The 56,110-nt window shown below is 73.1% G+C and carries 49 protein-coding genes and 1 pseudogene (1 of these 50 cut by a window edge); 23 read left to right on the top strand and 27 right to left on the bottom strand.

The window, feature by feature from the left end; all coding sequences use genetic code 11:
* Positions 1–5: 5 nt before the first annotated feature.
* Positions 6–1,289 (bottom strand): methyl-accepting chemotaxis protein, encoded by a 1,284-nt coding sequence (locus Aau02nite_RS04955; protein ID WP_212987121.1) that lies wholly within the window; start codon positions 1,287–1,289, stop codon positions 6–8.
* A gap of 165 nt (positions 1,290–1,454) precedes the next feature.
* Between Aau02nite_RS04955 and Aau02nite_RS04960 the strand changes: the two genes are divergently transcribed.
* The 3 genes and pseudogenes from Aau02nite_RS04960 to Aau02nite_RS46210 all read left to right on the top strand — a co-directional run.
* A complete protein-coding gene (locus tag Aau02nite_RS04960; RefSeq protein ID WP_212987122.1) occupies positions 1,455–2,012 on the top strand; it encodes an RNA polymerase sigma factor in 558 nt (185 codons plus the stop codon).
* Positions 2,009–3,070: a hypothetical protein gene (locus Aau02nite_RS04965; RefSeq protein WP_212987123.1), complete on the top strand. Its 1,062-nt coding sequence runs from the start codon at positions 2,009–2,011 to the stop codon at positions 3,068–3,070. Before Aau02nite_RS04960 ends, Aau02nite_RS04965 begins: the two co-directional genes overlap by 4 nt.
* 212 nt (positions 3,071–3,282) lie before the next feature.
* Positions 3,283–3,819 (top strand): annotated as a pseudogene (locus Aau02nite_RS46210) (glycosyltransferase family 87 protein); the annotation flags it as partial.
* 404 nt (positions 3,820–4,223) lie between these two features.
* Here Aau02nite_RS46210 and Aau02nite_RS04970 read toward each other — a convergent pair.
* The 4 genes from Aau02nite_RS04970 to Aau02nite_RS04985 all read right to left on the bottom strand — a co-directional run bounded on the left by Aau02nite_RS04970 (position 4,224) and on the right by Aau02nite_RS04985 (position 7,278).
* Positions 4,224–5,087, bottom strand: coding sequence for a P1 family peptidase (locus Aau02nite_RS04970; RefSeq protein WP_212987124.1), 864 nt, complete (start codon positions 5,085–5,087; stop codon positions 4,224–4,226).
* On the bottom strand, positions 5,087–6,310 hold the full coding sequence (locus Aau02nite_RS04975) for an MFS transporter (protein WP_212987125.1): 1,224 nt from the start codon (positions 6,308–6,310) through the stop codon (positions 5,087–5,089). Before Aau02nite_RS04975 ends, Aau02nite_RS04970 begins: the two co-directional genes overlap by 1 nt.
* A 165-nt stretch (positions 6,311–6,475) precedes the next feature.
* On the bottom strand, positions 6,476–6,649 hold the full coding sequence (locus Aau02nite_RS04980) for a hypothetical protein (protein ID WP_212987126.1): 174 nt from the start codon (positions 6,647–6,649) through the stop codon (positions 6,476–6,478).
* A 200-nt stretch (positions 6,650–6,849) separates the two neighbouring features.
* Entirely contained in the window at positions 6,850–7,278 is a 429-nt protein-coding gene (locus Aau02nite_RS04985; RefSeq protein WP_212987127.1) for a VOC family protein, read from the bottom strand.
* A gap of 92 nt (positions 7,279–7,370) precedes the next feature.
* Between Aau02nite_RS04985 and Aau02nite_RS04990 the strand changes: the two genes are divergently transcribed.
* The 3 genes from Aau02nite_RS04990 (at position 7,371) to Aau02nite_RS05000 (ending at position 10,814) form a co-directional block, all read left to right on the top strand.
* A complete protein-coding gene (locus Aau02nite_RS04990) occupies positions 7,371–8,318 on the top strand; it encodes a helix-turn-helix transcriptional regulator (RefSeq protein WP_212987128.1) in 948 nt (315 codons plus the stop codon).
* Between the two features lie 9 nt (positions 8,319–8,327).
* Positions 8,328–9,350: a 5'-3' exonuclease gene (locus tag Aau02nite_RS04995; protein WP_246594908.1), complete on the top strand. Its 1,023-nt coding sequence runs from the start codon at positions 8,328–8,330 to the stop codon at positions 9,348–9,350.
* A 99-nt stretch (positions 9,351–9,449) separates the two neighbouring features.
* Positions 9,450–10,814, top strand: coding sequence for a transaminase (locus Aau02nite_RS05000; RefSeq protein ID WP_212987129.1), 1,365 nt, complete (start codon positions 9,450–9,452; stop codon positions 10,812–10,814).
* A 12-nt stretch (positions 10,815–10,826) separates the two neighbouring features.
* Here Aau02nite_RS05000 and Aau02nite_RS05005 read toward each other — a convergent pair whose 3' ends face one another.
* On the bottom strand, positions 10,827–11,360 hold the full coding sequence (locus tag Aau02nite_RS05005; RefSeq protein WP_212987130.1) for a TetR/AcrR family transcriptional regulator: 534 nt from the start codon (positions 11,358–11,360) through the stop codon (positions 10,827–10,829).
* An 85-nt stretch (positions 11,361–11,445) separates the two neighbouring features.
* On the opposite strand from Aau02nite_RS05005, the gene Aau02nite_RS05010 reads away from it, so the two are divergent.
* Positions 11,446–12,234: an SDR family NAD(P)-dependent oxidoreductase gene (locus Aau02nite_RS05010; protein ID WP_212987131.1), complete on the top strand. Its 789-nt coding sequence runs from the start codon at positions 11,446–11,448 to the stop codon at positions 12,232–12,234.
* 13 nt (positions 12,235–12,247) lie between these two features.
* On the opposite strand, the gene Aau02nite_RS05015 is transcribed toward Aau02nite_RS05010, so the two are convergent.
* Positions 12,248–13,207, bottom strand: coding sequence for an AraC family transcriptional regulator (locus Aau02nite_RS05015; RefSeq protein ID WP_246594909.1), 960 nt, complete (start codon positions 13,205–13,207; stop codon positions 12,248–12,250).
* 143 nt (positions 13,208–13,350) lie between these two features.
* On the opposite strand from Aau02nite_RS05015, the gene Aau02nite_RS05020 reads away from it, so the two are divergent.
* Positions 13,351–14,790, top strand: coding sequence for a serine/threonine-protein kinase (locus Aau02nite_RS05020; protein ID WP_212987132.1), 1,440 nt, complete (start codon positions 13,351–13,353; stop codon positions 14,788–14,790).
* A gap of 212 nt (positions 14,791–15,002) precedes the next feature.
* Here Aau02nite_RS05020 and Aau02nite_RS05025 read toward each other — a convergent pair whose 3' ends face one another.
* Both Aau02nite_RS05025 and Aau02nite_RS05030 read right to left on the bottom strand, forming a co-directional pair.
* Positions 15,003–16,013: a LacI family DNA-binding transcriptional regulator gene (locus Aau02nite_RS05025; protein WP_212987133.1), complete on the bottom strand. Its 1,011-nt coding sequence runs from the start codon at positions 16,011–16,013 to the stop codon at positions 15,003–15,005.
* A 56-nt stretch (positions 16,014–16,069) separates the two neighbouring features.
* On the bottom strand, positions 16,070–18,136 hold the full coding sequence (locus Aau02nite_RS05030; RefSeq protein WP_246594910.1) for a peptidoglycan D,D-transpeptidase FtsI family protein: 2,067 nt from the start codon (positions 18,134–18,136) through the stop codon (positions 16,070–16,072).
* Between the two features lie 213 nt (positions 18,137–18,349).
* On the opposite strand from Aau02nite_RS05030, the gene Aau02nite_RS05035 reads away from it, so the two are divergent.
* From Aau02nite_RS05035 to Aau02nite_RS46220, 4 genes are read left to right on the top strand one after another with little or no spacing between them, the layout of a single operon-like run.
* Complete coding sequence (locus Aau02nite_RS05035; protein ID WP_212987134.1) at positions 18,350–20,599, top strand: putative bifunctional diguanylate cyclase/phosphodiesterase; 2,250 nt, start codon at positions 18,350–18,352, stop codon at positions 20,597–20,599.
* Complete coding sequence (locus tag Aau02nite_RS05040) at positions 20,563–20,769, top strand: hypothetical protein (protein WP_212987135.1); 207 nt, start codon at positions 20,563–20,565, stop codon at positions 20,767–20,769. Before Aau02nite_RS05035 ends, Aau02nite_RS05040 begins: the two co-directional genes overlap by 37 nt.
* Positions 20,766–21,077, top strand: a complete 312-nt coding sequence (locus Aau02nite_RS46215) for an endo-1,4-beta-xylanase (protein ID WP_246594911.1) — start codon at positions 20,766–20,768, stop codon at positions 21,075–21,077. Before Aau02nite_RS05040 ends, Aau02nite_RS46215 begins: the two co-directional genes overlap by 4 nt.
* Positions 21,074–21,331: a cellulose binding domain-containing protein gene (locus Aau02nite_RS46220; protein ID WP_246594912.1), complete on the top strand. Its 258-nt coding sequence runs from the start codon at positions 21,074–21,076 to the stop codon at positions 21,329–21,331. The genes Aau02nite_RS46215 and Aau02nite_RS46220 overlap by 4 nt, the downstream gene beginning before the upstream one ends.
* On the opposite strand, the gene Aau02nite_RS05050 is transcribed toward Aau02nite_RS46220, so the two are convergent.
* Positions 21,325–22,902 (bottom strand): ABC transporter permease, encoded by a 1,578-nt coding sequence (locus tag Aau02nite_RS05050; protein ID WP_212987136.1) that lies wholly within the window; start codon positions 22,900–22,902, stop codon positions 21,325–21,327. The two genes, Aau02nite_RS46220 and Aau02nite_RS05050, sit on opposite strands and share 7 nt — an antisense overlap.
* Positions 22,899–23,819 carry an ABC transporter ATP-binding protein gene (locus tag Aau02nite_RS05055; protein WP_212987137.1) on the bottom strand — a complete coding sequence of 307 codons (921 nt, stop codon included), beginning with the start codon at positions 23,817–23,819 and terminating at the stop codon, positions 22,899–22,901. Before Aau02nite_RS05055 ends, Aau02nite_RS05050 begins: the two co-directional genes overlap by 4 nt.
* 92 nt (positions 23,820–23,911) lie before the next feature.
* Between Aau02nite_RS05055 and Aau02nite_RS05060 the strand changes: the two genes are divergently transcribed.
* The 3 genes from Aau02nite_RS05060 (at position 23,912) to Aau02nite_RS05070 (ending at position 26,198) form a co-directional block, all read left to right on the top strand.
* Positions 23,912–24,661 carry a class I SAM-dependent methyltransferase gene (locus tag Aau02nite_RS05060; RefSeq protein ID WP_212987138.1) on the top strand — a complete coding sequence of 250 codons (750 nt, stop codon included), beginning with the start codon at positions 23,912–23,914 and terminating at the stop codon, positions 24,659–24,661.
* Positions 24,662–24,714: 53 nt separating this feature from the next.
* A complete protein-coding gene (locus tag Aau02nite_RS05065) occupies positions 24,715–25,554 on the top strand; it encodes a helix-turn-helix domain-containing protein (RefSeq protein WP_246594913.1) in 840 nt (279 codons plus the stop codon).
* Positions 25,555–25,619: 65 nt separating this feature from the next.
* Complete coding sequence (locus tag Aau02nite_RS05070) at positions 25,620–26,198, top strand: dihydrofolate reductase family protein (RefSeq protein ID WP_212987139.1); 579 nt, start codon at positions 25,620–25,622, stop codon at positions 26,196–26,198.
* Here Aau02nite_RS05070 and Aau02nite_RS05075 read toward each other — a convergent pair.
* From Aau02nite_RS05075 to Aau02nite_RS05085, 3 genes are all read right to left on the bottom strand, one after another.
* Entirely contained in the window at positions 26,183–26,446 is a 264-nt protein-coding gene (locus Aau02nite_RS05075) for a hypothetical protein (RefSeq protein WP_212987140.1), read from the bottom strand. The genes Aau02nite_RS05070 and Aau02nite_RS05075 overlap by 16 nt on opposite strands.
* Complete coding sequence (locus tag Aau02nite_RS05080; RefSeq protein WP_212987141.1) at positions 26,431–26,751, bottom strand: hypothetical protein; 321 nt, start codon at positions 26,749–26,751, stop codon at positions 26,431–26,433. The genes Aau02nite_RS05075 and Aau02nite_RS05080 overlap by 16 nt, the downstream gene beginning before the upstream one ends.
* 75 nt (positions 26,752–26,826) lie before the next feature.
* Positions 26,827–27,438 (bottom strand): hypothetical protein, encoded by a 612-nt coding sequence (locus Aau02nite_RS05085; RefSeq protein WP_212987142.1) that lies wholly within the window; start codon positions 27,436–27,438, stop codon positions 26,827–26,829.
* Positions 27,439–27,566: 128 nt separating this feature from the next.
* Between Aau02nite_RS05085 and Aau02nite_RS05090 the strand changes: the two genes are divergently transcribed.
* On the top strand, positions 27,567–27,962 hold the full coding sequence (locus Aau02nite_RS05090; RefSeq protein WP_212987143.1) for a hypothetical protein: 396 nt from the start codon (positions 27,567–27,569) through the stop codon (positions 27,960–27,962).
* Positions 27,959–28,159, top strand: a complete 201-nt coding sequence (locus Aau02nite_RS05095) for a DUF6186 family protein (protein WP_212987144.1) — start codon at positions 27,959–27,961, stop codon at positions 28,157–28,159. The genes Aau02nite_RS05090 and Aau02nite_RS05095 overlap by 4 nt, the downstream gene beginning before the upstream one ends.
* Positions 28,160–28,179: 20 nt before the next feature.
* On the opposite strand, the gene Aau02nite_RS05100 is transcribed toward Aau02nite_RS05095, so the two are convergent.
* Positions 28,180–29,298, bottom strand: a complete 1,119-nt coding sequence (locus Aau02nite_RS05100; RefSeq protein ID WP_212987145.1) for a glycoside hydrolase family 53 protein — start codon at positions 29,296–29,298, stop codon at positions 28,180–28,182.
* A gap of 119 nt (positions 29,299–29,417) precedes the next feature.
* Positions 29,418–31,430, bottom strand: a complete 2,013-nt coding sequence (locus tag Aau02nite_RS05105) for a beta-galactosidase (protein WP_212987146.1) — start codon at positions 31,428–31,430, stop codon at positions 29,418–29,420.
* Positions 31,431–31,478: 48 nt separating this feature from the next.
* Here Aau02nite_RS05105 and Aau02nite_RS05110 point away from each other — a divergent pair, with 48 nt between their 5' ends.
* On the top strand, positions 31,479–33,656 hold the full coding sequence (locus Aau02nite_RS05110) for a glycosyl hydrolase family 95 catalytic domain-containing protein (RefSeq protein ID WP_212987147.1): 2,178 nt from the start codon (positions 31,479–31,481) through the stop codon (positions 33,654–33,656).
* Here the strand turns inward: Aau02nite_RS05110 and Aau02nite_RS05115 are convergent.
* The 3 genes from Aau02nite_RS05115 to Aau02nite_RS05125 are packed head-to-tail and all read right to left on the bottom strand — an operon-like array spanning position 33,646 to position 37,264.
* Complete coding sequence (locus Aau02nite_RS05115) at positions 33,646–34,569, bottom strand: carbohydrate ABC transporter permease (protein ID WP_212987148.1); 924 nt, start codon at positions 34,567–34,569, stop codon at positions 33,646–33,648. The genes Aau02nite_RS05110 and Aau02nite_RS05115 overlap by 11 nt on opposite strands.
* Positions 34,566–35,594, bottom strand: coding sequence for an ABC transporter permease (locus tag Aau02nite_RS05120; protein ID WP_212987149.1), 1,029 nt, complete (start codon positions 35,592–35,594; stop codon positions 34,566–34,568). Before Aau02nite_RS05120 ends, Aau02nite_RS05115 begins: the two co-directional genes overlap by 4 nt.
* On the bottom strand, positions 35,591–37,264 hold the full coding sequence (locus Aau02nite_RS05125) for an extracellular solute-binding protein (RefSeq protein WP_212987150.1): 1,674 nt from the start codon (positions 37,262–37,264) through the stop codon (positions 35,591–35,593). Before Aau02nite_RS05125 ends, Aau02nite_RS05120 begins: the two co-directional genes overlap by 4 nt.
* Positions 37,265–37,494: 230 nt before the next feature.
* Between Aau02nite_RS05125 and Aau02nite_RS05130 the strand changes: the two genes are divergently transcribed.
* Together Aau02nite_RS05130 and Aau02nite_RS05135 are read left to right on the top strand one after the other, a co-directional pair.
* Positions 37,495–38,670, top strand: a complete 1,176-nt coding sequence (locus Aau02nite_RS05130) for an ROK family transcriptional regulator (protein ID WP_246594914.1) — start codon at positions 37,495–37,497, stop codon at positions 38,668–38,670.
* Between the two features lie 210 nt (positions 38,671–38,880).
* Entirely contained in the window at positions 38,881–41,736 is a 2,856-nt protein-coding gene (locus Aau02nite_RS05135) for a glycoside hydrolase family 3 protein (protein WP_212987151.1), read from the top strand.
* A 101-nt stretch (positions 41,737–41,837) separates the two neighbouring features.
* Here Aau02nite_RS05135 and Aau02nite_RS05140 read toward each other — a convergent pair whose 3' ends face one another.
* The 3 genes from Aau02nite_RS05140 to Aau02nite_RS05150 form a co-directional block, all read right to left on the bottom strand.
* Positions 41,838–42,896 carry a pectinesterase family protein gene (locus Aau02nite_RS05140; RefSeq protein WP_212987152.1) on the bottom strand — a complete coding sequence of 353 codons (1,059 nt, stop codon included), beginning with the start codon at positions 42,894–42,896 and terminating at the stop codon, positions 41,838–41,840.
* Positions 42,897–43,049: 153 nt separating this feature from the next.
* Positions 43,050–44,123, bottom strand: a complete 1,074-nt coding sequence (locus Aau02nite_RS05145) for an FG-GAP repeat domain-containing protein (protein ID WP_246594915.1) — start codon at positions 44,121–44,123, stop codon at positions 43,050–43,052.
* A 153-nt stretch (positions 44,124–44,276) separates the two neighbouring features.
* The gene (locus tag Aau02nite_RS05150) at positions 44,277–45,236 is read right to left on the bottom strand and encodes an alpha/beta fold hydrolase (protein WP_246594916.1); all 960 of its coding nucleotides are present in this window, start codon (positions 45,234–45,236) and stop codon (positions 44,277–44,279) included.
* 63 nt (positions 45,237–45,299) lie between these two features.
* On the opposite strand from Aau02nite_RS05150, the gene Aau02nite_RS05155 reads away from it, so the two are divergent.
* The gene (locus Aau02nite_RS05155; protein WP_246594917.1) at positions 45,300–46,247 is read left to right on the top strand and encodes a helix-turn-helix transcriptional regulator; all 948 of its coding nucleotides are present in this window, start codon (positions 45,300–45,302) and stop codon (positions 46,245–46,247) included.
* A 52-nt stretch (positions 46,248–46,299) separates the two neighbouring features.
* On the opposite strand, the gene Aau02nite_RS05160 is transcribed toward Aau02nite_RS05155, so the two are convergent.
* Positions 46,300–46,848, bottom strand: a complete 549-nt coding sequence (locus tag Aau02nite_RS05160) for an RICIN domain-containing protein (RefSeq protein ID WP_212987155.1) — start codon at positions 46,846–46,848, stop codon at positions 46,300–46,302.
* 469 nt (positions 46,849–47,317) lie between these two features.
* A complete protein-coding gene (locus Aau02nite_RS05165; protein WP_212987156.1) occupies positions 47,318–48,514 on the bottom strand; it encodes a PucR family transcriptional regulator in 1,197 nt (398 codons plus the stop codon).
* Between the two features lie 152 nt (positions 48,515–48,666).
* Between Aau02nite_RS05165 and Aau02nite_RS05170 the strand changes: the two genes are divergently transcribed.
* The gene (locus tag Aau02nite_RS05170) at positions 48,667–49,890 is read left to right on the top strand and encodes a YncE family protein (protein WP_212987194.1); all 1,224 of its coding nucleotides are present in this window, start codon (positions 48,667–48,669) and stop codon (positions 49,888–49,890) included.
* A 7-nt stretch (positions 49,891–49,897) separates the two neighbouring features.
* On the opposite strand, the gene Aau02nite_RS05175 is transcribed toward Aau02nite_RS05170, so the two are convergent.
* Positions 49,898–52,696, bottom strand: a complete 2,799-nt coding sequence (locus tag Aau02nite_RS05175; RefSeq protein ID WP_212987157.1) for an AfsR/SARP family transcriptional regulator — start codon at positions 52,694–52,696, stop codon at positions 49,898–49,900.
* A 171-nt stretch (positions 52,697–52,867) separates the two neighbouring features.
* On the opposite strand from Aau02nite_RS05175, the gene Aau02nite_RS05180 reads away from it, so the two are divergent.
* On the top strand, positions 52,868–53,257 hold the full coding sequence (locus tag Aau02nite_RS05180; RefSeq protein ID WP_212987158.1) for a hypothetical protein: 390 nt from the start codon (positions 52,868–52,870) through the stop codon (positions 53,255–53,257).
* Positions 53,258–53,334: 77 nt separating this feature from the next.
* On the opposite strand, the gene Aau02nite_RS05185 is transcribed toward Aau02nite_RS05180, so the two are convergent.
* Together Aau02nite_RS05185 and Aau02nite_RS05190 are read right to left on the bottom strand one after the other, a co-directional pair.
* Positions 53,335–54,183: an alpha/beta fold hydrolase gene (locus Aau02nite_RS05185; RefSeq protein WP_212987159.1), complete on the bottom strand. Its 849-nt coding sequence runs from the start codon at positions 54,181–54,183 to the stop codon at positions 53,335–53,337.
* A 45-nt stretch (positions 54,184–54,228) separates the two neighbouring features.
* Positions 54,229–56,110, bottom strand: partial view of an SGNH/GDSL hydrolase family protein gene (locus Aau02nite_RS05190; RefSeq protein WP_212987160.1) — the 3' portion only. 77 nt of this gene lie beyond the right edge of the window; 1,882 of the gene's 1,959 nt are visible here — the last part of the coding sequence; the start codon falls outside the window, past its right edge — the gene reads right to left on this strand; its stop codon occupies positions 54,229–54,231.

Genomic DNA, 56,110 nt, shown 5'->3' on the forward strand with positions numbered 1-56,110 from the left:
ACGGCTCAGGCCGGGACGGCTAGTTGCTCCAGGCCGGCGAGGACCTGCTCGGCCGCCGACGTGGCCGTGGTCAGCTGGCGGGTGACCTCGGCCAGCACGGCGGCCTGGTCCTGCATCGCCCCCGCGATGTCCGTCTGCACCTCGTACAGGCCGGCCACCGCCGAGGTGGTGGAGCCGAAGGTGCTGGCCACGTCGCCGGTCTGCGCCACGATCGCCTGGATCACGCCGTTGACCCGCTCCACCGACTCCGCCGTCTGCTGGGCGAGTTGCTTGACCTCGTTGGCCACCACGCCGAAGCCCCGCCCGGCCTCGCCGGCGCGGGCCGCCTCGATGGTCGCGTTCAGCGAGAGCAGATTGGTCTGCCCGGCCAGCTGCGCGATGAGAGCGTTGACCGTCGCGATCTCGCCGACCGACGACTCCAGGGCCCGCACCTTGTCGGCGGCGGCCGCGGCCGTGTCCTTGCCGGCGGCGGCATTCCCGGCCGCGTCGCGCGACCGTCCGGCGATGTCGTGGACCGAACCGGCGAGCGCGGCGAGGGCGGCGTCGACCGCCGTGACGGCGCCGAGCGCGGCGCGGGCCTGGTGGCCGATGGCCAGGGCGTCGGTCGAGAGCCGCTCGGCGCGGACCGCCGTCTCGGCGGAACGGACCCGCTCCGCCTCGGCCGCCCGAGCCGTGGCCTGCTGCTCGGCGTACGTGGTGGCGGAGCGTTGCGCCTCGGCGGCCTCGGCCAGTGCCTCGTTCTCGCGTTCGGCCTGCTCGGCGAAATGCCAGAGGATGATGATGCCGGTCACCTCGAGGGCGGCCAGGCCCGCGTGCAGAGCGACCTGGCCCAGGCCGTCGAGCACCGACATGTGGTGCATCCCGAACACCCGCTGCGGGTTCAGCAGGCCCAGGGTGCCGTGATGCAGCACCACGATGACCACGGCCCAGAGCAACGGCGTCCACTGCTGGTAGAGCGCGACGAAGACCAGTACGGCGTACAGGTGGATGTGCATGGCCATCTCGCCGCCGGACAGCTCGATGGCCGCGAACGTGCAGGCGATCAGGCCGATGCTGGTGACCGACGCCTTGGCCCGGGGCTCGCGCAGCAGGGCGGCGGTGAGGGCGAGAGCGCCGATGCCCGCCGGCAGGGCCAGCGCTTCCCACCCGGGCATCGGCCCGAGCAGGCCCAGCAGGACCAGTGCGGGCAGGTGCAGCCACAGCAGGGTGGTGACGATGTGGTGCCGCGCGGCCCAGGACTCCGGGGACAGCCGGGCGCCGCGTGGGAGCCGGGACGCGAGCGTGGTCATGGCACCATCATCCGGCCTGGGGTGCCGCGACGAGGCGGATCGTCGAAGTTGGCCGGACCGGCGTCGAAGTTGGCTCGGAAAAAGAAGCCGGCCGATCGGTAACCGGGCGGGCGGTGCCGGACCTGAAGGTTCGACGAGGCCGCGCGACGAGGGGAGAAGGCCGGCGTGAGCGACGAGGAGGAGTTCACGGCGTTGTTCCGCCGGCACTATCCCCGTGTGCTGGCGTTCGTGTCCCGCCGTACCGATCAGGCGCGGGCCCACGACGTCGTCGCCGAGACCTTCGCCACCGCCTGGCGGCACTTCGCCCGGCTGCCGGCGGAGCCGCTGCCGTGGCTCTACCGCGTCGCCCGCAACAGCCTGGCCAACGAGGAGCGGGCCGCCCGCCGCCGGGCCCGGCTGTTCGAGCGGATGGCCGGCGGGGGCGTGCCGTCCACACCGGACCATGCCGTCTCGGTCGTCGCCGATGCCGGCCTGCGCGAGGCGCTGAGCCGGTTGTCGCGCCTCGACCGGGAGGCGTTGCTGCTGATCGGCTGGGAGGGCCTGGACCACGACGCCGCCGCGCACGTGCTGGGCTGCACCGCCGTGGCGTTCAAGGTACGGGTGCACCGGGCGAGGCGCCGGCTCGCCCGGTTGCTGGAGGCAGCCGATCAGGACCAGCCACCGCCGGTGCCCCGACCGTACGAGTTGCACAGTGCCGCGAGCCAGAGGGGAAAGTCCGCATGACCGAGCAGGACGCCATGACCCGGCTGGCCGCCGCCAATCCCGTACCGGAGGCCGAGGTCCGCGACTCCGCGACCTCGCCGCGCGCGCTGTTCCTGCAGCGGGCGGTGCTGGCCCAACCGCGCAGCCGGCACCGGGGATTCGCCGGTCTTGAGTGGCGCTACGCCCTGGTGCCCGCCGCGCTGGCCGCCGTAGCGGTGGCTGCGTTCGCCGTCGTGCACCGCACCAGCCCACCGCCGGCGCCGCCGGTGCAGGCCGGGGCGAGCACGGCCACGCCGCAGAGCATCCTGACCGCGGCTGCCACCCAGGCCGAGCGGGAGAGCCCGCGCGGGCAGTTCGTGCACGCCACGGGCACCATCGCGCGGATCGTGCATCTGGGCCCCGGCGCCGGATACGACGTCATTCGCGTCGACTCCGTCCAGAGTGTGCAACCGGCGGCCGGCCGGCCGGGTGAGGGGTGGCTGACGATCGGCGAGCGGGGGTCGAGCGTGCGGCCGCTGACCGCCGGCGACGCGGCCGCGTACGCCGCGGACGGCTCGCCGGGCCCGGCGGAGCTGCCCCGCGAGGAGGAGCAGACGCTGCATCCCGACCTGGCCGGCGACGAGCCGTACGCGGGTGAGCTCGGCGATCTGCCGGAGGACCCGGCCCGGACCGGGCCCGCGATGCTCGCCTGGCTGACCGAGGCCGGGCGGGGCACACCCGCGGACCCGCAGGGCTGGCTGTTCCGGACCGGCACGAAGCTGCTCGACACGTTCACCGACGTGGCGGGCAGCACGGACCGGGCGAAGATCTACCGGATGCTGGCCGGCCTGACCGGGGTCCGGACCCTGGAATCGGCCGCGGATCCGCTGGGCCGGCCGGCGCGGGCGCTGGCGTACACGGCGCCGACGCCACGCTACGGGGTCGTCGAGTGGCAGGTGTACCTCGGGCCCGACTCCGACCGGATCACCTACACCCAGGCGGTGGTCCGGCAACCGGGCGCGGCCAACGCCGGTCTGCCCGCCGGAGCCGTGCAGTACAGCACCGCCGTCACGACCGTCACCTGGAGCGACAAGCCTTGAGCCGCGGGTTCCGTACCGTCGCGGTCGGCGGCCTGGCCGCGCTGCTGGTCCTGGTCGTACGGGTCTTCGACGCGCACTACCGCTTCTTCGACATGGTCATCTACCACGACGCGATCCGGTGGTGGAGCAACGGCGGCGAGCTGTACGACTACGTCGCCCCCGTCCGCGGCGACCTGGGCTTCACCTACCCGCCGTTCGCCGCGTTCGTGCTCATGCCGGTGGCCCGCGTCCCGGCGGCGACGGCGGGCTGGCTGAACGCCGCCGGCAGCGTGCTGGCCCTGACCGTCGTCCTGGCCGTGCTGGCCGCCCCGATCGCCGCCCGGCACGGACGGCCGCTGCGGCTCGTGCTGGCGGCGGCGGTACCGCTGGCGCTGTGCACCGAACCGGTCCGGCAGACCCTCGGGTTCGGCCAGGTGAACCTGTGGCTGTTCGCGCTGGTACTGCTCGACCTGATCGTGCTGGGCGGCAGGGGCTCGCGGTGGGCCGGCGCGGGCGTCGGCATCGCCACCGCGATCAAGCTCACGCCCGGCCTGTTCATCGTGTATCTGCTGGTCACCGGCCAGTGGCGGGCAGCGCGCACCGCGATCGTGACGACGGCGGCGCTGACCGGGGGCGCGTTCCTGATCGCGCCGGCCGAGTCGTTGCGCTACTTCGGCGACCTGCTGTGGCAGACCGACCGGGTGGGCACCGCGGCGGCGCTGACCAACCAGTCGCTGACCGGGCTGCTGGCCCGCCTGGCCGGGACGACGGCCGCACCGGCCGGGTGGTGGGTCCCGCTCTGCGTGCTGGTCCTGGTGGTGGGGGCTGCGCCGGGCCCGGCAGGCGTACGCGGCCGGCGACACCGTGACGGCGCTGACCCTGACCGGCCTGACCGCGAACCTGGTCAGCCCCATGTCCTGGACCCACCACCTGGTGTTCCTGCCGGTCGCGGTGCTGGTACTGGCCGACCTCGCGGCCCGACGCCGCGATGTCGTGCCGGCGCTGGCCGCGGTCACCGTTTACGCCCTCACCGTGGTGTCCCCGATCTGGCTCGTCCCGGACGATTCCGGTGGGGTCCGGGCGCTCATCCTGCGCAACGCCTTCACGCTGATGCTGGTGGCGCTGGTGACGCTGCTGCCCTGGCGGACGGCCGAGGTTTCCGCTCCGCGAACGCTCACGCCGGTGGGGTGACGGCGGCTCGGACGGCGGCAGCGACCGTTTCGACGGTGACCGCGCGGAGCAGGTCGAGGTCGGCGTCCAGCTTGGACTCGCCGGTCGCCAGGGCCACCACCGCGTCGCCGTCGTAGCGGGAGTGGGCCGGGTGGATCGAGCGGGCGAAACCGTTGTGGCCGCTCTGAGCGAGCAGGAAACAGTCGTTCTTGGACAGCCGGGCGTCGGTCAGCACGACGGCCACGGTGGTGTTCTGCATGCCGTACAGGGCTTGCGGCCGGACCGCACCGGGTGCGTCACCGAAGAGCGGCTCGCCGCCGGGGGCCAGCACGTCGCCCCAGGCGTTGACCGCGACGACGGCTGCCACCCGGGCGGTGCCCGCCTGCCGTTCGGCCAGGCCCAGGCCACCCGGGTCGAGCCGGCCGCGCCACTTGCCCGTCGAGGCGCCCGTACCCGCGCCGACCCGGCCGCCGGTCAGTTCCGTGCCGGCGTACGCGGCCAGCGCGGCGGCCCGGCCGCTCGCCGCATCCGGCGGTCCGGTCCGGACCGAATCGTCGAAGAGCGCCATGCCGACCACGATCGGCACCGGCCCGGCGGGCGTCGGGAAGCCACTCCCCCGCTCGCGCAGCAACGCCATCACCCCCTCGGCGGCGGCCAGCCCGAACGCGGAACCGCCGGAGAGCACCACCGCGTCCACCCGGTCCACCAGCCGGGTCGGCTCCAGCAACGCGAACTCGCGGGTGGCCGGCGCCCCGCCGCGGACTTCACCGGACCCGACGGTGCCGGCCGGCGGCAGGATGACGGTCACGCCGGTGCCGGCCCCGGTCCAGTGCCCGGCCCGGGCGGACAGCAACTGCGGTGCGCTCATCACCCCATCCTTCCTCCCGCACCGACGGGCACGCGGGCGGTCCGGCGGACGCCCACCGCCAGGGCGACGATCAGGTACGGCACCGACAGCACCGCGAAGGCGACTCCGTTGCCCGCGCCGGCGGCGACCACCGCGTAGGCACCGTAGACGCCGATGGTGGCCACGTCGGTCGCCGTGCCGGCCAGGGAGGTGACGGTGGCCCGGCTGGTGCCGGTGATCCGGTCCTGAAGCCGGGCGTCGGCGAGCACGGTGGCCAGCTGGAAGCCGCAGAACGCCACCCCGACCAGCACGAACCCGGCCGGGTGCCCGATCAGCGCCCCGGCGGCCAGGACCGCCCCGGAGAACGCGAGCAGCACGGCGTACCCCCGGCTGCCCAGCCGCTCACCCAGCGGGGCGAGCAACCCGCCCGCGGTGACCCCGAGCCAGACCAGCAGAAGCAGCATCGGCACGGTCTCCCGGGCGACGCCGGTGCCGGCGGCCAGCAGCGGGGTGTACTCGTCCAGCGCACCCCAGACCGCGGTGACCACGGCGAGCAGCAGCACCGCCGCGCGGACCGCAGGATCGGTGCGAACCTCGGCCAGCCCGGCGCGCAGGCTCGCCCACCAGCCAAGATCGTCGTCGCCGTCCTCGCCCGGTGCCACTGTGGCGGCCGTGCGGTGCTCGGGGAAGCGGGTGGCGACCAGCGCGGCGAGGATCCCGGCGAGCACGCTGGCCGCGCCGACCGCCGGATAACCGCCCGCGGCGAGCACCGGCCCCGCGAGCGCGGTGGCCAGCACCAAGCCGACCGTCTCCGCGGTGCGGGCCCGGCCCATCGTGCGGGCGTAGCGGTGCGCCGCACCGAGGCGGGCCAGCTCGCTGTAGACGAGCGCCTCCAGCGATCCGGACGCGAGTGCCCCACCAGCGCCCCACAGCAGGAACCCCAGAGCGAACGCCGGATACGAGGGCGCCAGCACCCAGAGCGCGAACGCGGCGGCGCCCGCCAACGGAGCCAGGCACAGCAGCAATCGCCGGGAGACCGCGTCGGCCCAGGCGCCGGAGGGCACCTCCAGCAGCGTGCTGCCGGCTGACCAGATCACGAACAGCGAAGAGATCTGCCAGACGGACAGGCCGGTGTCGCTGAACAGCAGGGCGTACACCGGGTAGAGCAGGACGAGGTCGGCGAGGAACGCGTACGCATAGAGCGTGCCGGCGAGCCGGCGTACGCGTGCGGAGTCGAGGGTCATGAGGCCTTCCCGTGAAGTCGGAGCGGACGCCGGTCACACGGCGGCCGCGGCGGCCCACGGGAGTGGCCTCTACGGTTGGATCAATGTCGCCAGGTCATGAGGCGATGGTAGGCGGCCGGTACCCTCCCGGGCCAGGCCATTTGTCATCACCTTGCCGGCGCTTCGTCAGCGTCGCTGGGCGAGAGCGCGCTGCTGCTCCGGTGTCGGGGAGTCCTCCTCCTGCCCCTGGTCGCCGGGCCCGAGCAGGCCCCAGAAGATCATGACGACCAGGGCGGTCCAGCCCCACCACGGCACGCCCAGGCCGGCGACGGCGGTCAGGACGTCGGCGGCGGCGGTCATCGCCCGCCTCCGGCGCGGACACGAATGCGGGACATGGCGTCTCCTCTGCTCCGGTGGCGGGGCCGATGCTGCTCCGGCGGTGGGGCCGATGCAGCTCCGGCCGAGGGGCGATGATGCTCCGGCGCCGGGACCGATGAATCGGCGCTGGGCCCCGACAATCGGACGGCCCGCCCCGGAGCTGAGGGCTTGCCCGGCGTGAGTCAGGCCGCACCCGCCCGCGCAGCCAGCATCTCCAGGTAGTGGGGGTTGTTCATGACGCCCAGCACGTTGCCGAACGGGTCCACGACGGCAGCCGTCGAGAAGCCCTCACCGTCGCCGTGGTGGGTGATCGGCTGGTACTCGGTCGCTCCGAGCGCGAGCAGCCGCGCCACGGTCCCTTCGAGATCATCGACGTGCCAGTGCATCACCGCGCCGCCGGGCGTGGTGGCCGCGGCCGCCGGGGCGTACCGGCGGTCGATCAGGCCGAGCTCGTCCTCGTCGTCGCCGATCCGGAACTCGATGTAGGCGGGCGCCGCCGGCGCGGGCGGGAAGGCGTAGTACGGCTTCGCGCCGAACAGTTCGGCGTACCAGTCCGCCGCGGCGCTGACGTCGTCGGCGTAGAAGCTGATGGTGGCGAATCCTCGGAACATCGTGGTCTCCCCTGCGCTCTGCTCGTTGACACCCTCATCATGCGGGTGATAAGTGCTCACCAAGTGAGCACTTTGTTTGACAGGATCGCGAGATGCGAGCGGACCGGTTGGTGGCCACCCTGTTGGTGTTGCAGGCCCGCGGCCGGGTGACCGCCGCCGAGCTGGCCGAGGAACTGGAGGTGTCGGTGGCCACCGCCCGCCGCGATCTGGAGGCGCTGTCGACCGCCGGGGTCCCGGTCTATCCGCAGCCCGGCCGGGGCGGCGGCTGGTCGCTGGTGGGCGGCGCCCGCACCGATCTGAGCGGCCTCACCTCGGCCGAGGCGCGGGCACTGTTCCTGCTCGCCGGGCCGGCCGCGGCCGTCGCGCCGCCGATCCGTTCGGCGCTGCGCAAACTCGTCCGGGCCCTGCCGGACCCGTTCCGGGCCGACGCCGAGGCCGCCGCCGACGTGGTCGTCGTCGATGCGGCCCGCTGGGGTGAGCGCGACCGGGACCGTCCCGAGCTGGTCGACCTGCTCCAGGACGCCGTGGTCCGCCGGCGCAAGGTCGCATTCCGGTACGCGAGCCGCGGCGCGCGGGAGTCTCCGCGGCTCGTCGATCCGCTCGGTCTCGTCGACAAGGACGAGGTCTGGTACCTGGTCGCGGGAACCGAGAAGGGGCAGCGGACCTTCCGGGTCGACCGGATCGCCGCCGCCGAGGTGACCGACCAGGTCGCCGAGCGGCCCGCCGGCTTCGACCTGTCCCGCGAGTGGGAGCGGGTGGTCGGCGTGGTCGAGCAGCGCCGGTCCCTGCTCTCCGCCACCGTGCTGATCGCCGAGCGGCTGCTGCCGGTGCTCCGGGACCACTTCGGCCGGCACTGCGAGCTGCTGGAGACGCTCGCCGACGGGCGGGTCCGGGTCCGGGTCGCGGCCCCGATGGCACTGTCCATCGCGGAGCAACTCGCCGGCTGGGGGGCCGCCGTCGAGGTGCTCGAGCCGGAACCGGTCCAGGCCGAGCTCGCCCGTCTGGGTGCGGAACTCGTCGCCCGGTACGGTCCGGCATAGGCTGTCCGGGTGTCGCCCCCGGCCCCCCTGCTGCTCGTGCTCGACGGCAACAGTCTGTTGCACCGCGCCTACCATGCCGCGGCGATGGAAGGGCTCCTGGACCAGGCCGGCCGGCCGGTGTGGGCCCTGCGCGGGCTGGTCGGATACCTCGCCCGGGCCGCCGCGCACCTGCGTCCCGATGCCGTGGTGGTCGGCTTCGACTGCCCGCAGGACTCCGCGCGGCGCACCGAGTATCCGGCCTACAAAGCCCACCGGCCGGACAAACCGGCGGACCTGAGCGAGCAGATCGCCGGCGCTCCCGAGCTGCTGGCGGCGGCCGGCGTGTGCACGGTCGTGCCGCCGGCCTACGAGGCCGACGACGTGCTGGCCAGCTCGGCCGCGCACGCCCGGCGGCACGGCTGGCGCTCGGTGCTGATGACCAGCGACCGGGACGCGTTCGCGCTGATCGACGACACCACCTCGGTGCTGCGGGTCCGCAACGGCGGCTTCGACGAGGCCGTCCTGGTCGACCCCGAGGGACTGCTGGCCCTCTGCGGGGTCCGCGCCGCGCAGTATCGCGACTACGCCGCGTTACGCGGCGACCCGTCCGACAACCTGCACGGTGTCCGCCGGTTCGGCTCGGCGACCGCGGCCCGGCTGCTGGCGGCCTTCGACACGGTGGACGCCGCCTGGGCGGCCATCGATGCGGGCGACGCGCAGTCGGTGCGCGACGTGGTCGGCGCCCAGTGCACCGACGAGCTGGGCCGGCCGGAGACCCGGGAGATCGTCGAGCGCAACCGCCGGCTCATGCGAATGCGCGCGGACCTGCCCATGCCGGAGCTGCGGGCGGCGCGGCTGCCGTTGCGGCTGGGCGCGATGCGGTCCGTCCTGTCCGGACGCGGGATCAACTTCGGCCCGTCGCTGTGGGCGCTGACCGGCGGGAGTCCGCCGGCCGTGGTCACCGAGCCGATGCCGGAGCTGCAGCCGTGGCGGCTGCGCGGTGGGATGACCAGCCGCCGCGATCCGACCCCTGGCCAGCTCGCCCTGTTCTGACCCGGCGCCGCCGGGCGCAACGACGCGGCGGCGCACCTGGTGGCGGAATCGGTCGTCCGGAGGGTCGTTGTGCGCACGGATCGTTGGTAGCGTCGCGCCATGCCGACGGATTCCATCGACCGCGCCCGCCTCCAGCAGCTGACCGCGCGCGAGCGGGCCGCCTTCGCCGACCGGCACCCGCGCTCGGCGGCGGCCTACGCCCGCGCCGGCAACCTCTTCGGCCGGGTGCCGATGACCTGGATGAACAAGAGCGCGGCGGGCTACCCGGTCTACCTCGACCGGGCCCGCGGGGCCCGGCTCACCGACATCGACGGCCACGAGTACATGGACTTCTGCCTGGGTGACACCGCGGCGATGGCCGGGCACTCCCCCGCACCTGTCGTCGAGGCGGTCACCCGGCGCCTGTCCGGGCTGGGCGGCGCCAGCACCATGGTGCCCACCGAGGACGCAGCGCTGGTCGGCGCGGAGCTGAGCCGCCGCTTCGGCCTGCCCGCCTGGAGTTTCGCGCTCACCGCGACGGACGCGAACCGCTGGGCCGTCCGGCTGCTGCGTGCCGTCACCGGCCGCTCGCGCATCCTCGTCAACAGCTACTGCTACCACGGCTCGGTCGACGAGTCGCTGATCGTGGTCGGGCCGGACGGCCGGCCGCGCAGCCGCGAGGGCAACGTCGGTGCGCCCGGTGACGTGACGCTGACCAGCCGGGTCGCCGAGTTCAACGACCTGGACGGGCTGGCCCGGGAACTGGCGCACGGCGACGTCGCGGCGGTGCTGATGGAGCCGGCGCTGACCAACATCGGCATCGTGCTGCCCGAGCCCGGTTACCTGGCCGGGGTGCGGGCGCTGACCCGCGAGCACGGCACGTACCTGATCAACGACGAGACCCACACGTTCTCGGCCGGGCCCGGCGGCGCGACCGCCGCCTGGGCCCTGGACCCCGATGTGATCACCATCGGCAAGGCCATCGGCGGCGGCGTCCCGGTCGGCGCGTACGGGCTGAGCGCCGAGCTCGCCGCGCGGCTGACCGGGCGCACCGACCTCGACCTGATCGACATGGGCGGGGTCGGTGGCACCCTGGCCGGCAACCCGGTGTCGATGGCCGCGACCCGGGCGACGCTGGAGGAGGTGCTCACCGAGGCCGCCTTCGCCGCGATGATCGAGGTGGCCACCGCGTTCGCCGACGGCGTCCGCAAGACCATCGCCGAGTACGCCCTGCCCTGGTCGGTGGCCCAGGTGGGCGCCCGGGTGGAGTACCGGTTCGCCGCCCCGGCGCCGCGCACCGGCACGGAGTCGGCCGCCTGCGCCGACGCCGAGCTGGAGGACTTCCTGCACACGTACCTGCTGAACCGCGGGGTGCTGCTCACGCCGTTCCACAACATGGCCCTGATGTGCCCGCAGACCACGACGGACGACGTGGCCCGCCACCACGAGGTCTTCGCCGCCGCCCTCGGCGAGCTGCTCACCTGACCGGCGACCGGGTCAGCGACCACCGAGGGCGCCCAGCACGGTCTTGACCAGCAGGCCGGCCCGGCCGCCGGCCTCTACCAGCTCCGGCGCCTCGTCGGGGAGCAGATAGACCTCGCCCATCAGGGCCAGGTAGACCCGGCGGCACCAGGAAGGGCTGGCGGGGGCGATCGCGCCCGCCTCCTGCAGGCGGGTGAACAGCAGGTCGAGGCCGTCCTGGACCTCACGGCCGGGCGCCGAAGCCAACGTGATCGAGAAGCGGTGGCTGATCTTCAGGTCGAAGACGATCTCCGACGCCCGGTGCAGGGCCAGCACGGGCGGCGCGGTCTCCACCTTGGCCTGTTCGATCACGGCCAGGTAGCGATCGTTGAGCCGCTCGCTGAGCGCCTTCAGCAGCGCCTGCCGGGAGGCGAAGCGGCGGTGGACGGTCGCGCGGGCGACCCCGGCGGCGTCGCCGATGCGTTCCAGCGAGGCGTTCGGGTCGTCGGCGAGCACGGTTTCGGCGGCCTCGAGGATCCGGGCCGTACTGCGTTCCGCGTCCGCTCTCATCCCGGACCACTCTAGGCTAGCGGCATGTGAGACATCAATGACGCAGTTATTGACTTAAGCGAGACTCGTGTGTTGCATTTAAGCCATGAATCTTCAGCTGAACGGCAAGCGTGTCCTCGTCACCGGCGCGAGCAAGGGCATCGGCCTCGCGATCGTCCGGGCCTTCGTGGCCGAAGGCGCCTCGGTCACCGCGGCGTCCCGGAACAGCACGCCCGACCTCGAGGCCACCGGAGCCTCGTTCGTGGCAGCCGACCTTGCCGAGCCCGACGGCCCGCGGCGGATGGTGCAGGCCGTGCTCGCCGCCGACCCCCGCCTCGACATCCTGATCAACAACGCGGGCGGCGGCACCATGAGCGACGGCGCGTTCACCGATCCGCTCGACGGCACCGACGACGACTGGGCCGCCACCTTCGCCCTGAACCTCCATGCGGCCGTGCGGAGCACCCGGGCCGCGCTGTCGGCCCTGACCGAAGCGCGGGGAGCCGTCGTGACCATCAGCTCCGACAGTGCCCTGCGCCCTGGGGCGACGCCGCTGCCCTACGCCACGGCGAAGGCCGCCCTCAACGCGTTCTCCCGCGGACTGGCCGAGAAGGTGGGCGCCCAGGGAGTCCGGGTCAACGTGGTCACCCCGGGCGGTACGCGCACCCACCTGATGGAGGGCAAAGACGGCTACGGCGCCCAGCTGGCCGCGCACCTGGGCATCGACCACGCCGCACTGCTCGCCGCGATGCCGGGCCAGGGCGGCATGCTGACCGGCACCCTGATCGAGCCGGACGAGATCGCCCGCGCGGTGCTGCTGCTGTCGTCCCCCACCATGCCCAGCGCGATCGGCTCGAACTGGCTCCTGGACGCCGGCGCCACCAAGACCGTGTAGCGGCTTCGGGCGCTCAGCTGCGCAGGGTCTGCGACGGGGACACGCCGTACCGGCGGCGGTAGCGGGCCGCGAACCGGCCCAGGTGCACGAACCCGCACCGGTACGCGATCTCGGTGACCGTGCCGTCGCGGGGATCGGTGCGCCGCAGCTCCTCGTGGGCCAGGGAGAGCCGGAGCTCCCGCAGGTACGCCATCGGCGACGTGTTCAGGTAACGCTGGAAGCCGTCCTGCAGGGAGCGGGGGCTGACCGAGGCGACCCGGGCCAGGTCGGCGACCGTGAACGAGTGGCCCGGATCGGCGCGCATGGCCTCGGCCGCCCGCCGTACGGCCCGCGGGGCGGCCAGTCCGGGCCGGCGGTTGGCCAGCACGTCGCGGTAGTTGTGCGACGCGGCCAGCAACAGCCCGCCGATCAGGCTCTCCCGCAGCTGGCGGCCGAGCAGCGGATGCCGCACCAGACCGTGCGGCTCGGCCGCATCGGTGGCCATCATCCGGGCCAGGCGCGCCCAGGCGGCACCGAGCCCGCCGGAGACGTCGAGCTCCGGGATCAACCGCACCGGCGTGCCCACCGGCCCGTCGATCATCCGGCTGAGCTCGTCCTCCAGGGCGGCGCGGTCGATCTTCACGGCGAGCAGCCGGCAGTCGCCGCTCCATCGCTCGAGGACGGTGTCGCCGACCGGCTGGAACACCGCGGCGGTGGCGGTGGTGGCGACGAGTGGTTCGCCGCGGCCCTGGCGCCACACGAGCTCACCGCTGAGCGGTACGTCCACATGGTACGAACCCAGCTCGCCGAACCACATCCGCACGTCGATGCCGAACCGCAGGTCCCCGAAGGTCACCAGGTCGCTGTGCGCGATGTCGAAGCCGGCGCTGCAGCGGCCCGGGGACAGGACGTCGACGGTGCTGGAGTAGAAGTGCTCCCCCAGGACCGTACGGGCTTCGTCCACGTCCGAGGTGGTCATGCTGATGGCGTGCACGCCCCCAGCATCACCGATCCGTGAGCGAACCGCTACTGCAACGGTATGGGCGACCCGGTGGTGGACGCGTCCGGCGTACCGCGGGAGGCAGTGACCGCCGCCCATGAGTTGACACGTCGCGTGCGCTGGGCGAGTGTTCCGAGATGAGCGACGACTGGCCGGCGGCGGGCACCCTCCTGGCGTTCCGCTACCGCCTCGTCTCGCGGCTGGAGACGGGCGGGATGGCCGAGATCTGGCACGCCCAGGACGAGCTGCTGGCCCGGCCGGTCGCGCTGAAGCTGCCCACCGGCCTGGACCGGGCCCGCACCGACGTCCTCCAGCTGGCCTGGAAAGAGGCCCGGATGGGGGCCCGGCTGTCCCACCCCAACATCGCCGCGGTGCATGACTACGACGAGGCGGTCCGCCCCGAGGGTTCGGTGGCGCCGTTCGTGGTGATGGAGCTGCTGGCCGGCGAGACCCTGGCCGCCCGGGTGGCCCGCGCCCCGCTCTCCTGGCGGGAGGCGGCCGGGATCGGGGCCGCGGTGGCCGACGCGCTGACCGCCGCGCACGCCAGCGGCGTGGTGCACCGCGACGTCAAGCCGGGCAACGTGATGCTCACCCCGACCGGCATCAAGATCCTCGACTTCGGGATCAGCGCGGTCGCCGGCGAGCCGGACGACGACGAGACCGGGGCGACGTTCGGCACCCCGGCGTACGTGGCCCCGGAACGCCTGGACGGCAAGCCCGCCGAACCGGCGACCGACGTGTACGGCCTGGGTGTGCTGCTGTTCGAGATGGTGACCGGGCAGCCGCCGTACCCGGTGGACACCTGGGAGGAGCTGGCCCAGGCCCGCGCGGAGGGCGCCACGGCACTGCCGTCCACCCTGCCGGCGGCGTTCCGCGAGCTGGTGACCCGCTGCCTGGCCGACGAGCCGGACCGCCGGCCGAGCGCCGCCGAGGTCGGTAAAGGACTGGCGGAGCTGGCCGCGCCCGACGAGCCGGAGCAGCCCGCGCCCGTGGTCACCGTGACCCGGCACCGGGCCGGCGCCGCGGGTCCCGGCCCCGGCGGCGACGAGCGCCCCCGGTCGGGACGCAAGCGGCTGGTGCTCTGGTCCTCTCTGGTCGCCCTGGTCGTCTCGGCGCTGGCCCTCTTCGCCGCGCTCGGCACGTCCCGGCCGAACGTCGAGGCCGGACGGTCCCCGGCGGCGAGCCCGCCCCCGGCAAGCCCGCCGCCGTCAGCCGCGCCGTCCGCGAAGGCGACGCCCCGGACAGCGGTCAGCACCACGGCCCCGCCGTCGGACGGCGGGGCCGCACCGCTGGAGGCCGACGCCCCGCCGCTCGACGCCGATGTCGCGCAGGCCCGCTTCCGCACGGCGGTCGAGGACGGCCGCGCCGAGGGACAGATCCGGCCCGACGTCGCGGTCGACCTGCTCAACCTGCTCCGGCCGCTGGACCGCGGGGACGGCCGCCAGGCCGACGAGCAGGTGGCCGAGCTGCGGCGCAAGCTGGACGACCGGATCGGCGAGGGCAGCGTGGACACCGCCCTCGCCAAGATCCTCCGGGCCCGCCTGGCCGACCTCGACCAGGCCCTGCGCTCCAGCTGACCGGCAGCGTGCCGGGGCGCGCCCAACGGCGGCGCAAGCAGGCGCGGCGCAAGCAGGCGCGGCGCAAGCAGGCGCGGCGCAAGCAGGCGCGGCGCAAGCAGGCGCGGCCGCGCGCCGCGGGCAGGCGGCAGCGCGGCAGGCGGCAGCGCGGGCAGGCCGCGGCGCGGGCAGGCCGCGGCGCGGGCAGGCGACAGCGCGGGTGCGCCGCCGGGTCAGGCCGAGCCGCGCAGGACCAGGCGGGTGCTCAGGACCGGGCCGCCCGGTCCCGGGTCCTCGCCGTCGATCTTGGCCAGCAGCAGCCGGACCATCTGCCGGCCCATCTCCTCGATCGGCTGGTGCACGCTGGTCAGCGGCGGGTCGGTGTGCCGGGCGATGACCGAGTCGTCGAAGCCGATCACCGCGATGTCGCCCGGCGCCGACAGCCCGTGCTCGCGCATCGTGCGCAGGGCGCCGGCCGCCATCATGTCCGATGCGGCGAAGACCGCGTCGATGTCCGGGTGCCGGGCGAGCAGCAACCGCATCGCCGCGGCGCCGCCCTCCTCGCTGAAGTCGCCGTGCGCGACGATTCCCTCGCCCACCACGTCGCGGTACCCGTCCAGGCGGGCCAGGGCGGGCGCCATGTCCATCGTGCCGGTGATGGTGGCGATCCGCCGGCGCCCCGACCGGCGCAGGTACTCCACCGCCTCGCGGGCACCGCCGCGGTTGTCGGCGTCGACGTAGCAGCCGGGCTCGCCCTCGGCCGGCCGGCCGGCCCGGACCGTCGCCACGCCGCGCTGCTCCAGCTTGTCCATCAGGTTGTCGGTGCCGTGCAGCGACAGCAGCAACGCGCCGTCGACGTGCTGGCGGGTCAGGTAGCCCTCCAGGCGCTCGCGCTCCGGCTGCGACTGGGAGATCATCAGGACCATCTGCAGATTGCGTTCCACCAGCACCGACGCGATGGCCTGCACGATGCGGCCGAAGAACGGCTCGGCGAAGAAGCGCTCCCCGGACTCGAAGATGACCAGGGCGATCGAGTCGGTGCGCTGGGTGACCAGGGTGCGGGCGGCGCGGTTGGGTACGTACCCCAGCTCGGCGATCGCGTCCTCGACCGCGGCCTTGGCGCCCGGGCTCACCTGCGCCGAGCCGTTGACCACCCGGGAGACGGTGCCGCGGCCGACCCCGGCTCGTTCCGCGACCTGGTCGAGGGTCGGGCGTCCGGTGGATCGGGACCGCTCCGTCGTCATCGGTCCTCCCCTGCCTTCCCCGTCATGCCTCGCCAGCCACAACCTACCCTGCGGGTTCACCTGAACGCCGGTGGGCGGGTCGTGGACGGCGGCACCCGGTATCTGCTCAGGGTGAGGCCCATGATGTCGCTGAAGGCCGGGGCGGCCACCTCGCCCCCGCCGCCCTGCGGCACCGCGGCGGAGACGGCGACGACGAAGCGGGGTGCCTCGGCCGGGGCCATGCCGATGAACGAGACCGCGTTCGCGCTGGTGTACCGGCCGTCGACGAGGCGGTCCACCGTGCCGGTCTTGCCGGCGACCCGGTAACCGGGGACGGCGGCGAGGCGTCCCGTGGCGCCGGGCACCACGACGACGGCCTCCAGCATGCGCCGCACCTCGGCGGCCACCCCGGGGCTGAGCACACGGCGGGTCTCCGGCGCGGCGGCGGGGGTCACCGTGCCGTCGGCGTCGACGGTCGAGCGCACCAGGCGCGGGGCGATGTAGGTGCCGTCGTTGGCGATGGCCGCGTACCCGGCGGCCATCTGGATCAGCGTGGCGTCGACGCTGGTGCCGATCGGCACCGAGCCCGGGGCCGACGGGCTCCACTGCCCCGGGGGCAGCAACCGGCCGGCGCTCTCGCCGGGCATACCCTCGCCCGTGGCGGTGCCCAGGCCGAAGAGCTTCTGGTACGCGAAGATCCGTTGCGGGCCCAGCCGGTCGGCGACCGCGATCGTGCCGACGTTCGACGAGTACGCCAGCACCCGCGGAATCGTGAGCCGGGTGCCCGGTGGCTGCGGGTGCTCGTCGACGAACGGCGTACCGCCGCGGACCAGGGGCCCGCCCGCCGGCACGGTCGTCTCCGCGGTGATCAGGCCCTCCTGCAGCGCGGCGGCCACGACGAAGGCCTTGTGGGTGGAGCCCGGCTCGGCCGCGATGCTGCTCGCGACGTCGGCCCGCTCGGCCGGCTCGGACTGCAGCGGCTTGGCCGCGTTGTAGCCCGGGCAGCTCGCCTGGGTCAGCACCTCCCCGGTGCGCACGTCCAGCACGACCGCGGCGCCGAAGGTCGCGCCCGCCCTGGCCAGCGCCGGGCACAACGCCCGCTGCGTCTGGAACTGCAGGTCCCGGTCGATCGTGAGGTGCAGCGTGGCACCGGGACGGGCCCGGGTGAGGCGGTGGTAGCCGCTGGGGATCTCCTTGGCCAGCCGCCCGTCGTCAACCCCGGGATTGCCGCGCTCGTAGGTCATCCGGCCGTCCTGACCACGCAGCACATCGTCGTAGCGGGCCTCCAGGCCCTCCAGCCCGGTGCGGTCGGCGCCGGTGAACCCGATCAGGTTGGCGGCCAGATCCGCGCCGGGCACGTCCCGCCGCTCGTCGCGCCCGATGCCGATGCCGGTCAGATCGAGGCCGTCGACGGCGTGCGCGACCGGGATGTCGACCCCACGGGCCAGGTACTCGAAGCGGGAATCGGTGCCGTCCGGCCGCTTCTGCTTCGCCATCAGCCGGGCGAGCCGGGAGGGGGCCACGCCGAGCAGCGGGGCCAGCCGATCGGCAGCCACCCGGGGGTTCTGGATCAGCTCGGGGTCGGCGTACACGTATCGGGCCTCGACGCTGCGGGCCAGCACCGCGCCGGAGCGGTCGACGATGCTGCCGCGCGCCGCGGGCAGCTCGACCTGCACGAGCCGGTTGCGCTGCTCGGCCAGCAGCAGCTCCAGTTCCTCGGGTGACTGGCTCACCTGCAGGACCACCAGCCGTACGCCGATGGCGGTGAACAGGGCCAGGGCGAACACGGTGGCCAGCCGAATCCGGCGGCGGCTGCCGGCCAGCTGAAGCTGCGGTCGTGGCTGCCGGGACGCGGAGGACGTTGCGGGACTCGCGGGGCGCCGCTGCGGCCGACGGCCCGGTGCGGATTCCGGGCTCCTCCGGCGCTGTCGCGGGAGAGCGGACGGCCTCGGGCGCGGCTGCTCCGGCGACCGCCGCGGGGCCTGGGCGGGCACCTCCGGGAGGGGCTGGGCCGCGACGGGCGGGGCCGGGTGGCGGGCGGTGCGCCGGGTGCCCAGCAGGTCCAGGGCGTCACGCAGCGGATCACCGGCCGCGCCCCGGGGCGCGGCCTGGTCACGCGGGACGTACGGGCGGTCGCGGGGCATGGTGGGCGTCCCTCGCATCAGCGGCATCGACGAACGCGATCTTGTCAGGCCCGCTCCACCGGCGCGCGCCGCCGTGGACTCCCGCAGCGCTGCCAGCGTGTCGGGGACCGCGGGATGGGCGCCGCGGGAAACTAAATCGGCGGTTTGTCTCCGGACCGGCCTCCCGCGTCCGACATGTGGGGCGTGCAGCTTTGGGCCGGATCAGACGCCAGCTTGGCGCAATATCGGGCACGGCAGATCCGGCTCGACCTGTGGATCATCGCCGCGCTCACTCTCATGGGCGCGTTACGCGTCGGGGTCGCCTGGGCGCCGCAGTACCGCTGGTGGCTGATCCCCCTCGGGCTGGCCGTGGTCCTGCTGCTGGCCGCCAGCGCGCTGCCGTGGACACGGATCGTGCGCCACACGGGCGTACGCGGCTGGCTCAGCGCCTGGTACGCCGCCGCCCTGACGGCCCTCTACGCCTTCAACCAGTTCGACGACGACGGCCTGGCGATCTACCCGGCCGGCGCCATCGTGATCGTGGTGGCCGCCTCGGCCGTGTTCCTGCCCCGGACCCTGCTCGGGCTGGGCCTGTTCGCCGAGGCCGGCTACCTCACGCTCGCCGTCACCACACCGCAGCCCAATCCGGTGCTGGTGATGTCGCTGTCCATGGTGCTGATCGTGGTGACCGGGCTGTGCGCGCTGACCGCGCACAGCCGCCGGCAGCAGGACACCGACCGCGCGGTCGCCGAGCGCCGCACCGAGGCCATGCTGGAGAACGGCTCCGACGCCGTGCTCGCCATCTCGGACGGCGGCGTGGTCTTCGCCAGCTCGTCGTCGGGACGGGTGCTGGGCCGCGACGCGTCGCAGTTCACCAACGAGACCATGGTCGCGATGACGCATCCGGACGATCTGGCCCGGATCTCCGCGTGGATGCTCGACCTGCGCGCGGCCGCCCCGGGTCACACCGAGCGGATCGACTCGCGCTGCCAGCACGCCGACGGCCGGTGGATCAACGTGCAGGTGACCGGGACCAACCGGCTGTCCGACCCGCACATCAACGCGGTCGTGCTGACCATCCGGGACGTGAGCGAGCAGAAGGCCCTGGAGGGTGAGCTCACCCGGCAGGCGTTCCAGGACTCGCTCACCGGGCTGCCCAACCGGGCGCTGCTCGGCGACCGGATGAACCAGGCGGTGGCCCGCAACCTGCGCAGCGGCGGCCGGGTGGAGCTGCTGCTGGTCGACCTGGACGACTTCAAGAAGGTCAACGACACCCTCGGGCATTCCGCCGGCGACGAGCTCATCCAGGCCGTCGCCACGCGGATGAGCGGCTGTATCCGGCCCGCCGACACGCTGGCCCGCCTCGGCGGGGACGAGTTCGCGGTGCTGGTCGAGAACCTCGACGACCTGGAGCTGGCCGCGCTGGCCGAACGCCTGCTCGAGATCGTCCGGCTGCCCGTCCGGGTCGGCAACCGCGACCTGGTCACCACGGCCAGCATCGGCATCGCCTCGGCCAAGATCACCCACACCGCGACCGAGGCCGACACCCACGAGCTGCTGCGCGACGCCGACCTGGCCATGTACGCGGCCAAGACCGCCGGCCGGGACCGCTACGTCATCTTCGACGAGTCGATGTACGCCGACGCCCTGCAGGAGGCCGAGGCCCGCCTGCGGCTGGAGCAGGCCCTGGCCGACGACGAGTTCGTGGTGCACTACCAGCCCATCGTCGACCTGCCCTCGGGCCGGCTCATCGGGGTCGAGGCGCTGGTGCGCTGGCAGCACCCGGAGCGCGGCCTGCTCGGGCCGGACACGTTCATCGGCCTGGCCGAGCAGACCGGGCTGATCGTGCCGCTCGGGCACTGGGTGCTGGCCGAGTCGTGCCGGCAGGTGGCCGCCTGGCACAGTGACGTCCCGGGCGCCGAACAGCTGCGGATCAGCGTGAACCTCTCCGCCCGCCAGTTCCAGCACATGGACCTGGTCGCGGACGTCGCCGGCGTACTGCGCGACTCCGGGATCGACCCCGGCCGGGTGGTCCTGGAGATCACCGAGTCGCTGCTCATGCGGGACACCGACGCCACCATCAGCACCCTGCGCGAGCTGCGCGACCTGGGCCTGCACATCGCCATCGACGACTTCGGCACCGGCTACTCGTCGTTGTCCTACCTGCGGCGCTTCCCGATCGACATCCTGAAGATCGACAAGGCGTTCATCGACGGCATCGCCACCGACCCCGACGACGCCACGCTGGCCGAGGCCGTGGTGCAGCTGGGGCGGGCACTGCGGCTGCAGACGGTGGCCGAGGGCATCGAGAACGTCGACCAGCACTCCCTGCTCAGCGCGCTGGGCTGCACCTACGGCCAGGGCTACCTCTTCGCCCGGCCGGCCGGCTCGGCGCAGATCGAGGCGCTGCTGCGGCACTCCGACAACACCCCGGTATCGGAGGACTGGTGGAGCACTCCGGAGCAGGCCGGCCCACCCGGCTGACGGCGTGCGTCGCGGCCCTGACCGCGCCCGCTCTGTTGGCCGCCGGCCCGGTCGCCGCCGCGATACCCGCCGCGGAGACGGTCGGCGTGCACGGCGAGCTGCTGGCCGAGCACTTCTCCTCGGTCACCCCGGGCAACCGGCCAAACGCGACGCGCTGTACGCCCTGGTGAGCGCGCAGGCGTCCGTCTACCGCGACATGATGGCCCTGTTCCGCCGGTACGCCCCCACCGTCACCTCGGTGACCCTGTGGGGCCTGGCCGACGACAACACCTGGCTGGACACGTTCCCGGTGACCCGCAAGGACGCTCCGCTGCTGTTCGACACCAGGCTGCAGGCCAAGGAGGGGTACTGGGCCGTGGTCGGCCGGAGCTCGCCTTCCGCGTCGGCGTCACCATCGGCATCGGCCCCGCCCGCGGGTGGCTGCGCGGTGTCCTACCGGGTGGCCGGCAGCGGCCGGGTGGTTTCCAGGGCGCCGTGACGATCACCAACACCGGCCGCGAGCCGCTGACCCCGTGGTCGCCGGCCTGGTCGTTCGCCGACGGGCAGCGGATCTCCCAGTCCTGGAACGGTACGGCGGCCCAGACCGGCACCGCCGTCACGGTCTCCAGCACGTCCTGGAACGCCACGGTGGCCGCGGGCGGCACCACGTCGTTCGGCTTCCTCGCCTCCTGGACCGGCGCGAACCGCCCACCGGCCGCCTTCGCCCTCGACGGGGTCAGCTGCGCTCAGTAGCCGACATCGCGGCGGCGTAGCCCGGCGTACCCGGCGGCGAGGGCGACCGCGGCCAGGGCGGTGATCACGAGCAGCGGCGTGAGAGCCGGATCCACCAGCGGCACCTGCGGAGTGTGGGCGAACGGGGACCCGCGCCGGGCCCAGCCGGGCAGGTCGAACGAGTCGCCGAAGAGGGTGACGACCGCGCAGTACCCGACCGCCACCCACCCGAGCACGGCCGACGGTCGCGGGGCCCACCCGAGGCTCAGCACCACCACGGCGATGATCAGCCACACGGCGGGGAGGTAGGCGAACGCGACACCGACCAGTCGCGGCACCTGGCCGGCGTCGGACACGGTCGCCCCGTACGCCGCTCCTTCGCCCAGCCCGAACGCGAGCAGCCCGAGGGCGCTGCCGGCCAGCGCCACGCTGAGCTGGCCGCCTAGCCAGGTCAGCCGGCTCGTGCCGGTGGCCAGGACCTGCTCGGCCCGGCCGGACGTCTCCTCGCCCCGGACCCGCAGGACGGCCGCCACTCCGTACGCCGCCGCGATCAGGGCGGCCATGCCGAACGTCAGCGCCAGGTACGCGTCGACGACGTCCGCGGCCCCTCCCGGCAGGAACTCGGCGATCTCGGGATTGTCGCGGATGTACTGCTCGATGGTGTCCGCGATGGCTCCGTACGCCACGCCCAGCAGGCCCAGTGCCACCACCCACCCGGCCAGGTTGCCGCGCTGCAGGCGCCAGGCCAGCCCGTAGGCGTCGCGCAGCCACCGGGTCGCCCGGGCCCGGCCGGGACGCGACGGCACCAGGCCGGCCCCGAAGTCGCGGCGCCGCGACAGGGCCACGGCGGCTGTCACGAGCAGCACGCTGGACACCAGCGGGAGCAGCAGCGGCCACCACCGGTCACCGGCGTAGGGGAAGGTGCGCTGGCCCCATCCGATGGGCGAGAACCAGGACAGCGCACCGCTGCCGACATCCCCGGCGGCGCGCAGGACGTACGCGGCGCCGAGGACGAGCCCGACGGACCCGTACGCCGCCCGGGTGTTCTCGAAGACCTGGCTCGCGACCGCGGTGAGCCCGGCGAATGTGAGGCCCACGGTGGCCGTCGCGGCGCCGAACAGGATCGAGCCCCCGACCGGCAGGCCGGTGCCCGCGGCCGCGGCGAAGACCAGGATCCCGACGGCGAGGCTGGCCAGGCCGGCCAGGGCCAGCGCCGCCGCGAGCGGGGCCTGCCGGCCGACCCGGGCCGAGCGGATCAGTTCGGCCCGTCCGGTCTCCTCCTCGGCCCGGGTGTGCCGGCCGACCAGGAACATGGCCATCAGCGCGACGACGATCGCGACGAAGGCGAAGATCTCGAACACGACCTCCCCGCCGATCGAATCGAGCAGCCGGGTCGGCCCGCTCATCGCGATCACCGCGGTGTTGCCGCCGACGGTCCGGCGCAGCCGCTCGAGAGCTTCGGGGCTGTCGTACAGGTTCTGGCTCTGGGTCGACTGCACCAGCACGAGCAGCGTGGCCCCCAGCAGCCACCACGGCAGGCCGATCCGTTCCCGGCGGAGCATGAACCGCAGCAGTCCCCAGGTGCCGGTCACGACGCCACCTGCTCCCCCGCCGCTGGCCCGGCGCCGTAGTGGCGCAGGAAGAGTTCCTCCAGAGTGGGCGGTGTGCTGGTCAGGCTGCGCACGCCGAGCGGCACGAGGAGCCGCAGCACGGCGTCGAGCTGGGCGGTGTCGACGTCGAAGCGGGCGTGGCGGTCCTCGACCACCATGTCGTGGACCCCGGGCAGCGTCTCGAGGCCGCGCAACGGCTCGGCCGTCTCCACGGAGATCGAGGTACGGGTCAGGTGCCGCAGCTCGGCCAGCGTGCCGGACTCCACCGTGCGGCCCAGCCGGACGATGCTCACCCGGTCGCACAGCGCCTCGACCTCGGCCAGGATGTGGCTGGACAGCAGGACCGTCCGTCCCTGCAGTTTCGCCTCCTGAATGCACTGCTGGAAGACGGACTCCATCAGCGGGTCCAGGCCCGAGGTCGGCTCGTCCAGCAACAGCAGTTCGGCGTCCGAGGCGAGCCCCGCGACCAGGGCCACCTTCTGCCGGTTGCCCTTGGAGTAGGTGCGCGCCTTCTTGCGCGGGTCCAGGTCGAACCGTTCCAGCAACTCGTCACGCCGGCGCCGGTCGAGCCCGCCGCGCATCCGGCCGAGCAGGTCGATGACCTCGCCGCCGGTGATACCGGGCCAGAGCGTGACGTCACCCGGCACGTACGCCAGCCGGCGGTGCAGGGCGACCGCGTCCCGCCAGGGGTCACCGCCCAGCATCCGGACCTGGCCGGCGTCGGGCCGGAGCAGGCCGAGCAGTACCCGGATGGTGGTGGTCTTCCCGCTGCCGTTCGGGCCGAGGAAGCCGTGCACCTCACCGGCCGCCACGGTCAGATCGAGGCCGTCCAGCGCCTTGGCGCTGCCGAACGACTTGCTCAGTGCGGAGATGGAGATGGCTTCGGTAGACGTCGTCATGGGAACTCCTCCATGGGTCAGCAACTCGCCGACCAGGCTTCCCGGCACTCCGAGGGGCATCGTACGACACGCGCACCACCTAGGCTGGCGGGGTGACCTCCGCGTCCGCACGGGTCAGTGCCGAGCGTCCCTTCTACAGCCGGCACGCCGCAGCCTACGACCTGCTGATCACCGATCCGGTCGAGCCCTGGGTCGACGCGGTGCACGACCGGCTCGGCAAAGCGCACCGGCCACGGGCCGCGGTGCTGGACGCGGGGTGCGGCACCGGCCGGCACGCCGCCGCGCTGACCGCCCGGGGCCACCGGGTCGACGTCGCGGACGCCTCCGCGGAGTTGCTGGCGCGCGCCGCCGAGCGCTGCCCCGCCTCCCGGGCCCTGCTGGTCGACCTGTGCGCCCTGAACCTGCCGGCCGGGTACGACGCCGTGACGTGCCGCGGCGTGCTCAATGACATGATCACCGATGAGGACCGGGACGCGGCGATCGCTTCGCTGACCGCGTGCCTGCGGCCGGGCGGGCTGTTGTTCCTCGACGTACGGGAGGCGGAGGCTTCCCGGCTCCGGGCCGGCGGCGCGAGCCGGTGCGTGACCGCCGATCTCGGCCACCGGGAGCTGCGGTTCTCCAGCCGTACGCGGTGGGCCGGCGGATTGCTGCACGTCGAGGAACGCTACGAAGTCGTCGTGGACGGCCGCACCGAGGAGGACTCCGGCTACGACTTCACCATGCGGCCGTGGTCGGGAGCCGAGCTGACCGCGGCGCTGCGGCGTCACGGCATGCGGACCGTGGAGATCGGGGACGGCGTGGGCCGCCGTACCGGGGACCGGTTGTTCGTCGTCGCCGCGTGACCCGTCCGGCACGGCGACACGCGTTACCGGCGGGGGTAGGCGATGCTGTGGGCGTGGAGTACGTGTCCCGAGTGCCGCGACCGCCGCTGGACGGGCTGATCGACGACCTCTACTACCTGGCGGGTACGCCGCCGTACGCCCGGCTGACGCTGCCGGCCAGTCCGGCGGCGTTCCTCATCGTCAACCTGGGCGCGCCGTTCCGCGTCCGCGCCGGCACCGACATCAAGACGGCCGAGTACACCGACGGCTGCGTGGTCACCATGCCCAGCCGGGTGCTGGAGTTCGGCTACCCACCCCGGACCCGTTCCGTCGGCGTGCACTTCAAGCCGTGGGGGCTGGCGCCGTTCCTGCCGATGCCCGCGGCCGAGCTGTGTGACCGGCCGTTGACGGTGGAACAGATCTGGGGTCGACCGGCCGTCGCCGAGCTGCGAGACCGGCTGGCCACGGCCGAGGAACCGCACGAGATGCTGACGCTGCTCGAGGAGGAGCTGAGGCGACGGCTGGGCGAAACCGCCGGCTTGGGGCTGGTCCGCCACACGAGCCGGATCATCGCGGCGACCGGCGGGGCGGTGGCCATCGACGACCTGAGGGTTTCGGCCGGAGTCAGCAGCACTCACCTGGCCCAGCGGTTCAAGCAGCTCATCGGCGTCACGCCGAAGCGGCTGGCCCGCAGCTACCGCTTCACCGCCACCGTGTTCTCGCTCGACCCCGCCGAACCGGTCGACTGGGCCGAGCTGGCCAGTGGCGCCGGCTACTTCGATCAGGCCCACTTCGGCCACGAGTTCCGCGCCTTCACCGGGCTTACCCCGACCCGGTACGTCGAGGCCCGGCGGCGGTTCCTGCGCGAGCATCCCGGCCACGTGCTGGACAGCTGGCCGCTGCCGGCCGATTGATTTCTTACAAGAGCAACAGCCCGCGACCCGCTAATTTGAGGGCAACCCGAAGCAGAGGAGAGCCCATGGGCAAGGTCGTCATGTACAGCTCGGTGTCGGTGGACGGCTTCATCGCGGACGACACCGACCAGCCCGGACCGCTGTTCGACTGGTTGCTCAACGGTGACGTCCCGTTGGACGACAGCGGCGCGGTGAAGGTGTCGCAGACCTCCTACGACTACACCCGGCCGTACTGGGACCAGATCGGGGTGACGATCGCCGGCCGCCACGTCTTCGACCTCACCGACGGCTGGGACGGAAAGCCGCCGGGCGGGATCGACCACGTGGTCGTCGTGACGCACCGGCCGCCGCCCGAGGGCTGGGACCCCGCGGCGCCGTTCCACTTCGTCGACGGCGTCGAGGCGGCCGTGGCCAAGGCGCGGGAGCTCGCGGGCGACCGCCTGGTCGAGGTCGCCGCCGGCGACGTCGGCGGCCAGGCGCTCGCCGCCGGCCTGGTCGACGAGGTACGCATGGACGTGGCGCCCGTGGTGCTCGGATCCGGCAAGCGCTACTTCGGGTCGGTCGACGCGCAGCACCTGCTGGAGGGACCCGACGTGGTGCAGGGCAACCGGGTGCTCCACCTGCGCTATCAGGTGCGCCGCTGATCGAGCTGGTCGCCGCCACCGGGCGCGCGGGTGCGCAGTTGCTGTTTGAACTGGCCCGACCTCGCTCCGATCTTGCGCAGCTGCAGGCTCTCATGGATCTCGGCCAGGTCGGCCTCGGCGACCATGCAGACCAGGTGTTCGAAGAAGGCGAAATGGGTCGGCGACCGCAGGGCGCGTTCCGCCATGACGAACGGCTCCAGCGCGAACCACGCCCGGCGCACCCGCCACGGCATCAGGCTGACAACCATCTTCTCCTGGAGCCCACCGAAGACGGAAGGAAGCCCAGGCTGCTGTAGTAGAGCCCGACCCGGCTGACGTGCCGCCGGGCCTCGGCCGGCAACGCCGCGATGCCACCCTCGGCGGACTCCTTCGGCAGTTCACTGACGACGAAGTCCTCACTCTCGAGAAATTCGGTGGTCCGGCACTCACGCGTGAGCAGCTCGATCGCCACCAGCGTGTCGTCGGACCGGCGCATCGACCGCAGCTGACGTAAAGCGAACAGGCTGGACGCGACGACCGCGGAAACGGAGATCACCACTGCGATGAGATTCACGGCCAGACCCAGATTCAACCCCAGACCCCCAACACCCGTCGCGGCGCAACAACGACCCGACACTATCGACAGTGGTCAACCGGACACCGCACGACCGCCCTCCGCACCGGACAGTGCACCGGCTGAACCCGAACCGCCGCGCACCGGTGCTGCTGAAGGGGAATCAAGCTCTTGGCGCGCCCGGGCCAGCAACGCGGTCAGCTCGGGCGCGTACCAACTCGCGTGCGCATCCAGCCAACCACGCAGGAAGGCGCTGTATCGGAAGGAGTCGAGGATCCAGGCGTCGAGCGAGTCGGACGCGCCACCCAGTCCTCGATCGGTGAACTTCATGGCGCGTTCCATCGCGTCGAGCAGGATTTCCGCCACCGCGTTGGCCCGGTAGGTCGTGTCCTCGTCCAACGCGGGCGACGCACCGATGGCATCGCGCTCGTTGAAGATCGGCCGCAGTCGGGGATGATCCAGATAGGCCTGCGTGACCACGACGAACAGGGCATCGAGCGCGGATTCGGCGGACGTCTCCAACGCATGGCTGAGCCGATCGGTCTGCTGCGCCATCATTCGCACCTGGTACCGGATGAATCTGAGGCTCACGATCACGGCCAACAGCCCGACGATCGAGACGGTGACCGAGGTCCACTCATAGGCTGACATGGCTAACTCGTACCAGTGAGCATGGATGGAAGCCATCGACGCAACGTCGAACTGTTCGCATCGTTCAGGTGCTTCGGAACACTTCGCCGAACGGCCGGGCCGGGGAATCGATCGGATTCCTTCCGTCTTGGCTGCGGCGGCGCCGGGCGCGCGACAATGCCGGGATGGACTCGGCGTTCGAGGTGACCGCGGAGCAGACACGGCGCCGGCGGGCCGTCGTCGTGGGACTGCTCGTGACGTACGCGTTGCTCGCTGCGATCTGCCGGCCGCTGACCGACCCCGCACTCGTCGCCGTCCTGGTCGTCGGTGCGCCGCTGTGCTGGGTCGGTGTGCGCCGCCGCCCGCGCCGGGCCCCGCCGGTCGGCGCGCGCTCGGCGGCGGTGTGGCTCGGCCTGCTCGGGCTGGGTGTGGCCGTCGAGCTGGGCCTGTGGCTCGGGCCGGACGATGTCGCGCACCCGACGCTGAGCACGCTCGCCGATCCGGTGCTGAGCACCTATCCCGGGCGGGTGCTCGGTTACCTGCTGTGGGCGGGTTCCGGTGTGTGGCTGGTGAGCCGGTGACCCCGCGGGCCGCCGTCATCGCCGGCTTCGCCGCGCTGCTGGTCGTGGCCGTCGTGGCCGACCTGGTCGCCCGGCGGGCGGGTTCGGGTGTACGGCCGCTCGCCGCCACGCTGACCGCGGCGCTGCGTACGCGCGGTGGCCGGGTTGTCGTCCTCGCTGCCTGGCTCTGGCTGGGCTGGCACTTCCTGGCCCGGTAGCGCGGCGGGTGACCGCAGGCTCAGCTGATCCACCGCACCGAGCCGTTGAAGACGTTTGTCCAGTTGAAGACGGCCATGTTGTCCCAGCCGTCACCCGAGGTCGCGATGTTCGCCGGGTTCCAGCCGTTGCCGGGCACCGCCGTCCACGTCGGCTCCCAGTAGAAGACGCCGATCGCCCCGCCGGCCTTGGCCGCGTTCTGTACCGCCGTGAACGCCGCCGCCTGGCCCGCCCAGGTCGCCGGGTAGCCCGGGCACGCGGTCGTGATGCTGTTGCCCGTGCTGTCGGCGTTGTTGGTCGTGAACGGGGTCGCGGTCTCGGCCAGGATCGTCGGCTTGCCGTACCGGGAGATCATGTCGGCGATGACGCCGGTCATGTTGGCCATCGTGCCGTGCCAGTTGCAGTAGTACGACAGCGCGGTGATGTCCCAGCTGACACCCTTGGCCCGGATGCCGTCGTAGAACCAGCGGGCGTGCGCATCGCTGTCCGAGTTGGCGGTGTGGATGATCACCTGGGTCGAGGAGTTGCAGGCCTTGGTCGCGTTGTAGCCCGACTTCAGCAGCAGGCTCAGGTTGGTGAAGTCGTTGTTGACCACCTTGCCGTCGTTCCACAGCATGCCGACGTTGATCTCGTTGCCGATCTGCACGCTGTCCGGGGTGGTGCCCTGCGCCTTGAGGCTGGTGCACAGCCCGTACGTGTAGTCGTAGACGTCCTTGGTCAGCGTGCTGATGCCGTGGCTCGACCAGGCCGCCGGCTTGGTCTGCACCCCGGGGTCGGCCCAGGTGTCGGAGTAGTGGAAGTCGATCAGCAGCTTGAAACCCTTGGCCTTGACCGTCCGCGCGTACGCCAGCACCTTGGCCGCGTTGTTGTAGCCGCTGGCCGGGTTGTTCCACACGCGCAGCCGGACGTAGTTGACGCCCGCGCCCTTGAGGATGTCGAGGGGGTCGGCGACCGTGCCGGCGGCCGTGTAGTACTGCGCGCCCAGGTCGACGGCGCGTTGCAGGCTGGAGATGTCGGCGCCGCGCATCGACAGCGTGGCGGCCTGCGCCTCGGCGGGTGCCGCGAGAGCCGCGGTGGGCAGGGCGACGGCGAGGAAGGCGCCGAGGACGCCGATCCGCTTGCGTACTTCCCGGAGGACCATGCCCGGCCGCCTGTCGATCGAAGATGTTCGATGCTGGGAGCGCTCACAGTAATGTGCCGCTCCGGGCGTTGTAAACCCAATCTGACAGGGATTGGTCACCTGGGAGCGCTCACAGACGATCAGCGTTCGCGGATGACCGCGGCGCCGCCGGCCGGCAGCCGGATCGCGCCGGTCACTGCGGTGCCGGTCAGCAGGTCGACACCGGCGGCGGGCACCTCGTGCTCATCTCCGGTGTGGTTGAGCAGGAACAGCCACGACCGGTCACCGGCCCGCCGGCGCACCGCCTCGACACCGGCCGGCCGGCCGGGCCGCTCCGGGCCCGCACCGGCCGACGCGGCCACCCTGGCCAGCAGAAGACCGGAGGACTCCGGGTCGAGACGGGTGGAAACGTAGTAGGCCGCGCCGTCTCCGACCGCGTGACGCGTGACGGCGGGCAGGCCGTCGAGGACACCCTCGGCGTACCGGGCCAGGGCATGCGCCCCTTCGAGATGCACGGTCTCACTCCACAGCTCCCCGGTCCCCGCTGAACCCGGCGAGAGCCACAGGTCCCCGGGCGTCGCCGCGAAGAGCGCGACGCGGTCGTCCGGGCCGAGCGGATGGAACTCCTCCACCCGGACGCCGAGCAGCTCCCGCAGCGCGCCCGGATAGCCGCCGGTCCGCACCCGGGCGTACTCGTCGGCGACCCCGGTCAGGTAAGTGACGACGAGATGGCCACCGGCCTCGACCCAGGACCGCAGCTCCGCGGCCTGGGCGCCGGTCATCAGGTAGTGCCCGGGCAGGACCAGCATCCGGTACGCCGAAAGCCGCTCCAGCACGCCGATCACGTCACAGACGATGCCCCGCCGCCACAGGGCCCGGTGCGCCCGCTGCGCCTCCTCGGCGTGGTCGAGCCGGGTGGACGGCAGCCCGGCCGCCTGCAACGCCCACGCCGACGGCTCGTCGTACGCGACCGCCACCCGCGCCCCCACCGCGCCCTCGGCCGTCTCGCCGATCCGGTCCAGCGCCTCCCCCAGCGCGACCGCCTCCCGGTACACCCGGCTGTCCGGGCCCGCGTGCGGCACCAGCGCGGAGTGGAACAGCTCGGCGCCTCCGCGCGGTGCCCGCCACTGGAAGAAGAGCGCGCCGCGCGAACCCCGGGCCACGGCGGCCAGGCTCTGCCGGGCCATCCGTCCCGGTTCCTTGGTGTGCATCCGGCCGGCCGCGTAGATGAGGTTCGGCGCCGTCTCCATCAGCAGCCAGTGCGGTGCGCCCGGGGACCGCCGCGCCCAGCCCCGGGCCAGGTCGGCCGCGAACGCAGTCTGCTCCTCCGCACCGATCCCGGGCTCCGACGGGTAGTGGTCGATGGCGACCAGGTCCACCTCGCGGGCCCAGCGGGCGTGGTCGACCGGCACCCACCCGCCGAGCACGAAGTTCGTCGTCACCGGCACGCCCGGCGTCGCGGCGCGCAGCACGTCGCGTTGCTCGGCGTACGCGGCCAGCAGCTCGTCGGAGGTGAACCGGCGGAAGTCCAGCACCTGGGCCGGGTTGGGCAGGTACTGGGTGCGGCGCGGCGGCCGGATCTGCGCCCAGTCGGTGTAGTGCTGCCCCCAGAACGCCGTGGTCCAGGCGCCGTTGAGGTGCTCCAGGTCGTCGTAGCGCCCCCGCAGCCACACCCGGAACGCCTCGGCCGTCAGCTCGCAGTGGCAGGTGGTGCCGTACTCGTTGTGCACGTGCCACATCGTCAGCGCGGGGTGGTCGCGGTAGTGCTCGCCGAGGGCGGCCGCGACGCGGCGGGCGGCCGTACGGTACGCCGGCGCGCTCGCGCAGTAGGTGTCGCGGCTGCCGTGACTGAGCCGCACGCCGTCCGCGTTCACCGGCAGCGCCTCGGGGTGGGCCAGGCTGAACCACGGCGGCGGGGAGGCGGTCGGAGTGGCCAGAGCGACGCCGACGCCGTGGCCGGCCAGGCGGTCGAGCACCTGGTCGAGCCAGCCGAAGTCGTAGCGGCCCGGGGCCGGCTCCAGTTTCGACCAGGCGAAGACGCCGACGGTCGCAGTGGTCACCCGGGCCCGGCGCATCAGGGCGGCGTCCTCGGCGTGTACGTCGGCGGGCCATTGCTCGGAGTTGTAGTCCCCGCCGTACAGCAACCCCGGCATGCCGCTCCCCGCTTGTAGTTTGTTGGGATTCCCGCCAAAGTAGGGCGGGTGCGGGACGCTGTCAATTGGGAGCACGCGCTGGTGACCGGCAACGGGCGGCAGGGCGCGCTCTGCTGGGGCACCGCGGCCGAGGTCCGGCTGACCGTCTCGCACGAACGGCTGTTCCTGCCACTCCGGGCTCCCTTGCCGGCGCCGGACACCGCGACGATCCTGCCGCGGCTGCGGGACCTGCTCGATCAGGGGCAGTACGCGCGGGCGGCGCGGGAGGTGTGCGAGCACGCAGCGGCCGGCGAGCCCGCGTACGCGGAGACGGTCCGGATCGATCCCCTGGTCGGCGCCGCGACGCTCACCGTGCGCCCCCGCCGCCCGGCCGCGAACCTGGTGCGCAGCGTCGATCCGGCCACCGGCCTGGTCGTCCTGCGCTGGCGGGACGACTGCGGCGAGACGCGGGTGGAGGTCTTCGCCTCACGCCCGGCCGACGCGATCGTGGTCCGGCTGTCCGGTCCCGGTGGCTTCGCCGGCCACCTGGCGCTGAACCTGATCGACGGCTCGCCGCCGCGCCCGGTCCGGGCCCGCACCGGCTCCGGCACGGACGGCATCCTGCTGACGGCCGAGTTCGACGCGGCGTGGCCCGGCGCGCCGCCCGGCTACCGGGTGCGCTGCCGGGCGGTGGCGGGCGACGTCGACGGCTCGGCGGTGCGCTCGGACGCCACCCTGATCATCCGGACGCTGCTTCCCGGCGAGCCCGAGCCGGACGTGCCGGGTGACTTCGACGTTCTGTTCGCCGCGCACCGGGCCGCGCACGGCGAGCTGATGGGCCGCGTCCACCTGGATCTGGCCGGGGATCCCGCCGACCGGGCCGCCCCCACCGCCGGGCTGCTGGCCCAGCCGGTGGGCCCGGCCCTGGTGGAGCGGCTGTTCGAGGCCGGCCGGTACGCCGTCGTCAGCAGCACCGGCGAGCTGCCCCCGACACTGCAGGGGGTGTGGAGCGGCACCTGGACGCCCCCGTGGTCCAGCGGCTACACGCTCGACGGCAACCTGCCCGCCGTGGTCTCCGCGCTGCTGCCGACCGCGACGCCGGAGCTGCTGCTGCCGGTCTTCGACCTGCTCGAGGCCCACCGCGACGACCTGCGCCACAACGCCCGCCGGCTGTACGGGGCCCGCGGCCTGCTGACCCCGGTGCACCTGTCCACCCACGGCCGGCAGAACCATTTCGGCCCGGTGTGGTGCCAGACGTTCTGGACCGCGGGCGCAGCGTGGATGAGCCGGCTCTACGTGGACTACTGGCGCTACACCGGCGACCGGGCGTTCCTGCGGGACCGGGCGCTGCCGTTCCTGCGCGAGGCCGCCGAGTTCTACCTCGACTTCGTCCAGGTACGCGACGGCACGGCGCTGTTCAGCCCGTCGTACTCACCGGAGAACGCCCCGGCCTCGACCGGCTCGCAGGCCTGCGTCAACGCCACCATGGACGTCGCCGTGGTCCGCGACCTGCTGACCAACCTGCTGCGGTACGCGACCGGCGATCCGGCCGCGCCGGCGTGGCGGTCGCTGCTCGCGGCGCTGCCCGGCTATCGCGTCGCGGACGGGCTGCTGGCCGAGTGGTGCCACGAGGGGCTCGACGACCAGCCCGCACATCGGCACGCGTCGCACCTGTGGCCGCTCTGGTACGAGCCGGATCCGCTGATCACCGAGGATCCCGTGCTGCGTGCGGCCGCGGTGGCCACCGTGCGGAGCCGGCTGGCCTGGTGGGCGGGCGCGGAGTCCGACGAGATGGGGTACGGGCTGGCCCAGCTCGGGCTCGCGGCGGCCGCGCTGGGCCTGGCCGAGGAGGCGTACGGCACGGTCGTGACGATGGCGAGCCGCTACTGGCGCGACAACCTGGTGCCCACGCACAACCGGGACGCCCTGTTCAACGTGGACATCGCCGGTGGCCTGCCCGCGGTCGTCGCCGCGATGCTCGTCCGTTCGGCGCACGGCCGGCTGGATCTGCTGCCGGCGCTGCCCGGGGCCTGGCCGCGTGGCCGGGTCACCGGGCTCGCCGCCCGCGACGCGATCCGGGTCCGGGAGCTGAGCTGGGAGCCGGGCCGGGCCCACGCAGTGCTGTGGGCCGCCGAGCGCACCGCAGTCGTCGTGGGCGCCCCGCCGGGGATGACCATCGGCGGGGCGCCGCAGGTGACGCTGTCGCTGCCGCCCGGGCAGCCGGTGACGGTCCTGCTCAGCCCTTGACCGCTCCGACGATCACTCCGCGGGTGAAGTGCCGCTGCACGAACGGGTAGACCAGGGCGATCGGGGCCACGGTCACCACCACCACGGCCATCTTGATCGCCAGGGTGGGTGGCAGAGTGGCTCCGACCGCGCCCGAGGTCTGCGGGGCCTGCCCGGCCAGGATGTAGCTCTGCAGGATCCGCTGGATCGGGAACTTCTCGTTGTCGTCGATGTAGAGCAGCGCGTTGAACCAGATGTTCCAGTAGCCGACTGCGTAGAACAGGCCCACCACCGCGACCACGGCCCGCGACAGCGGCAGCACGATCCGGAGCAGGATGCGGAACTCCCCCGCCCCGTCGATGCGTGCGCTGTCGAGCAGCTCGCCGGGGATGTTCTGGAAGAACGCCCGGACCACGACCAGATTGAACACGCTCACCGCGCCGGGCAGGATCAGCGACCACAGGCTGTCCTTGAGGCCCAGCCCGGTCACCACGAGATAGCTCGGCACCAGCCCGGGATAGATCAGAAAGGTCAGCAGGAAGTAGAAGAGCAGGCCGCGGTGCCACACCGAACCGGGCCGGGACAGGCCGTAGGCGGCCAGCACGGTCAGCACCAGGCTGAACGCCGTGCCGACCACGGTCACCAGGGTGCTGACCAGCAGCGCCTTGCTGATCTGCCCGCCGGAGAAGATGATCCGGTACGCCGAGAAGTCGAGCTCGCGCGGCACCACCACCAGGCCACCGGCGGCGTTGATCGTGTCCCGCGACGACAGGCTGGTCACCAGCACCACCCAGAGCGGCACCAGCACGGCCAGCACGACGGCCGTCAGCACCACCCCCTTGGCCGTCTGGCCGGCGATCCCGGGATCCTCCTCCCAGGCCGGCCGCTCGGGATGCCGGCGGCGCGACGCGCGCAGATTCGTGGTCGCGGTCATGATCGCGAGTACACCCCCCGTTCGCCGAGCATGTGGGCGACCTTGTTGGCCGCCAGGATCAGCACCAGCCCGACCATCGCCTTGAAGAGCCCGGCCGCGGCGCCGAAGCCGTAGTCGCCGGTGGCGATGGACTGGTGATAGACGAAGGTGTCGAGCACCTCGGCGGCCTGCCGGCCGACCGCGTCGCGCTGCAGCATGAACTGCTCGAAGCCGACCGACAGGGCGTCACCCAGCCGCAGGATGAGCAGCAGCACGATCACCGGGCGCAGGCTGGGCAGGGTGATGTGCCACAGCCGGCGCCAGCGGCCGGCGCCGTCCACGGCCGACGCCTCGTACAGGTTGGGGTCGACCGCGGCCAGCGCGGCCAGGAAGACGATGGTGCCCCAGCCCAGGTCCTTCCAGACCGCCTCGGCGGTGACCAGCACGATGAAGGTGTCCGGGTTGGACATGATCTCCGGCGGAGTGATCCCCGCGTCGCGCAGTTCCTGGGAGAGCAGCCCGGCGCCGCCGAGCATCTGCACGAAGAAGGTCACCACCAGGACCCAGCTGAAGAAGTGCGGCAGGTACACGACGGTCTGCACGAAGCCGCGCAGCCGCCGCGACAGGATGCTGTTGAGCAGGATCGCCAGGGCGATCGGCAGCGGGAAGAAGAAGACCAGCTGGAACGCGGTGATGGACAGCGTGTTCCACAACGCGTCCCAGAACGCCGGATCGGCGAAGAGGTCCCGGAAGTTGTCCAGGCCGACGAACGGGCTCGAGGTGAGCGCCTGCAGCGCATCGTCGCCCAGGTACGGGTTGTAGTCCTGGAAGGCCACGATGTTGCCCAGCACGGGCAGGTAGTGGAAGAGCAGCAGAACCACCGCGCCCGGCGCGACCATGGCCAGCAGGGGCCAGTCCCGGCGCAGCCGGGCGCGCAGTGGTGAGCGCCGCGGCCGGCGAGCCGGACGGTCGCGCGGTGGCCGGGGTGACCCGGCCGGTTCCGGTGGCAGGGCGGGAGCCGGCCGGCTGGCCTGATCGGCGCTCATTTACCGGCGTCGGCCAGCGCCGTGCCGAGCATCTGGCGGGCCTCGTCACCACCCGCCGCGCGCCACTCCTTGACCACCGCGTCCAGGTCGCTCAGCGGACGTCGGCCCCGGACGATGTCGGTGATCTTGTCCTGGGTGGGCACGTTGGCCGCCTTGAACTTGGCCGGCATCTCGAACTTGATCCCGTCCCACGGGTCCTTCTCCAGGTACTTGACCGTCTCGTTGGAGTACGCCAGCACCTGCGGCACGAACTGCGGGGTCTGCGGGTACGGCGGCAGCACCGGGCTGCGGCCGCTGATGAAGAAGTACTGGTTCTGGATCTCCTTGAAGCCCAGCTCCGTCTTCACCGGGCCGGCCGCGTCGCGGGTGTGGTGCCGGCCCTCGACGCCGAACTCGCGCAGGTCGAACTCCTTGGTGCCGAACGGGGCCGAGCACCAGTTGATGATGCGCAGCAGCTCCTCGACGCGGGCCTTGCCGAGGCCCTTCTTGATGAACAGGTACGAGATCGGCTCGTCGTCGCCCCACGCCAGCGGGTCGCCGCCGGTGGCGGAGAAGAGCGGGACCGGCTGGATGTTGAAGCCCGGCGTGATCTTCTGCTGCTCGGCCTGCATCGGCTGCCACATGCCCGGGCCGTCCTGGTGGAACAGGATCTTGCCGCTCTGCAGCAGCTGCTTGGCGTCGGCGCCCTTGCTGGCCACGATGTCGGGGTGCACGTAGCCGGCCTTGTAGAGCCGGGCCATGACCTCGGCGGCCTGCCGGTACTCGGCCGTCTCGTACTTGAACTCCGGCGTGCCGTCGGCCTTGAGCCGCCAGCCCTCCTCGGTGCCCGGGGCTTTGTGGAACATCTGCACCATGGCGAAGATGTCGGAGTACGCCCAGACGCCCTTGCCGGGGTTCGTCACCTCCTTGCCGATGGCGAACAGGTCGTCGACGCTCTTCGGCGCGGTCAGCCCGGCCTTGTCCAGCAGGTCCTTGCGGTGGAAGAGCGCCCACGGGAACGGGCCGTCGGTCGGGTTCGGCACCGCCATCAGCCGCCCGTTCCAGCACGACTCGCGCCACGCCCCGGCCGGGAACGTGGCCAGCATCGGATACGCCTGCACCGCACTGCCCTGCAGGTACGGCGTGAGGTCCTCGAAGAGCGCGCCGACCGCGTCGCTGAACCGGGCCAGCTTCTCGACCTCCCAGTTCGGCACGCAGAGCAGGTCGGGGACGTCGCGGGCGCCCAGGATCGCACCGAGCTTGTCGGCGTACGCCTGGCCGTCCTGCGCGCTGAAGTCGATGGTCGCGCCGAGCTCGGCGTTGATCGCGGTCAGGTAGGAGTTGCTCCTGCCCGACGGCGGCGCGGGACCCCAGACCGGCACCATGGCCCGGATCGCCGGCCCCCCGGTGCCGGGCTTGTCGGCGATGGCGTCGACCAGCTGGGCCGGGTACTTGGTGTAGCCGTCCGGGACCGGCCGGGTGCCCTTGATGTCGGGCTGGGGCATCCCGGGGAAGGGCTTCTGCTCCGGGATCAGGGCGGAGAGCTTGTCCAGGTTCTGCGTGCCGCCACCGCGGGTGGCTTTGTCGCCACAGCCGGCCAGCGTGCCTCCGCTCGCGACGGCGACGGCGCCGAGACCGAGCAGGCTCAGGAAGCCCCGGCGGTCGGCGGAGGGACCCGTGGGTGGTGTCACGACGTGCTCCTCGATAAACGGTCGACGGGAGCGACGGCCTCCCGCTAGAGTTTGTTTAGCTTGTAGCCAAACAAATTAGCCGACCGTCGATGGACCCACAAGAGCTGCCCGCGCCCGGTGCCGGGGCGGTGCGGCATGATGAACGGGCCGGCCGGGGAAGGCCGGCGGCGAGAGGCAGGACTGACGTGATCAGTACGCACGGCATGACGCGGCCGGCGGACTTGTCCGACGTGAGAACGACGAACCTGGCAGTCGTACTGCGGTTCGTCCGGACCCATGCGCCCTGTTCGCGGGCGGACATCGCCGCGTCCACGGGCCTCAACAAGGCGACTGTCTCCAGCCTGGTCACCGACCTGCTGGAACGGCGCCTGCTGCGCGAGACCGGACTGACCGAGAACAGGATCGGCCGGCCGGCGTCGATGCTGACCCTGCAGAGCCGGCCGTACGCGGCCATCGGGATCGAGGTGGCCGCCGACCATCTCGTCGCGATCGCCGTCGACCTCACCGGCGAACGGTTGCTGACCTGGCGGCGGGCGTACCCCGGACTGGACGGCACCCCCGGGCGGGCCGAGGCCGCCGTCGCGGCACTGGCGGGCCGGGTGGTGGCGAAGATGGCGGCCCAGGAACGCCGCGTGCTCGGACTGACCGTCGCCGCGCCCGGTCTGGTCGCGCCCGGGGGCGGCGTCCGGTTCGCACCGCATCTCGGCCGCGCGGAGCTGGACCTCGGCGCGGCCCTGGAACGCGGACTGCGCCATCCGGAGTTCGAGGTGGTGATCGACAGCGCGGCCAATCTGGCGGCGCTCGCGGAGTACCGCGGCGGCGCCGACGCCGACACCCCGAACCTGCTGGCCCTCATCGGCGGCGTGGAGATCGGCGTGGGCATCGTCGCCGAGGGCCGGGCGCTGCGCGGCCACCGCGGCTTCGCCGGACAGGCCGGCCACCTGCAGGTGGACTGCACCGGCCCGGCCTGCCGATGCGGACGACAGGGCTGCCTGGAGGCCGTCGCGGGACTGCCGGCGCTGGTCCGCCGGACCCTGCCGGACACCGAACAGGACGGCCCGGTCGTCGACTTCGCCCCGGAGCTGGACCGGATCGCGGCGCTGGCCGGCAACGGGGACGCCCAGGTCACCAAGGCGCTCACCGAGATCGGCACGATGCTCGGGCGGGGCGTGACCATGCTGGCCGAGCTGCTGGACCCGCAGGTCGTGGTGCTCGGTGGCAGCTTCGCCACGCTCGCGCCCTGGCTGCTGCCCGCGGTCGAGGCCGAGCTGGCGTCCCGCGCGCCGGGTGACATCGGCTGCCGGGTGACCGCGTCCACTCTGCACCCGGACGGGGCCGCACTGGGCGGCGCGATGCTGGCCCTGGACCGGCTCGAGGCGGGGAAGCTGCCGGCCCCGGCGGCGTGAGCGCCCGCCGGGCATCGACGGATCTCGCCGTACCCCTTGACCGGCGTCGATGCCTGGTGCCAACCTCAGAAGGCTCCGCCGTAACACGGATGTAACTCCCTCATCCCGGCGGAGCCTTTTCCGGATCCTCATCGAAGCGCTTCGACGGTCCCACCGCAGCCACGGCCGGGCCCGCACCGCCTCGATCCCACGCCGAGGAGAACGCGCCCCATGACCGACCCGGTCCGCGGCACCTTCCAGGACCCGGGCAGGCCGCTGCCCGACCGGGTCACCGACCTGCTCAGCCGGCTGACTCTGCCGGAGAAGGTGGCGCTGCTGCACCAGCACCAGGCCCCGGTTCCGCGGCTCGGCGTCGGGCCGTTCCGCACCGGGACCGAGGCGCTGCACGGGGTCGCCTGGCTCGGCGAGGCGACCGTCTTCCCACAGTCCGTCGGGCTCGGCAGCACCTGGGACCCGGAGCTGGTGCGCCGGGTCGGCGCCGCGGTCGGCGACGAGGTGCGGGGCCTGCACCACAAGGACCCGGCCGGCGTGGGCCTCAACGTCTGGGCGCCGGTGGTCAACCCGCTGCGGGACCCACGCTGGGGCCGCAACGAGGAGGGGTACGCCGAGGACCCCTGGCTCACCGGCGTGCTGGGCACCGCGTACGCGCGCGGACTGCGCGGCGACGACCCGCGCTACCTGCGGACCGCACCGACGCTCAAGCACTTCCTGGGCTACAACAACGAGACCGAGCGGCACCTCACGTCGAGCGACCTGCCGCCGCGGGTGCTGCACGAGTACGAGCTGCCGGCCTTCCGCGAACCGATCGCCACCGGGGCGGCGGTCGCGGTGATGGCGTCGTACAACCTGGTGAACGGGCGGCCGACGCACCTGAGCCCGTTGCTCGCCGAGGAGCTGCGCACCTGGACGACCGACGACGTGCTGGTCGTGGGCGACGCGTACGCCTGCAGCAATCTCGCCGGCGAGCAGGGCTATCTGAGCGACCACGCGGCCGCGTTCGCCGCCGCGCTGCGCGCCGGGGTGGACTGCTTCACCGAGGACGCCGCGGCGACCCTGGAACGGCTGCACGAGGCGCTGGAGCGAGGGCTGCTCACCGAGTCGGACGTGGACACGGCGGCGGGGCACATCCTGGCGATCCGGTTCCGGCTGGGCGAGTTCGACCCGGACGGGCCCAACCCGTACGCGGCCACGACGGCCGCGGTGGTCAACTGTGCCGAGCACCAGCGGCTGGCCCGCGAGGCCGCCCGGAGCAGTGTCGTGCTGCTCAAGAACAGCGACGCGGTGCTGCCGCTGGCGCCGGACGCGACGGTGGCGGTACTCGGGCCACTGGCCGGCACCGTGCTGGCGGACTGGTACAGCGGCACCCTGCCGTACGCGGTGACCGCCCACGCCGGCCTGGCCGAGCGGCTCGGCGAGCAGAACGTGCGCACCGCGGAGGGCGTCGACCGTGTCCGGCTGCGCACCGCGACGGGGACGGTGCTCGCGGGCGACGGCCCCGACGGCGCCCCGCTGCGGGTCGGCGAGACGACCACGGGCCCGGCGGCCGGTTTCGACCTGCTGGACTGGGGCGGCGGCACCATCACGCTGCGCGCCGCCGCCAACCGCCGCTATGTACGGGCCGACGAGAGCGGCAGCCTGGTCAACGACCGGCCGGAGCCGGGCGAGTGGGTGGTCCGCGAGACCTTCGAGCCGATCCGGCACCGGGACGCGGTGGTGCTGCGGCACCTGGCGAGCAACCGGTACGTGGTGACCGGCCCCGACGGGGTGCTGCGCGCGGACGCCGCCACCGAGGACACGGCCACCGCCTTCACGCTGGAGCTCGCGGAGGACGGGGTGGCCGCCGCGGCGGCGCTGGCCCGGGACGCGGACGTGGCGCTGGTGCTGCTGGGCAACCATCCGATGGTGGCCGGGCGGGAGACCGAGGACCGGATCGACCTGGCACTGCCCCCGCGGCAGGAGGCGTTGCTGCGGGCCGTACGGGCGGCCAACCCCCGGACCGTGCTGGTGCTGACGAGCAGCTACCCGTACGCGGTGGGCTGGGCCCAGGAACACCTCCCGGCGCTGGTGTGGTCCGCGCACGGCGGCCAGGAGTCCGGGGCCGCCCTCGCCGACGTGCTGCTCGGTGCGACGCCGGACGGTGAGCCGGTGGAACCGACGGGCCGGCTGCCGCAGACCTGGTACCGCGGCGCCGACGAACTGCCGGACCTGCTCGACTACGACATCATCGGCAGCGACGCGACCTACCTCTACTTCCGGGGCCGGCCGCTGTACCCGTTCGGGCACGGCCTGGGCTACACCCGTTTCGAGCACCACGACCTGCGGCTGAGCGCCACCGAGGCGGCGCCGGGCGAGCAGGTGGAGATCAGCGTCGACGTGGTCAACGTGGGCGAGCGGGCCGGCACCGAGATCGTGCAGTTCTACACCCGGCAACGCCGGTCCCGGGACAAGCAGCCGCTGCGGCAGCTGCGCGGCTTCCGGCGCGTACGGCTGGCCCCCGGCGAGCGCGCCACCGTGACGATGCCGCTGCGCGTGGACGACCTGGCGTTCCACGACGTGGTCCAGGACCGGCCGGTCGTCGAGGCGGCCCGGCACTCCGTCCTCACGGGCCGCTCCTGCACCGACATCACGACGACCGCCACCCTGACCGTGCACGGCGAGGTCCTCCCCGACCGGCGCGCCGGCGACGACGGGCTACGGGCGGCGAGCCGCGACGGCGAGTACGGCACAGCCCTGACCGACGAGGGCCCGCAGCGGGGGGACGCGGTGGTCGCCGTGCGCGACGGCGCCTGGCTGGCCTTCGACCGCGTCGACTTCGGCGCGGGCGGGCACCGGATCACCGCGGCCACGGCGGCGGCGGACCCGGGCGCCCGGATCGAGGTACGGCTCGACGAACCGCTCTCCGGCCCGGTCGCGGCCGTGCTGGACGTGCCCGCGACGACCGGCCGGCACGACTGGATCGAGGTGGCCGCGCCGCTGGCCGGGGCGACCGGGCAACGCGACCTCTACCTGGTCTTCCCGAGCGCCGGGGCCCGGCTGAGCGGGGTGCGCTTCAGCTCGGTGGAGTGACGGATCGGCCGGCCGGTGGGCGTTGCGCCGCGCCGGCGTCCGGTCACAGCCGTCGTTCCCCGTCGGCGCCGGCGTGATCGTCGCAGGTCCGCCGGCGCCGGTCAGCAGTCCGGGGACCAGCCGTCGGCGCCGGCGAGGAAGGCCGTGACGGTACAGCCGGCCGCCTCGGACCGGGTCAGCTGCGGACGGTCCGGCGTGACCAGCGCGCCCGGGCCGCGGTTGTGGTACTCGGCGAAGCGGGCCTCACGCCACGACCAGGCGCCGAAGTCGCTCCACGGGGCCGCACCGATGTGCGCGCCCAGCCACGAGTCGCGGATGACCGTCTGGCCGATCGCGTTCGGATCCTGGCCCGGGTGCCACGGCCGGCCCAGATGGACGCTGGCCGGTGGGGCGTCGGAGGTGAACGTGCAGGCCGAGAAGAGCAGGCCGTACGGGTTGGCCACGCTGGTGCTCGGCGCGGTCACGTAGCCGTTGCCGGTGGCCGAGCCGCGGTCCAGCGAGTGGATCCGGCACCGGTCGAAGGCAGCCGTGCCGCGGCCGAAGACGAAGTCCACATCGCCCTCGACGTAGCAGCGCCGCAGGTAGATCCGGGCGGGCACGTCGGCCGCCGGGCTGTTCACGTACAGGGTGTCCTGGTTGCCGAGGAAGCGGACGGTGTCGAACTCGAGGCGGTCGGCCCGGGTCAGGACGGCCACCGCCTGGCGTCCGGTGATCTCCGGGTGGGCGGCCTCGTCGAAGGAGTTCGCGAAGGTCAGGTTCCGGGCGGCGAAACCGGCCCCGTCCACGGTGACGGAGGCGCTGCCCGAGGTGCCCCAGGTGCCGCCGTCCGGGCGCGGGGTGCCGTTGGCCCGGTCATCGGTGATCACCACCTGGTCCGGGCGCCGGCCACGGCCGCGCAGCAGGATGTTCGGGCGGTCGGCCGGGATGATCACCTGGCCGCGGTACGTGCCCGGGGCGATGTCGATGGTGAAGCGGGCGGTGTTGCCGGCCGGTACGGCGTCCACGGCCGCCTGGATCGTGGTGAAGTCGCCGCTGCCGTCCGAGGCCACGGTGCTCCGCGGACCCGGACGGGCCTGGGCTGAGCGCCCGGCGGTCAGGGAACCGGTGGCGATCGCCGCGCCGGAGGTGGCGGCGAGCCTGATCAGGGTGCGGCGATCCATGCGGACTCCTGCCGGGTGGAGCGCTCCGGGTAAGCGCTTTCCCGCCGACCGTAGGAGTCGCAGCCACGTCCGTCAATGCCTGGGATCGGCGAGAGCCGGGCCAGAATGCCTGGCCCGGCTCCGCCGCTGAGGGGACGGCTCACGCCCGCCGGCTCACCACAGGATGCCCGGCTGCGGGATCTCGGCCCCGACAGCGAAGAAGTCGTGCCACTTCACGCCCGTACCGGCGAAGGCGCGGCCGGTGGAGCGGGCCACGTAGACGTCGGCCGCCGCCCCGCGGGTGAAGGTCACGATGTCGTCGCGGCCGTCGCCGGTGAAGTCGCCCGTGCCGGGGATCTCCGCACCGACGGCGAAGAAGTTGTGCCAGCGCACGCCGGTGCCCACGAACGACGAGCCGCGGGAGAGCGCGACGTAGACGTCGGCCGCCGCCCCGCGGGTGAAGGTCACGATGTCGTCGCGGCCGTCGCGGTTGAAGTCGCCGACCGAGGCCAGTTCCGAGCCCACGGCGAAGTAGTCGTGCCACTTCACGCCCGTGCCCGCGAACGACGACCCGGTCGACAACGCCACGTACACGTCCGCCGCCGCACCCCGGGTGAAGGTCACGATGTCGTCCTTGCCGTCACCGTTGAAATCACCGACCGCCGGGGTCTCCGCACCCACCGCGAAAAAGTCATGCCATTTCACGCCGGTTCCGGAGAACGACGACCCCGTCGACAACGCCACGTACACATCCGCCGCCGCACCCCGGGTGAACGTCACGATGTCGTCCTTGCCGTCACCGTTGAAATCACCGACCGCCGGGGTCTCCACACCCACCGCGAAAAAGTCATGCCATTTCATCCCCGTACCCGAGAACGACGACCCCGTCGACAACGCGACATACACATCCGCCGCCGCACCCCGGGTGAACGTCGCGATGTCATCCTTGCCGTCACCGTTGAAATCACCGACCAATGGCGTCTCGGCACCGACCGCGAAAAAGTCATGCCATTTCACGCCGGTTCCGGAGAACGACGACCCCGTCGACAACGCCACGTAGACGTCGGCGGCCGGGCCGCGGGTGAAGGTGACGATGTCGTCCCGGCCGTCGCCGTTGAAATCGCCGGCCACGCCGCTGAAGCCGCCACCGGCGGGCGGCGCCGCCGACGCCGGAATGGCCGGGATCTGCGCGGTCATCGTGACGGCCGTGACTGCTGCGAGCGCCAGGAGGCGCCGGTTGATGTGCATGGTTCTCCCCGTTCTGACGGAACTGAATGGATGGGTGCTGCCGCAGAAAAAACTAGCTGCAACAGCGGCCCGTGCGGCCATTCAGTCCGCTTCCCGTCCAGCTCGGGCAAAGGCCACGAGCCGGCGGGCAGAGGTGTAGGCTGGCCGGCTTCGCTAGCCGGCATCCTGCCGGCCCAGCCACTGGAGAATCACCCGGTTGGTTTCGTCCGGCTTTTCCTGCTGGATCCAATGACCGCAGTCCAGGCTGACCACTTCCACCTGGGGCACGAACTTCGTCAGGTTCTCAGCCTTCTGGATCATGTCCCGGTCGCCATAGATCATGAGTGCGGGCTGCCGGATGACGGGGTTCACGTCCGCCAGCAACCGCCAATTGCGGTCGAGGTTCCGGTACCAGTTGATGCCGCCCGTGAAACCCGATTTCTCGAAGGCGGAGACGAACACAGCCAGTTCACTGTCGCTCATCAACGGCTCGCCCCGCGGAGTCTCCGCACGGGCGAGATTAATCATCGCCATTCCCGGCTCCGGCTCGCCGAATGGCGCGTCCCGGTACAAGTTGCGAAGGAACCGGAACGTGTTCTCTTCCAGTACGGCATCCGCGACGCCCGGCCGGCGATTGAAGTGGACGAAGTAGAAGTCGCCGCCGAGGATCTCCTCCATGAACTCGATCCAGGGCTTTTCTCCGCGCTCCTGGTACGGCAGGCTCAGGTTGATCACCTTGTTCACCCGGTGCGGATGCAGCAGGGTCAGGCCCCAGACGACCATGGCGCCCCAATCGTGACCGACGAAGGTGGCGTCTTCGTACCCGTAGTGATCGAGCAGGGCGACGAGATCACCGGACAAATGGTCGATGTCATAGGCTGTCACTTCGGCCGGCCGGGACGAGTTGCCATAACCCCGCTGATTCGGAACGATCACGTGGTAACCCGCTGCGGCGAGCGCGGGCATTTGATGACGCCAGGAGAAGGCATGCTCCGGCCAGCCGTGACAGAGCACGATCGGCCGTCCGGCGTTCTGCCGGCCCGCTTCGAAGACTTCGAGTTCCACGCCGTTGACGGAAACCAGGGTGGGCTCGGGAAAATCGGCTGGATCGGGGAGATACGTCGGTGAGGTCATGTCGCCATCCTGCCGACCGAAACAGGTCACCCCATGACCGGTTCAGGGAGAAGTATTGCCGGGGTGCGAGCCGACCGCCTGATGGCCATCCTCCTGTTCCTGCAACAGCGCGAGCAGGTGACCGCAGCAGAGGTCGCCCGGGAGCTGGAGGTCTCCGAGCGCACCGCCCGCCGCGACCTCGACGCCCTGGCCATAGCCGGTGTGCCGGTGTACTCCAGGCAGGGCCGGGGCGGCGGCTGGCGCCTCGTGGGCGGCGCCCGCACCGACCTGTCCGGGCTGACCGCGGGTGAGGCCCGCGCCCTGTTCCTGGTGGCCGGCCCGGCCTCGGCGGCGACGCCGGCCGTGAAAGCAGCTCTGCGCAAGCTGGTCCGGGCCCTGCCGGAACCCTTCCGGGTGCAGGCCGAGGCGGCAGCGTCGTCGCTGGTCATGGACCCGCAACGATGGGGATCGAGTCCGGTCGAGCGCCGGCCACCCCGCTTCCTCGACGAGCTCCAGGACGCGGTGATCCGCGGCGTCCAGCTGCGGCTCGGCTACGTCGACAGCGCAGGCGCCGCAACCGAGAGAACCGTCCACCCGCTCGGCATCGTCGCCAAAGGTCCGTGGTGGTATCTCGTGTCCCACACCGAGGCCGGCCGGCGGACCTTCCGGATCGACCGGGTGTCGTCCGCCGACCCGACCAACGACCCGGTGCACCGGCCCGGGGACTTCGACCTGGCCGAGAGCTGGCGCGAGATCGCCGACGAGGTCGACCGCCGGCGAACGCCCCTCGCGATCCAGGCGGTATGCGTGCCCGACGGGATCGGCAAGCTCCGGATGGGGCTCGGGGACCGGCTCGAGGTGGGCGGGGCCACGGCCGACGGCCGCATCGAGGTCGTGATCCGCGGCTACAACGAGTACGCGCTCGCCGGCGAGCTCGCCGGGCTGATCGAATGGCTCGAGGTGACCGGCCCTGCGGGCGTACGGGACCGCCTGGCCTCGATCGGCCGCGCGCTCGTCGAACGGTACGGCTGAAACCGTCCTGCACTGACGAGGGGCGCGGGCCGGTCCGGTCCGCGCCCCTCTCTCATGCCCGCTCCGTGCTGCCCAGCAGGCGCGCGTCCCAGCGCCGGGAGCGGGCGGGGTCACAGGCCGACAGCACCGCGGCGGCGTTCTCGGCCCGGCCGCCACCGGCGACGGTCAGGCACCGGCCGCTGACGGCGCTGCGGATGAAGAAGCCTTTCCCCTTCGCGTCCCACAGACGCCAGCTGCGGGCCAGGTCGTCGTCGCACCGGCGCTGCACCGCGCGCCCGTCGCCGCCGGCGGCACTCAGGCACCGGCCGCTGCGGACGTTCTGCACCTGGAACAGCCCGGTCAGCGACACGAGCCGCATCCGCCACAGGTGCGCGCTCTCCTCGCGGCAGGTGCTCTGCACGACGCCGTCGTTCCCGGCGGGCGCGAGGCACTTCCCGCTGTGCACGTTGAACAGCTGGAACCCGGTGAGGAACGGGATCGACGGTGCCGCCTGGGCCGGGCTCGCCGGCACCAGCGCCGCGGCCGCCATGGTCGCGGCGGTCAGCGTCGCGACGGCCAGCGCCCGGGAACCGGCGGAGAGAATACGGCGGCGAACAGACATGACGCACCTTTCACATAAGACTTCAACATCGGCTCCACAGCCGACACGAAGGTATCCGGAGGACCGGCCTGGATCGGGGATATCCGGACGAATCGCCCATCGCGTCGCACCGGCCCGCCGGCCTCCCGGCAGTCGTCTACGCTGGCCGCAGCGGATGCACCGCACCCTCGACACGCTGTTGCGGATCCTGGCGGCGGAGCCGGCCTTCGCCTCGCTGGCGGTGGTGGAGGTGCTGGCCGCCGGGAGCCCGGGATGAGCCGGCGTCACCCGGCGGGGGCCGACACGGTCGGCTCGGCGGGCGCCGGTCGCGCCGTGACGGTGATCTGCTGCGCCGGGTCCGTCGTGTCGGCGACCGCGTAGCTGGGCGATCTCGGCGGGATCGTTGGTCGGTCCCTTGTCGAGGGTGGCGGCGTCGCGGCCGATCTCCATGCCCTGGAACTTGGCCGCTGACCCCGGCCGCGACGCATCGTCAAGCATCGAAGTCTCCGAATGCCGGCCCCGAACCGGCCGGCGGCTCGCGCCAGGTCCGCAGCGCCCACCACAGGCCCACGGTCGCCAGCACGGTCAGCCCCTCCCCCGGCTCACCCGGCACCAGCGGCACCCCGGTGAGCTCGTGCAGCCGGCGCAACCGGTAGCGGACCGTGTTCGGGTGCACGTGCAACGCCGCGGCCGTGTGATCCAGACGCTGACCGTGGTCCAGATAGGCCATGGCGGTCGTCACCAGCTCGCGGTGGAAGTCGTCCCCGGCCCGTAGCTCGCCCAGCACGGCCGAGGTGACCAGGCCGGCGAGCACCGGCTGGGCGCTGAGGGCCAGGTCGCCGGCGTGCTCGACGAGCAGGTGCGGGCCGGGCCGTCCGGAGCGCCCAGCGATGGGCAGGGCGGCCAGGCAGAGGTCGAACACCGCCCGGATGCCCGGCAACGGCCAGGCCGGAGCCACGACCATCAGCACGCCCGGATCGAGCGCCTCCCCCGCCGGCATCCGCGGCGTGAGCACGGCGAGCCGGCCGCGTACCGTACCGGCGACGCCCCCGCCCGCCGCCAACCGGCGGCCCACCGCCCGCAGCCGCCCCGGATCGGTCACCTCGCCGACCAGGCAGTGGTAGCGCCCGTCCGGCCGCAGCCCGGCCCGGAGCAGCTCGGCCGGGGCCGGCGCCGGCTCGCCGCCGAGCAGCAGGGCGCGCAGCACCCGGTCGCCGGCCTCCAGCCGCGTGCCGGCCAGCGCCTGCTCCGCGGCCCGGTGACCGGCGATCACGTGCCGTTCCATGGCCCCGAGGTAGCGGTCCAGATCGAGCAGGACCTCGAGCAGGACCCCGTCGGGGATGGCGGCGTCGCGGGCCCGCTGCACGGCGATCTCCAGCGCCCGGTTGCGCCCCGCCTGCACCGCGCAGAGCAGGCCGCCGATCGAGATGCCCTGCGCCGCCCGGTCGGCGCCGAGCCGGGCCGCCTCGGCGAAGTCGCGCTCGCTGGGATCGCCGGCGCGCTCGAACGAGGCCAGCCCGGCGGAGAACAGCAGGGCGACGTGCCGGCGCGTCTCGGCCGCCGGCAACCGCGCGACCTCCGGCGCCTGCGCCCGCGCCGCACGGACCAGGTCGTCCACGATGTCCTCGTCGGCGGCCATGGCCCACAGCACCTTGACGAACACGTCGCCGCGCGCTGTCGGTGCCATGGCTGCTCCCGGGGCGGTTGTGGCTGCCGCACAACGACGGGTCCGGACGTTGGTCCCCGGCGCCTATCGACGGACGGCGATCCGCTGTTTCCTGTTCGTTACCGCAAAGTAACATCACTCCCCGCGTCCAGGAGAGTCCCGTGGCCCGAAAAATGTTCGCATTCACCGCCCTCGCCGCCACCCTGTTCGCCGCCGCCCCGCTGCCCGCCGCGGCCGCACCGCCGTCGGGTCTGCAGGAGGTGATGTTCGTCGGCAACAACTGGGCCGGCACCGTCGACGTGATCCGTCCCAGCGGCGGCTACACCAAGCTCGGCGGGCTCACCGTGGTCCCGGATCTGGACGTGCGGCTCCGGGACATCTACCTCAACCCGATCAAGCTGGCGTACTTCCTGGGCATCCGCTCCGGCCCCGGCGAGGGACACGACCAGCTCGTCGACGACATGTACACCACCCCGGACGGCACCGCGCTGGTCGCCTCCCGGCCCAGCCTGGCCGACGTGATCTCGATCGACCTGCGCACCGGGCTGCCGAAGTGGCGGTTCCCAGTCTCCGGCTTCCGCGCCGACCACATGGCGGTCTCCCCGGACGGCACCCACGTCGCGGTCTCGGCGTCCACCTCCAACACGGTGCACGTGCTCGACATCGCGACCGGCCGGCAGCTGGGCTCGTTCGCCACCGGGGACAAGCCGCACGAGAACGTCTACACCGACGGCGGCCGCTATCTGTGGAACATGTCCATCGGGGAGGTGAACACCGACCTCGACGCCCCCGGCTGGGACTGGACCAAGGGCAACCGGCGGATCACGGTCGTGGACACCACGACCTTCCGGACGGTACGCACCATCGACATGCGCGCCCGGCTGGACGCCTTCGGCCGCAGGGACCTGTCCAACGCGATCCGGCCCGCGGTGTTCAGCCCGGACGGCGCGAAGCTGTACTTCCAGGTCTCGTACTTCCCCGGGCTCATCGAGTACGACGTCGCCACCGACAAGGTGACCCGGGTGAGGACGCTGCCCAAGAATCCGGCCACCAGCGACGACCGCACCACCTTCGTCAACGACTCCCGGCACCACGGCCTGGCGATGAGCCCGGACGGCAGCAAGCTCTGCGTGGCCGGGACCATGGACGACTACGCGACCGTCGTCGACCGCGGCTCGCTGCAGGAGGGCACGCTGGTGCCCGCGAGCAAGCCGTACTGGGCCACGGTCAGCGCCGACGGCCGGGACTGCGTCATCTCGGAGTCGGGCGCCGACCAGGTCTCCGCGATCAGCTTCGCCACCGGCAGACGGGTGGCCACGGTGGCCGTCGGCGACCATCCGCAGCGGGTCCGGATCGGGCACGTGCCCGCCGGCTGGACCGGCCCCGTGGCGCGCTGACCGGTCTTCACGAGGCGCTGAGGAGCCCGGCCGGCACCGGCGCGACCGTCACCTCGCCGAGTTGCCGGCGTACCACCTCGGCGTCGGGGTGCCCGAGGTCGCCGAGGATCACCGCCGCCCGGCGCCAGGCGGCGCAGCCGTCCTGGACCGCTCCGGTCTCCAGCAGGACGGCACCGAGCCGGCGCAGGGTGTCGGCCTCCTGGTACCGGTCGCCGCAGGACCGGAACGCCGCCACCGCGTGTCCGAAACAGGTGAGCGCGTCACCGTGATCCGCTCGCACGTGGTGCGCCATGCCGAGGGTGTCCAAGGTGAGCGCCCGGCCGAACCTGTTGCCGAGCTGCTCGTGGATGGCCAGTGCCTGCCGGCAGTTCTCGATCGCCGCCTCCGGACGGCCGAGATGGGCGTGGTGCCAGCCGATGGCGTTGAGGACGGTGGCCTGCCCGACGCGGTGGTGCCCGGCCCGGAACAGAGTCAGGGCGTGCTCGTCGTGCACGAGGGCGTCCGCGTGCCGGTCCTGCCGGCCGAGCATCCGGGCCGTCGTCCGGTGCGCGCCGGCCAGCCCGATCGGATCGCCCACGGCGCGGAACAGCTCGCGGGCGGTGTCCAGCTCGCCGGCCGCCCGGTCGTAGGCGTTGAGCCAGATGTGGGCCATGGCCAGCCCGCGCCGCGCGTCCGCCTCGGCACCCCGGTCACCCAGCCGCACCGCCGCGAGGACGGCGGCCTGCTGGAGCGCCGCCCGGTCGTGCCACCGGCCACGCCGCTCCAGATAGGTGGTCATGCCCCAGACCAGGGCCAGCACTTGCCTGTCGGCGCCGCACTCGGCCGCCTGCGCCACACAGGACAGCAGCACCTGGTGCTCGTGCTCGAACCAGACCACCGCGTCGAGCGGATCGGTGACGACGCGCGCGGGTTCGGCCGCCGTGCTGCCGGCATCAGCGTGCCCGGGCCGGTCGCGGGTCGGATCGAGCGCCCGGTCCGCGGTCAGGGCGGTGCCGGCGTAGTAGGCGAGCATCCGGTCCCGGACCGGGACCGGATCGCCGCCGGCCTCCACGGCGTAGAGGCGGACCAGGTCGTGCATGCGGTACCGGCCGGGCTGGTGCTCCTGCAGCAGGTGGGCGTCGATCAGTTCGCGCAGGGACGGCATGAGCTCGGCCCGGCTCAGCCCGATCAGGCTGCGCACGGCGGCCAGCGCGATGTCCGGGCCCGGGGCGGCGCCGAGCCGGCCGAACAACTCGGCGGCCTCCGGCCGGACCGCCGCGACCGAGGCGGCGAGCACCGCCCGCAGGTTGCCCCGCAGGCCGCCGGTGTCGAGCCCGTCCAGCCGGGCCGACGACTCCCGCAGGTCGGCGGCCAGCGCGGCGAGCGGCAGCTCGGGGGCGAGCGCGGCCCGGCCGGCCACGATCCCGAGGGCCAACGGCAGGCCGGCGCAGTGGCGGATCAGCTCGGCGGTCGCGCCGGGCTCCCCGGCGATCCTGGCGGCGCCGAGATGACCGGCGAGGACCTGCGCCGACTCCGCTTCGTCGATCACCGCGAGCGGTACGGGACGAGCACTGTGCCCGGCCACCAGGTCGGCGAGCCCGGTGCGGCCGGTGATCAGGGTCGCGCAGCTCGCCGCGCCGGGCAGCAGCGGCTCGACCTGGGACGACGTCCGGGCGTCGTCCAGCACCAGCAGGATCCGGCGCCCCGCGACCAGGCTTCGGTAGAGGGCGACCTGGCTGTCCGGATCCGGGGGCACGGCCGCTGCGGTGACGCCCAACCCGTACAGCAGGCCCCGCACCGCGGCCTCGGAGGTCAGCGGGTCGCGCCCGGGATCGAAGCCGCGCAGGTTCACGTAGAGCTGGCCGTCGGTGAACCTTTGGGCATTGTCGTGGGCCCAGCGCAGCGCCAGCCACGTCTTGCCCACGCCGCCCGGTCCGTGGATCACCGCGACGCGGCCCGCCCGTCCGCTTCCCCCGGGCAGCAGTACGGCGTCCAGTCGGGACAGCACGTCCGAGCGCCCGGTGAAGGCGGCGGGCAGTGACGGCAACTGCTGGGGCGTCGCCCGTTGCCGGGTCACGCCGGTGCGGGGCGCCGCCAGCGACGTGTCGGTCCGCAGGATCCCCTCGTGCAGCCGGCGCAGCGAGGGGCCCGGGTCGATGCCGAGCTCGTCGGCCAGCTGCCGGCGGACCCGCTGGTAGTGCGCGAGGGCATCGGCCCGCCGGTCACTGCGGTAGAGGGCCAGGATCAGCTGGCCGGCGAGCCGCTCGTCGAACGGGTCGGCCGCGGCCCGGGCGGTGAGCGGGGCGAGCAGCTCCGCGTGCCCGCCGCCGGCCAGCAGCAGGTCGATGTGGTCCCGCTCGGCGGCCTGCCGCTCCCGGTCCAGCTCGGCCCGCATCTGCGCCGCCCAGGGGGTGTCCAGCGCCCCGAGCGGCTGACCGCGCCACAACCGCAGAGCCGCGGCGTACGCCTCCTGGGCCGTCGCCTCCGCACCGCAGCGCCCGGTCGCGACGAGATGCCGGAACCGGTGCACGTCGACCGAGAGCGGATCGACCGCGAGCAGGTAGCCCGCCGCCTGCCGGATGATCATCGCGTCCCAGGGCTCGAGGGCCTGCCGGAGCTTGCACAGGTAGGCCCGGGTGGTCTCCCGGGCCCGGCGCGGCGGGTCGGCTCCCCACACCCGCTCGATCAGGCTGCCGGCCGGGACGCACCGGCCGGCCTCGACGGCCAGGGCGGCCAGCACATACCTCTGCTTGGTGTGGCCGATGTCGACCGGCCGGCCACCGACGGACACGTCGATCTCACCGAGCAGCCGGAAGTCCGCTGGCACTGTGATCGGCTCCCCCTCCCGTCCCGCCCAGTCTCCGCCGCCCGCGGCGCGACCGCTGTCGGGCAACGGACCTGCGGTTCAACGGAAATCCAACAGCCGCCCAACGGGCCCGGCCCACCTTGGGAAGCGAGGGCAGGCAGCGGGTGCCGGCCCCATCCACCAGGAGGACCCATGACCAGCAACGCGGGAAACAGCACCGCCGCCGGCACGGCATCGACCCTGACCAGCACGGCGGGACGGTACCGGCTGCAGCTGACCTCGCTGACCTGCAAGCGCAAGCAGGACACCACCGGACGCGACGAGCCGCAGCTGTTCGTCAACGGCGTCTCCGTCTACGGCCCCGGCGACATCGGCAAGGGTGAGACCGTGGATCTGCGCCCGCGCTCGACGGTTTTCACCTCGGTCGCGCACATCGCGCTGGTGGAGGTGGATGCCGGCTCCGACGACCAGCTCGGCGTCGTCACCGCCGTCGGCGGCCAGGCCGGCCGGGGTGCGCAGCGCGGCGAGTTCCACCTGCCGAACGCCGACTACGAGATCGCCTTCCAGGTCGTGAAAGCCTGACCAGCACGCCTGCGCGAGAACCGGTGCGCGGCGTCCCACCCGGGGCGTCGCGCACCTTTGCTCGTCCGGGGCCGGGCTCAGCCGGCGAGCTCGGCCACCACGGACACCATCTCGTCGAGCTGGTCCGTGGTGGTGAGATGCCCGGCGCCGGGCAAGACCCGGACGTCGAGGCCCATGGTGTGGCGCACCGCCGGGACCAGCCGGCGGGGCGGCAGGAACAGGTCGTGGGCGCCCACCGCGACGACGCAGGGCTGCTCGGCGCGCCGGGCCAGCAGCTCGGCGGCCAGCGGGGCGGGCGCCAGCGTCGTCCGGCACGAGGAGGCCATGAGCGCCATCCACTCCACCTCGGTCGCGGGCGGCTCCGTGCCCGGAGCGACGAACAACCGCAGCATGCCGCGGGTGTGCGCGACGGTGGGACTCAGCAGCCAGACAGCCGAGGCCAGCGCCAGCCGCGGTTCCACCGAGAGACGGATGAAGCCGGCCGGTGAGATCAGCGCCCGGGCGGCGATCCGGGTCGAACCGGCGGCCAGGGCCACGGCGGCGCCCAGCGAGTTGCCCACCACCACGATGTCCTCGGCGTCCATCGCGGCCAGGGCCTCGTCCAGCGCCCGGCCGTACCAGGCCGGTCCGGCCCGCCGTGGCCGGTGCGGGTCGCTGAGCCCGGGCTGGCCCGGCAGGTCCACGACCGTGGTCGCCCAGCGGACGGACAGCGCCCGCAGCCACGGTAGGACCACCGCGGCGTTGAAACCGGTCCCGGGCACCAGAACGACCCGCGGACGTCCCGTTCCGGCGGAGGTCAGCGCCACCGGGCCGACGCTGGTGCCGACCGTTGTCAGAGTGAGGGGGAAACCGGCCCCGGCCAGGCGCTGCGCACACCAATGCCGCACCGCCTGCTGACCGCGGGCGTTCTTGTAGACGGTCGGCATCGCGCCAGTGTGTCCACCGGCCGTACGTTCGTCCAGCTCACGTCCTCATTCGCGGCCGGCGGCGAGGCGGTGGCGCTGGGCGCCGAAGAAGGCCACGGCCGCGAGCCAGATGCCGGCCAGGGGCAGCAGGCCCAGCCAGCCCTGGGTGAGCAGCAGCATGCGGACCCGGCCCTTGGCCCACTGCATGCCCTGGGTCCGGCAGCCGTCCGTGCTGGCGCTCAACACGTCGCACTGCGGCTCGGCTCCGGCGGTCGAGACCGTCCGCAGGCCCGCGTCCCGGGTGTCCGCGGTCGCCTTCGTGACCGGGGCTCGCGCGGGCAGGGTCGTCAGGCCGGGCAGCCAGGTCTGGAAGGTGCGCAGCATCGCCGCGTGGCCGCGCTCGTTGGGGTGCAGGCTGCTGTGCGAGAAGTTCTTGGGGTGGAACCGCTGCTCGGCGACCCCGCCCACCGACCGTACGCCGATGAAGTTGAGGCCGGGGCGGCCCTGGTTCTGCTCGTCGCACAGCTGCAGGTTGGCGACCCGCAGCGAGGACTCCATCGCCGCCAGATAGTGGAAGCCGAACTCCGCGGAGGTCTCGGCGATGACCCGGTTGAGGCCCCCGGTCACGAACTCGTGCAGGAAGTGGCGCTCGCGCGGGGCCAGCGCCAGGTCGTCGCAGCGGCCGGTGAGGTCGATCGGGTCGGGGTAGCCGACGGTGACCACCGGGCTGTCCGGGAAGACGGCGTCGAGCTGCTGGTAGGTGTCGCGCAGGTTCTGGCGTACCTGCTCGAGCGCGCCCGTCCACAGCTTGCCCTGGCTGCTGCAGGTGCCGGGGGCCAGGCACATCAGCCCGATCGTCGAGAAGCCGGCGTCGTTGCCGCCGACCCCGGCGACCACCATGGCCGGGGTGAAGCTGTCGCCGTAGTCGTGCAGGTAGGCGTCGAGCTGGGTGCGCTCCTCGCCGGTCTGCGGGTGCGGCGCCGGCACTCCGGGACGGGCCGGCGGGGTCACCGCGGACTCGACGTTCCAGGTGCGCGCCCCGGAGCAGGCGAGGAACGCGACCTGGTCGAACGGGCGCTGCTGGCCGGCCATCGCCGCCCAGGCGGTGGGCGACCGGCGGCACTGGTTGCCGCCGCCTTCGTCCGTGCCCTGGTAGTACGTGGACGCGCCCTCGCCGGACATGTAGGAATCGCCGAACGCCACCAGCAGGGACCGGGCGGTGCGGTCCGGGACCAGGTCGGGCGGTACGTCGGCGGGCAGCGGCGTGACCCCCAGCAGCGCGATCACGCTCATCACGAACGCGATGTCGGCCTGCGTGCTCGACACCACGGCGATGGCCAGCAGGGCCAGCACGATGACGGCACCGAGCAGCCACGGCGACCGGGTGAGCGCATAGAGCAGGGCGGTGGAGAGCACGAACAGCGCCGCGCCGGCGAGCCCGAGCCACAGCCGCAGCGGACGCGGGCCGGACAGGCCGCACATCCAGCGCACGACGATCTCGGAGAGCAGAGCCACCCCGACCGGCAGCAGCACCAGCAGGGCCGCGCCGAGCAGCGCATACTCCAGGATCACGCCGGCCGTGCCGGAACCGCGGCCGAGCAGCAGAATGCCCAGCAGCGCGCAGGACGCCCCGGCGCCGGTCAAAGCGAGGGCCAGCGTGCGCCGGATCCGGTCGGAGCGCAGCCCCTGCCGCAGCCAGGTGACGGCCGAGCCGGCCACGAAGTACGCCAGCAGGACACCGGCCAGGGCGGCGCCGGCGCGCGGCTGGATCTCGTACGACGCGACCAGGGCGACCGCCACCACCAGCAGGACCACTCCGACCCGCCGCGGGATCAGCCACTGGCGGTCGTCGAGGCTGTCCATGTACTGACCGCGGACCCAGAGCGTGGCGGCGATCACGAACAGGGTGAACCACACCTGGAGGGTCAGCGACGACGTCCCCGAGCGC

Origin of the sequence: Actinoplanes auranticolor (genome assembly GCF_018332655.1) — a bacterium.
GTDB lineage: Bacteria > Actinomycetota > Actinomycetes > Mycobacteriales > Micromonosporaceae > Actinoplanes > Actinoplanes auranticolor.

Excerpts from the sequence above, each read along its gene's own strand:
- Aau02nite_RS04955 (WP_212987121.1), bottom strand. The coding sequence starts at position 1,289 with ATGACCACGCTCGCGTCCCGGCTCCCACGCGGCGCCCGGCTGTCCCCG.
- Aau02nite_RS04965 (WP_212987123.1), top strand. The coding sequence starts at position 2,009 with ATGACCGAGCAGGACGCCATGACCCGGCTGGCCGCCGCCAATCCCGTA.
- Aau02nite_RS04970 (WP_212987124.1), bottom strand. The coding sequence starts at position 5,087 with ATGAGCGCACCGCAGTTGCTGTCCGCCCGGGCCGGGCACTGGACCGGG.
- Aau02nite_RS04975 (WP_212987125.1), bottom strand. The coding sequence starts at position 6,310 with ATGACCCTCGACTCCGCACGCGTACGCCGGCTCGCCGGCACGCTCTAT.
- Aau02nite_RS04980 (WP_212987126.1), bottom strand. The coding sequence starts at position 6,649 with ATGACCGCCGCCGCCGACGTCCTGACCGCCGTCGCCGGCCTGGGCGTG.
- Aau02nite_RS04985 (WP_212987127.1), bottom strand. The coding sequence starts at position 7,278 with ATGTTCCGAGGATTCGCCACCATCAGCTTCTACGCCGACGACGTCAGC.
- Aau02nite_RS04990 (WP_212987128.1), top strand. The coding sequence starts at position 7,371 with ATGCGAGCGGACCGGTTGGTGGCCACCCTGTTGGTGTTGCAGGCCCGC.
- Aau02nite_RS05000 (WP_212987129.1), top strand. The coding sequence starts at position 9,450 with ATGCCGACGGATTCCATCGACCGCGCCCGCCTCCAGCAGCTGACCGCG.
- Aau02nite_RS05005 (WP_212987130.1), bottom strand. The coding sequence starts at position 11,360 with ATGAGAGCGGACGCGGAACGCAGTACGGCCCGGATCCTCGAGGCCGCC.
- Aau02nite_RS05010 (WP_212987131.1), top strand. The coding sequence starts at position 11,446 with ATGAATCTTCAGCTGAACGGCAAGCGTGTCCTCGTCACCGGCGCGAGC.
- Aau02nite_RS05020 (WP_212987132.1), top strand. The coding sequence starts at position 13,351 with ATGAGCGACGACTGGCCGGCGGCGGGCACCCTCCTGGCGTTCCGCTAC.
- Aau02nite_RS05025 (WP_212987133.1), bottom strand. The coding sequence starts at position 16,013 with ATGACGACGGAGCGGTCCCGATCCACCGGACGCCCGACCCTCGACCAG.
- Aau02nite_RS05030 (WP_246594910.1), bottom strand. The coding sequence starts at position 18,136 with ATGCCCCGCGACCGCCCGTACGTCCCGCGTGACCAGGCCGCGCCCCGG.
- Aau02nite_RS05055 (WP_212987137.1), bottom strand. The coding sequence starts at position 23,819 with ATGACGACGTCTACCGAAGCCATCTCCATCTCCGCACTGAGCAAGTCG.
- Aau02nite_RS05070 (WP_212987139.1), top strand. The coding sequence starts at position 25,620 with ATGGGCAAGGTCGTCATGTACAGCTCGGTGTCGGTGGACGGCTTCATC.
- Aau02nite_RS05075 (WP_212987140.1), bottom strand. The coding sequence starts at position 26,446 with ATGGTTGTCAGCCTGATGCCGTGGCGGGTGCGCCGGGCGTGGTTCGCG.
- Aau02nite_RS05085 (WP_212987142.1), bottom strand. The coding sequence starts at position 27,438 with ATGGCTTCCATCCATGCTCACTGGTACGAGTTAGCCATGTCAGCCTAT.
- Aau02nite_RS05090 (WP_212987143.1), top strand. The coding sequence starts at position 27,567 with ATGGACTCGGCGTTCGAGGTGACCGCGGAGCAGACACGGCGCCGGCGG.
- Aau02nite_RS05100 (WP_212987145.1), bottom strand. The coding sequence starts at position 29,298 with ATGGTCCTCCGGGAAGTACGCAAGCGGATCGGCGTCCTCGGCGCCTTC.
- Aau02nite_RS05105 (WP_212987146.1), bottom strand. The coding sequence starts at position 31,430 with ATGCCGGGGTTGCTGTACGGCGGGGACTACAACTCCGAGCAATGGCCC.
- Aau02nite_RS05115 (WP_212987148.1), bottom strand. The coding sequence starts at position 34,569 with ATGACCGCGACCACGAATCTGCGCGCGTCGCGCCGCCGGCATCCCGAG.
- Aau02nite_RS05120 (WP_212987149.1), bottom strand. The coding sequence starts at position 35,594 with ATGAGCGCCGATCAGGCCAGCCGGCCGGCTCCCGCCCTGCCACCGGAA.
- Aau02nite_RS05135 (WP_212987151.1), top strand. The coding sequence starts at position 38,881 with ATGACCGACCCGGTCCGCGGCACCTTCCAGGACCCGGGCAGGCCGCTG.
- Aau02nite_RS05140 (WP_212987152.1), bottom strand. The coding sequence starts at position 42,896 with ATGGATCGCCGCACCCTGATCAGGCTCGCCGCCACCTCCGGCGCGGCG.
- Aau02nite_RS05145 (WP_246594915.1), bottom strand. The coding sequence starts at position 44,123 with ATGCACATCAACCGGCGCCTCCTGGCGCTCGCAGCAGTCACGGCCGTC.
- Aau02nite_RS05150 (WP_246594916.1), bottom strand. The coding sequence starts at position 45,236 with ATGACCTCACCGACGTATCTCCCCGATCCAGCCGATTTTCCCGAGCCC.
- Aau02nite_RS05160 (WP_212987155.1), bottom strand. The coding sequence starts at position 46,848 with ATGTCTGTTCGCCGCCGTATTCTCTCCGCCGGTTCCCGGGCGCTGGCC.
- Aau02nite_RS05165 (WP_212987156.1), bottom strand. The coding sequence starts at position 48,514 with ATGGCACCGACAGCGCGCGGCGACGTGTTCGTCAAGGTGCTGTGGGCC.
- Aau02nite_RS05170 (WP_212987194.1), top strand. The coding sequence starts at position 48,667 with ATGTTCGCATTCACCGCCCTCGCCGCCACCCTGTTCGCCGCCGCCCCG.
- Aau02nite_RS05180 (WP_212987158.1), top strand. The coding sequence starts at position 52,868 with ATGACCAGCAACGCGGGAAACAGCACCGCCGCCGGCACGGCATCGACC.
- Aau02nite_RS05185 (WP_212987159.1), bottom strand. The coding sequence starts at position 54,183 with ATGCCGACCGTCTACAAGAACGCCCGCGGTCAGCAGGCGGTGCGGCAT.